Origin of the sequence: Methylobacterium longum (genome assembly GCF_022179385.1) — a bacterium.
GTDB lineage: Bacteria > Pseudomonadota > Alphaproteobacteria > Rhizobiales > Beijerinckiaceae > Methylobacterium > Methylobacterium longum.
Genome location: NZ_BPQS01000041.1, coordinates 1 through 45,684, shown reverse-complemented (window position 1 = coordinate 45,684; position 45,684 = coordinate 1). Strand labels below are relative to the sequence as shown.

The 45,684-nt window shown below is 67.8% G+C and carries 44 protein-coding genes and 2 pseudogenes; 18 read left to right on the top strand and 28 right to left on the bottom strand.

What is annotated here, in order from left to right; all coding sequences use genetic code 11:
* Together MFF58_RS24395 and MFF58_RS24390 are read right to left on the bottom strand one after the other, a co-directional pair.
* A pseudogene (locus MFF58_RS24395) lies at positions 1-190 on the bottom strand (sugar transferase); the annotation flags it as partial.
* 829 nt (positions 191-1,019) lie between these two features.
* Positions 1,020-1,280, bottom strand: a complete 261-nt coding sequence (locus MFF58_RS24390; protein ID WP_238291615.1) for a hypothetical protein — start codon at positions 1,278-1,280, stop codon at positions 1,020-1,022.
* Positions 1,281-2,156: 876 nt separating this feature from the next.
* On the opposite strand from MFF58_RS24390, the gene MFF58_RS24385 reads away from it, so the two are divergent.
* From MFF58_RS24385 to MFF58_RS24370, 4 genes are all read left to right on the top strand, one after another.
* Entirely contained in the window at positions 2,157-2,396 is a 240-nt protein-coding gene (locus MFF58_RS24385; RefSeq protein WP_238291613.1) for a 3',5'-cyclic-nucleotide phosphodiesterase, read from the top strand.
* A gap of 49 nt (positions 2,397-2,445) precedes the next feature.
* Positions 2,446-2,829 (top strand): VOC family protein, encoded by a 384-nt coding sequence (locus MFF58_RS24380; RefSeq protein ID WP_238291612.1) that lies wholly within the window; start codon positions 2,446-2,448, stop codon positions 2,827-2,829.
* A gap of 90 nt (positions 2,830-2,919) precedes the next feature.
* Positions 2,920-3,186 carry a hypothetical protein gene (locus MFF58_RS24375; protein ID WP_238291611.1) on the top strand — a complete coding sequence of 89 codons (267 nt, stop codon included), beginning with the start codon at positions 2,920-2,922 and terminating at the stop codon, positions 3,184-3,186.
* 29 nt (positions 3,187-3,215) lie between these two features.
* Positions 3,216-3,437 (top strand): transcriptional regulator, encoded by a 222-nt coding sequence (locus MFF58_RS24370; protein WP_238291610.1) that lies wholly within the window; start codon positions 3,216-3,218, stop codon positions 3,435-3,437.
* Positions 3,438-3,993: 556 nt separating this feature from the next.
* On the opposite strand, the gene MFF58_RS24365 is transcribed toward MFF58_RS24370, so the two are convergent.
* The 3 genes from MFF58_RS24365 to MFF58_RS24355 form a co-directional block, all read right to left on the bottom strand.
* Positions 3,994-4,407, bottom strand: a complete 414-nt coding sequence (locus MFF58_RS24365) for a helix-turn-helix domain-containing protein (protein ID WP_238291609.1) — start codon at positions 4,405-4,407, stop codon at positions 3,994-3,996.
* Positions 4,408-4,657: 250 nt separating this feature from the next.
* Positions 4,658-4,918: a hypothetical protein gene (locus tag MFF58_RS24360; protein ID WP_238291608.1), complete on the bottom strand. Its 261-nt coding sequence runs from the start codon at positions 4,916-4,918 to the stop codon at positions 4,658-4,660.
* Between the two features lie 75 nt (positions 4,919-4,993).
* On the bottom strand, positions 4,994-5,602 hold the full coding sequence (locus MFF58_RS24355; RefSeq protein ID WP_238291607.1) for a PAS domain-containing protein: 609 nt from the start codon (positions 5,600-5,602) through the stop codon (positions 4,994-4,996).
* Between the two features lie 173 nt (positions 5,603-5,775).
* Between MFF58_RS24355 and MFF58_RS24350 the strand changes: the two genes are divergently transcribed.
* Complete coding sequence (locus tag MFF58_RS24350) at positions 5,776-6,087, top strand: hypothetical protein (RefSeq protein ID WP_238291606.1); 312 nt, start codon at positions 5,776-5,778, stop codon at positions 6,085-6,087.
* Positions 6,088-6,436: 349 nt separating this feature from the next.
* On the opposite strand, the gene MFF58_RS24345 is transcribed toward MFF58_RS24350, so the two are convergent.
* Both MFF58_RS24345 and MFF58_RS24340 read right to left on the bottom strand, forming a co-directional pair.
* Entirely contained in the window at positions 6,437-6,868 is a 432-nt protein-coding gene (locus MFF58_RS24345) for a Ros/MucR family transcriptional regulator (protein ID WP_373323384.1), read from the bottom strand.
* A 255-nt stretch (positions 6,869-7,123) separates the two neighbouring features.
* Positions 7,124-8,167 (bottom strand): SDR family oxidoreductase, encoded by a 1,044-nt coding sequence (locus MFF58_RS24340; protein WP_238291605.1) that lies wholly within the window; start codon positions 8,165-8,167, stop codon positions 7,124-7,126.
* A gap of 329 nt (positions 8,168-8,496) precedes the next feature.
* Here MFF58_RS24340 and MFF58_RS24335 point away from each other — a divergent pair, with 329 nt between their 5' ends.
* Both MFF58_RS24335 and MFF58_RS24330 read left to right on the top strand, forming a co-directional pair.
* Positions 8,497-8,733: a hypothetical protein gene (locus MFF58_RS24335; protein WP_238291604.1), complete on the top strand. Its 237-nt coding sequence runs from the start codon at positions 8,497-8,499 to the stop codon at positions 8,731-8,733.
* A 5-nt stretch (positions 8,734-8,738) separates the two neighbouring features.
* Positions 8,739-9,065 (top strand): hypothetical protein, encoded by a 327-nt coding sequence (locus tag MFF58_RS24330; protein ID WP_238291602.1) that lies wholly within the window; start codon positions 8,739-8,741, stop codon positions 9,063-9,065.
* Between the two features lie 538 nt (positions 9,066-9,603).
* Here the strand turns inward: MFF58_RS24330 and MFF58_RS24325 are convergent.
* The 3 genes from MFF58_RS24325 to MFF58_RS24315 form a co-directional block, all read right to left on the bottom strand.
* Positions 9,604-9,804, bottom strand: a complete 201-nt coding sequence (locus MFF58_RS24325) for a hypothetical protein (RefSeq protein WP_238291601.1) — start codon at positions 9,802-9,804, stop codon at positions 9,604-9,606.
* Between the two features lie 40 nt (positions 9,805-9,844).
* Positions 9,845-10,213, bottom strand: a complete 369-nt coding sequence (locus MFF58_RS24320) for a DUF6481 family protein (RefSeq protein WP_238291600.1) — start codon at positions 10,211-10,213, stop codon at positions 9,845-9,847.
* Between the two features lie 98 nt (positions 10,214-10,311).
* Entirely contained in the window at positions 10,312-10,521 is a 210-nt protein-coding gene (locus MFF58_RS24315; RefSeq protein WP_238291599.1) for a cold-shock protein, read from the bottom strand.
* 691 nt (positions 10,522-11,212) lie between these two features.
* Between MFF58_RS24315 and MFF58_RS24310 the strand changes: the two genes are divergently transcribed.
* Together MFF58_RS24310 and MFF58_RS24305 are read left to right on the top strand one after the other, a co-directional pair.
* Positions 11,213-11,452 carry a helix-turn-helix domain-containing protein gene (locus tag MFF58_RS24310; RefSeq protein ID WP_238291598.1) on the top strand — a complete coding sequence of 80 codons (240 nt, stop codon included), beginning with the start codon at positions 11,213-11,215 and terminating at the stop codon, positions 11,450-11,452.
* A 670-nt stretch (positions 11,453-12,122) separates the two neighbouring features.
* Positions 12,123-12,692, top strand: coding sequence for a PAS domain-containing protein (locus tag MFF58_RS24305; protein WP_238291597.1), 570 nt, complete (start codon positions 12,123-12,125; stop codon positions 12,690-12,692).
* A gap of 871 nt (positions 12,693-13,563) precedes the next feature.
* Here the strand turns inward: MFF58_RS24305 and MFF58_RS24295 are convergent.
* From MFF58_RS24295 to MFF58_RS32650, 3 genes and pseudogenes are all read right to left on the bottom strand, one after another.
* Positions 13,564-13,968: an integron gene (locus tag MFF58_RS24295; RefSeq protein ID WP_238291596.1), complete on the bottom strand. Its 405-nt coding sequence runs from the start codon at positions 13,966-13,968 to the stop codon at positions 13,564-13,566.
* Between the two features lie 152 nt (positions 13,969-14,120).
* Positions 14,121-15,212, bottom strand: coding sequence for a helix-turn-helix transcriptional regulator (locus tag MFF58_RS24290; RefSeq protein WP_238291595.1), 1,092 nt, complete (start codon positions 15,210-15,212; stop codon positions 14,121-14,123).
* Between the two features lie 142 nt (positions 15,213-15,354).
* Positions 15,355-15,528: pseudogene (locus MFF58_RS32650) on the bottom strand (IS5/IS1182 family transposase); the annotation flags it as partial.
* A gap of 328 nt (positions 15,529-15,856) precedes the next feature.
* Here MFF58_RS32650 and MFF58_RS24280 point away from each other — a divergent pair.
* A complete protein-coding gene (locus MFF58_RS24280; RefSeq protein WP_238291594.1) occupies positions 15,857-16,117 on the top strand; it encodes a pentapeptide MXKDX repeat protein in 261 nt (86 codons plus the stop codon).
* 289 nt (positions 16,118-16,406) lie between these two features.
* On the top strand, positions 16,407-17,912 hold the full coding sequence (locus MFF58_RS24275; protein WP_238291592.1) for an aminotransferase-like domain-containing protein: 1,506 nt from the start codon (positions 16,407-16,409) through the stop codon (positions 17,910-17,912).
* Here the strand turns inward: MFF58_RS24275 and MFF58_RS24270 are convergent.
* Together MFF58_RS24270 and MFF58_RS24265 are read right to left on the bottom strand one after the other, a co-directional pair.
* The gene (locus tag MFF58_RS24270; RefSeq protein WP_238291591.1) at positions 17,886-18,641 is read right to left on the bottom strand and encodes a sulfite exporter TauE/SafE family protein; all 756 of its coding nucleotides are present in this window, start codon (positions 18,639-18,641) and stop codon (positions 17,886-17,888) included. The genes MFF58_RS24275 and MFF58_RS24270 overlap by 27 nt on opposite strands.
* 22 nt (positions 18,642-18,663) lie before the next feature.
* Positions 18,664-20,184: an aldehyde dehydrogenase family protein gene (locus MFF58_RS24265; protein ID WP_238291590.1), complete on the bottom strand. Its 1,521-nt coding sequence runs from the start codon at positions 20,182-20,184 to the stop codon at positions 18,664-18,666.
* 370 nt (positions 20,185-20,554) lie between these two features.
* Between MFF58_RS24265 and MFF58_RS24260 the strand changes: the two genes are divergently transcribed.
* Positions 20,555-20,953 (top strand): nuclear transport factor 2 family protein, encoded by a 399-nt coding sequence (locus MFF58_RS24260; RefSeq protein ID WP_238291589.1) that lies wholly within the window; start codon positions 20,555-20,557, stop codon positions 20,951-20,953.
* Between the two features lie 12 nt (positions 20,954-20,965).
* Positions 20,966-22,354 (top strand): NAD(P)/FAD-dependent oxidoreductase, encoded by a 1,389-nt coding sequence (locus tag MFF58_RS24255; RefSeq protein WP_238291588.1) that lies wholly within the window; start codon positions 20,966-20,968, stop codon positions 22,352-22,354.
* Positions 22,355-22,430: 76 nt separating this feature from the next.
* Here MFF58_RS24255 and MFF58_RS24250 read toward each other — a convergent pair whose 3' ends face one another.
* The 8 genes from MFF58_RS24250 to MFF58_RS24215 all read right to left on the bottom strand — a co-directional run bounded on the left by MFF58_RS24250 (position 22,431) and on the right by MFF58_RS24215 (position 32,963).
* Positions 22,431-23,453, bottom strand: a complete 1,023-nt coding sequence (locus MFF58_RS24250) for an ABC transporter ATP-binding protein (RefSeq protein ID WP_238291587.1) — start codon at positions 23,451-23,453, stop codon at positions 22,431-22,433.
* Positions 23,450-24,445 carry an ABC transporter ATP-binding protein gene (locus MFF58_RS24245; protein ID WP_238291586.1) on the bottom strand — a complete coding sequence of 332 codons (996 nt, stop codon included), beginning with the start codon at positions 24,443-24,445 and terminating at the stop codon, positions 23,450-23,452. Before MFF58_RS24245 ends, MFF58_RS24250 begins: the two co-directional genes overlap by 4 nt.
* 3 nt (positions 24,446-24,448) lie before the next feature.
* Positions 24,449-25,372, bottom strand: a complete 924-nt coding sequence (locus MFF58_RS24240; protein WP_238291585.1) for an ABC transporter permease — start codon at positions 25,370-25,372, stop codon at positions 24,449-24,451.
* On the bottom strand, positions 25,369-26,352 hold the full coding sequence (locus MFF58_RS24235; RefSeq protein ID WP_238291584.1) for an ABC transporter permease: 984 nt from the start codon (positions 26,350-26,352) through the stop codon (positions 25,369-25,371). The genes MFF58_RS24240 and MFF58_RS24235 overlap by 4 nt, the downstream gene beginning before the upstream one ends.
* Complete coding sequence (locus MFF58_RS24230) at positions 26,349-27,968, bottom strand: ABC transporter substrate-binding protein (RefSeq protein ID WP_238291583.1); 1,620 nt, start codon at positions 27,966-27,968, stop codon at positions 26,349-26,351. The genes MFF58_RS24235 and MFF58_RS24230 overlap by 4 nt, the downstream gene beginning before the upstream one ends.
* Complete coding sequence (locus tag MFF58_RS24225) at positions 27,959-28,951, bottom strand: CobW family GTP-binding protein (RefSeq protein WP_238291582.1); 993 nt, start codon at positions 28,949-28,951, stop codon at positions 27,959-27,961. The genes MFF58_RS24230 and MFF58_RS24225 overlap by 10 nt, the downstream gene beginning before the upstream one ends.
* A complete protein-coding gene (locus tag MFF58_RS24220) occupies positions 28,948-30,585 on the bottom strand; it encodes an amidohydrolase (protein WP_238291581.1) in 1,638 nt (545 codons plus the stop codon). The genes MFF58_RS24225 and MFF58_RS24220 overlap by 4 nt, the downstream gene beginning before the upstream one ends.
* A 524-nt stretch (positions 30,586-31,109) precedes the next feature.
* Complete coding sequence (locus MFF58_RS24215) at positions 31,110-32,963, bottom strand: HWE histidine kinase domain-containing protein (RefSeq protein WP_238291580.1); 1,854 nt, start codon at positions 32,961-32,963, stop codon at positions 31,110-31,112.
* Between the two features lie 1,089 nt (positions 32,964-34,052).
* Here MFF58_RS24215 and MFF58_RS24210 point away from each other — a divergent pair.
* Together MFF58_RS24210 and fghA are read left to right on the top strand one after the other, a co-directional pair.
* A complete protein-coding gene (locus tag MFF58_RS24210; protein WP_238291579.1) occupies positions 34,053-35,189 on the top strand; it encodes an S-(hydroxymethyl)glutathione dehydrogenase/class III alcohol dehydrogenase in 1,137 nt (378 codons plus the stop codon).
* A gap of 214 nt (positions 35,190-35,403) precedes the next feature.
* Positions 35,404-36,237 carry an S-formylglutathione hydrolase gene (gene fghA / locus MFF58_RS24205; protein WP_238291578.1) on the top strand — a complete coding sequence of 278 codons (834 nt, stop codon included), beginning with the start codon at positions 35,404-35,406 and terminating at the stop codon, positions 36,235-36,237.
* Positions 36,238-36,565: 328 nt separating this feature from the next.
* On the opposite strand, the gene MFF58_RS24200 is transcribed toward fghA, so the two are convergent.
* A complete protein-coding gene (locus MFF58_RS24200) occupies positions 36,566-37,141 on the bottom strand; it encodes a TetR/AcrR family transcriptional regulator (RefSeq protein WP_238291577.1) in 576 nt (191 codons plus the stop codon).
* 114 nt (positions 37,142-37,255) lie between these two features.
* Here MFF58_RS24200 and MFF58_RS24195 point away from each other — a divergent pair, with 114 nt between their 5' ends.
* Positions 37,256-37,954, top strand: a complete 699-nt coding sequence (locus MFF58_RS24195) for a glutathione S-transferase family protein (RefSeq protein WP_238291576.1) — start codon at positions 37,256-37,258, stop codon at positions 37,952-37,954.
* A 58-nt stretch (positions 37,955-38,012) separates the two neighbouring features.
* A complete protein-coding gene (locus MFF58_RS24190) occupies positions 38,013-38,387 on the top strand; it encodes a tautomerase family protein (protein WP_238291575.1) in 375 nt (124 codons plus the stop codon).
* A 306-nt stretch (positions 38,388-38,693) separates the two neighbouring features.
* On the opposite strand, the gene MFF58_RS24185 is transcribed toward MFF58_RS24190, so the two are convergent.
* A complete protein-coding gene (locus MFF58_RS24185; RefSeq protein ID WP_238291573.1) occupies positions 38,694-39,140 on the bottom strand; it encodes a cupin domain-containing protein in 447 nt (148 codons plus the stop codon).
* Between the two features lie 102 nt (positions 39,141-39,242).
* Between MFF58_RS24185 and MFF58_RS24180 the strand changes: the two genes are divergently transcribed.
* Complete coding sequence (locus MFF58_RS24180) at positions 39,243-40,163, top strand: LysR family transcriptional regulator (protein ID WP_238291571.1); 921 nt, start codon at positions 39,243-39,245, stop codon at positions 40,161-40,163.
* A 389-nt stretch (positions 40,164-40,552) separates the two neighbouring features.
* On the opposite strand, the gene MFF58_RS24175 is transcribed toward MFF58_RS24180, so the two are convergent.
* From MFF58_RS24175 to MFF58_RS24165, 3 genes are all read right to left on the bottom strand, one after another.
* Positions 40,553-40,912: a hypothetical protein gene (locus tag MFF58_RS24175; RefSeq protein ID WP_238291569.1), complete on the bottom strand. Its 360-nt coding sequence runs from the start codon at positions 40,910-40,912 to the stop codon at positions 40,553-40,555.
* Positions 40,913-40,995: 83 nt separating this feature from the next.
* Positions 40,996-42,351, bottom strand: coding sequence for an anaerobic sulfatase maturase (locus tag MFF58_RS24170; RefSeq protein ID WP_238291567.1), 1,356 nt, complete (start codon positions 42,349-42,351; stop codon positions 40,996-40,998).
* A gap of 37 nt (positions 42,352-42,388) precedes the next feature.
* Entirely contained in the window at positions 42,389-44,902 is a 2,514-nt protein-coding gene (locus MFF58_RS24165) for an arylsulfatase (protein WP_238291565.1), read from the bottom strand.
* Positions 44,903-45,684 lie beyond the last annotated feature (782 nt).

Here is a 45,684-nt window from a genome sequence, read left to right as displayed (position 1 = left end):
GCGCCTGCCGGTCGCCGGCCCAGACCAGAACCGCGATCAGCAGCAGCAGCGGCAGAAGCACGAACAGCGCCGTCACCGCCACGCCGACGTCCAGGCTCCGCTTGGCCGCCCAGTCCAGACGCAGGCCACGGGCGACGAAGGGCGCGGGGGGCAGAACCGCATCGGCGACGGTCTCTGCAGCCCCGCTCACCTGCTCAACCAGCTGGCCTGCTGCGTGCTCGGCCTCCTCCGACAATCCGATCCCGCGATGAGCTGTGAGAACACCGGCGGGTACAGAGGTTTCGGGTTCGAGCGGCACCGTCTCAGCTCCTGTGATGAGACCAATGGCGAAGGTTAATGAACCGTTATTGCGCCGCTTGTATTGGTTGAAAATTGCTTTGGCAAGTGAAACCTGCGCTCCCCCGCGCGCCTCAAGACAGTCTAACCGCTGCCAGTCAGGCCATATCAGCTGGGGTAGCGGCTCCCCGAAGCCAAAGGACGACGAGGGATTCAAGCAACAGCTACGTATTGGCTACGTAGTTCCAGAATCGAACCTGATTTCGCTTCTCATGCGGAGCCGCGCTCATTTTGGCCTGATCGCCGGCGAGGCAAGAGCCGACACGACGACCTCAGACCCGGCGCATTGTCTGCACCTGCAGTCACTCAGCCGCGCCCCGCCCCGCATCGCGCCCGGACGGAGATGCCCCCGGGGTTGCGGCAGGCTCCGATGGGAGCCGGCAGGCTGCCGGCGCGGGTGATGAGCGCGTCGGATCGAGGCGCGGTCTCCCCCGAGATCCAAGTGGTCGCATTGCGTCGCGTTCTCAGCGCCGGCGCGGCCCAGCGCCATGGCGAGGCGCGGGCCGGCGCTCTGTGCGGTACCCAGATCCCCGCCGCGCCGCCCCTCGTGCAAGCACGCGGCCATGACGGAACCAGCCGGCGGCGGGCAACGGGCTCGCGGTCACCGGCCGTCCGGTGCTGACCCGCCGCGTGCCGCAGCGGCGCGCGAAGCCCGCTTCAGCGGATGCCGCAATCGCCCTCGCTCACGTCGAGGCCTCACCGGTCGACGCGGGCGCGGCTTTGCCGCGGCCATAGAGACCGAGCAACATCTGCGCCCGCTCCGGTGTGATGTGATGCTCGGCGATGAGCCCGGAGACGATGGCAGCGAACTCCTCCTGACTCAGATTTTCGGTGTTAAACCGGAGTATAATGTCGTCAGCCTTTCCCATCATCGTCAAATCACGCTTGATCTCCATCTTGGAACGAAGGGATAATTTACGCCCGAAACGCTTCTGGCCGATCATGGCAGAGATCCTTTTTGCAAAAATATCGATCATCGATCCGGCAGAGCGCCGGCTACGACACCGCGGGCCTATTCACCGGCGTGATGATCTTACTCTGCGACGGGCGTCGCGGATGAGAAGCGGCGCCCTCGGAGGGTGATGCTCGATCGATCAGCCAGCAGCCTGATTGAAATGGCGATTGGGTCGTCCAATGGTCCGAATTGTCCCACCAGACGGCTCGTCGACCAGAGTTCGACCCGGTTCCGATCGGCCAGATCTGAGGCCTGTCGGGACGCATCGGCGTCGTTGCGGGCCGTGATGATCCGCGTCGTCAGCACGTCGCCGCCCCCGTCCAGCTTGCGGACCTGATAGGGTCGCCGGGCATGCCGGGAACGGGGCCTGACTGGAAGCTGGAGAAGGTCTGCCATGCGCCCGCCTATCCGTACACAGGCGGGGACACGGGGCCCTCAGCCACCGGAGCCTGGCTCAGCCGATCCGGTGATTCAGGTACCCTGCGCTTCTGAGAGCGACAAAGATAGTTTTTTTCAGCCTGAGCGGCGCTTGTGCGCCCCCTGGATATGACTAGCCGCGGTAGAAGCAGTTCTTCAAATCACGCTCCGCGGCGCGAGACCTCGGCGGCGCCGGAATGGCTCGGTGCCAATAGGCCTACGCCACCGCCGGGCCGACGGGATGGACGCGATCACGGGCCGGGTAAGAGCGATCGCTGCGGCCGTCACAGCAGCCGTGGTCCCAGCCGGGAGTGGACCGCTCACCGCGACACCCGGCCGGGCGTTCATCCTCGTGACCGGGGTCGGGATCCGGTTGCGGAGCGGAAGGGATAAAACCGTCGCTAGGTTCGTTAGGGTATCGACGAACCGTCTGGGTCAGGGACCAAGAATGCGCAGCCTCATCCTCGCCGTCAGCCTCGGCGCCATCGCCGTTCCCGCCGCGGCACAGACGCTTCAACGCGGCAACGCGGATCTGCAGACCTACTGCGCGGGCGACGCCATCACGTTTTGTGCCGGCATCGATCCGAACAGCCCGCAGATGGACGCCTGCTTCAAGAAGAACATGAGCCAGATGTCCCCGAACTGCCGGCGCGCCATCGATGCCTACAAGAGCGGTGGCGGCAAGTAGCGTTCCCGCCGCCACAGATGCGACGACTCACCAGCAGGGAGGTAGCCCGGTGTTCAGCCACGTGATGATCGGCAGCAACGATCTCGCCCGATCGAAGGCGTTCTACGATGCGCTCTTTGCCGCGACGGGAGGCAGCCCCGGTAAAGAGGACCCGCGAGGGCGGCTGATCTACGCCCATCGAGGCGGCCGCCTGATGATCAGCAAACCGATCGACGGGAACCCCGCAACTGGCGCAAACGGCGGCACCATCGGCTTCGCCGTGGAGAGCCCGGAAGAGGCCAAGGCTTGGCACGACGCCGGCGTCGCGAACGGCGGCACCGCCATCGAAGACCCGCCGGGCGAGCGCCAGGGCCCGTCGGGTCGCCTGTACCTCGCCTACCTTCGAGATCCGGACGGCAATAAGCTGTGCGCTCTCAACCGGTTGACGGATTGATCCAACGGGCTGGGCCGTCGAAGGCTTCCGCCACCCCGTGATCGGATCGGGCGGCGGAGCCGGGATCCGGTCTCGGAAACGAGCGCGCACATGAGCCTGCCGGATGAGAACGCGCGCCTCCTGGCGTTAGCCGCCGACAATGCGGTCATGGCGGCCGAGTCGGTCGCGCTCAAGCTTTTCGAAGGCCGGCTTCCCCGGCGGATCGCCAGGATATTGTTGGCAGCCGGCATCGGCGCGCCGGAGCATCTGCTATTCATGCCCATGGGCAGGATCGCGACGCTTCCCGGCATGAGCGCCGCGGCTCGGCGCGAAATCCAGGCCTACCGATCCCGGTTCATCCCGACGGCCAATGTTTGAACCGGGGCTCTCTCTGAGGGACTGGCGTGGTGATCACAGGCCCGCAGCTTCTCGCGGCGCGGATCTCGATCCGCTTGGCACCGGCGGATCTGGCCAAACGCGCCAAGGTGCCGGTGAGTGTCGTCGCGCGCGCTGAGGGCAGTCCCGGCGAACCGGCGATCACCATCGCGCAGCTGAACGCCCTGATGCAGGCCCTGCGGGCTGCCGGTGCCAGCTTCCCGCCCGCCGACCTGCCCGGAGGCGTGCTTTAGGAAGCGACCGGTTCTTTACTCGGCCACACGGGTGCCCCAGGCTGAGACGCCCAGGTCCACCGGCCCCACAAGGCCGCTTCTCCGAGGGGCGGCGATTCGCGCACCCGCGCCGCCGCGGAGATAGGTCTCCGCGAGATTGACCCGGCCATCGCGTTCATCCGCGCGAACCGCGAGCGGATCGACCCCATCCCGGTTCCGCTCGACATGGATCCGTCAGGCTGCGCGCGTTCGCACGGCTGCGCGAGTCGCCGCAGCCGAATGGCCGGGGCATCGTCGCGGGCCTCTCCGGTGCTGCAACCCGGATGCCCCCGTTCTTCGAGCAGACCGGACGATCGCCACGGACATCGCGGCTCAAACCACCGTACCCGGCATCGGTGTCCGCCCGGTCGGTTGTCCGTCCCGGTGGAGCGACGAGCGATAGGGGCAGACGTCGACGACGGATGGCCGGCGGCTGACGCGCTGTGTCGGGCCGAGCCGAGGGCCAGTCCCCGGGCCACGCATCATGCCGGCCGCCGCGTGATGAGTCGGCAGCAGGGCGATGATCAGCGTCCCGGCTTCAGGAGGCACGGTCCTTGATCGACTCCCGACGCAGGCTGGCGGCGGCCTTCACGATCGACAGAACGCTCGCGCGCGTCGTGGCGTCCGAGATGCTGTTGAAGGCCATGACGAGTTCCATCACCTTCGGATCGTTGAAGAACGTCGTGGCCACGGCCCCATCGTCCTCCGATCGCGGTTGACCGGCGAAGAAGGTTTCGACCGACACGTTCAGGACGTCGGCGATCGCCTGCAGCCGCCCGACGCCGATGCGATTGCGGCCCTTCTCGTACTTCTGGACCTGTTGGAAGGACACGCCCAAGGCCTGCCCCAGCACCGTCTGGCTCAGGCCTTGGGCTGCCCGGAGCGCTGCGATCCGGCCTCCGATCACGCGGTCGGCATCCGTGGTCACTTTGGGCTTGTTGATGGCGGTCATCGGTCGGCAGCTTCCCGGTATCGCGGCCATGGCTGGCCAGAGCTTCTGTCGCACACCAACCACGTAACGCCCAATTGAGTTGTGCCCAATCGCACAACCGGGGCGTGCACGGCAGACATAGCTTGACCATTCCCCCTACGACGCAGGTCGGCAGAACCGAAACACTCGGTATTGTGCCACCGCATCGTTGGGATCGGCCTTGCGCCGCTCCGAACTGCGATCCGATTGCATGGCGGAGCTGAACGAAGAGTTAGGTCAGTGCCTGTGGGTGCAGCGATGGCGTCCCGGTGTAGGTGTCGGGCTTGAGCGGGCAGCCGCTATGCGACTTCCGGTGTGACATGGTGCGACGAACGCTGGGCCAGTTGTAGGCGCCGAGGATCATCACGCGTCCGTGGCAGGCCGGGCAGCGCTTCACGGCCATGACGTGCTCGGTTGCTGCCTCGGTGAGGCTGACGGAGCGCCATTCACTTCCGAGCTTCACCTCGCAGATCTGAACCTTGGGCTTGGTCATCCTCACGAGGTGCCATGGCAGGAGGGGCGCCGCCAGCCCGTGCGCGATCTTGCTGGCGCGACAGAACGACAGGGCTCAGTTCATGTGCCTGCGCCGGTTCCGAACCTCCTGGCCGGCGAGCTTGCGCCCCAGCGCCATCAGCAGGGTGTCGGCGTGGACCTTCAGCTCCGGGTCCTGCAGCTCCACGATCGCCCGCTGGGCCGCGATGGCGTGCTCGGCCGCCCGATCCAGGGGCGCTTCTCCCGCGTGGGGCACGATCGCGCTGGATGTCGCCTCGGCCATCCGCAGGTGGGTGATGTCCACCAACATGCCGCTTCCACGCAGCGGCTGCCCGGCCTGATCACAGGAGAAGCGATCTCGCGCCAGCACCCAGCGTGTCTGCCCATCGAACGCGATCACGCGGTATTCGGTGACATACGCACGGCCCTCCTGAGCGCATTGACGGATCAGGCCGAGAATGCGTTCGCGATCCTCAGGATGGATGGCCGCCTGAAAAGCGGCCCGTGAAATGCCCGTCTCGGCTTTCGCTGGGTCGACGTTGAACAACAACGCCACGAAGGCATCGGAGCGCACAGAATCTGTGGCTGCCTCCCACTCCCAGCGACCGACCACGTCCAGAGCGTCGCGGGCGTGCCGAAACGCTTCGGGACAGGTCCGGTCGACGTTCAGCTTGGGTCTCGGCATAGGGCAGGCTTATCCGAACCAGGAACGGATTCTTGAGCGGGGCGGCCGGGCACAACTTCAAGAGGTAAGCTCCGAGATGGAGCAATTGTTGCGTGCCGTCGTTAATCCACCGACAGGCTATTGCATTTTGAATACCGGCTTGATGCGGCCTGTGGGCCGACGCGGGAACCGCCATGGGATCGAAGACGCCACCGAGCGACCGGGTGCCGATCGGGCAGACCCTGGAGGACGAGGGTGCCACTCCTCCCGCTCATGCTGACGGCCGGGCATCGAACCCGCTGCTGCAGCGTATCGCCGGAGCCCTCCAGGTCCCGCCGGCTGCGCTGTACGACCTGCCCAACGCGGTCGATTCGAAATCCGATGGCGGCGTCGAGGACGATTGCGCGCTGCTGCTGCAGGCCTACAGGCGCATCACCAATCCCGACGAACGCCGTCGCCTCCTGATGGTCGTGCAGGAGGCGGCCGAATGGTCGAGCTTACCCTGAACGGGTGATGCGGCGCCGCTTACAGCACCGCTACTGAGTTCTGCCTGAAACCCCGATCAGGGGAGCTTCGCTCATGTCTCCGGTCAAGCACGACGACGTCCGCCCCGCCCAGCGCTGGTCCAAGCCTGGGCGCGCACCAGCCTCACGTCGCGGACGTGAGAACTGGATCGTGCGCTGGATCGGCGCTGCCAAGTTCCGGGCCGCGCGAGCGGTCGCGAAGACCGCGATCGAGGCGCCGAGCGCTCGAATCATCGAGCTCGGGTGGACTGAGACGCTGGGTCGACCCGTGCGGACTGGGCCGGCCGGGATCCTGCGGCCGGCCGGGACGATCGCGCCGCTCCTGCCGCTCTTACGCTGATCGTCGCGCGCCCGGCACGCCGAGGCCGATGGCCCTGGCGAGGGCGGAGCGCCGCTCGGCGTAGCTCGCGGCGACCATCGGGTAGTCGGACGGCAGGCCGTAGCGGTCGCGGTAGCTCTTCGGGTCGAGGCCGTGGCTGGTGAGGTGGCGCTTGAGCGTCTTGTAGGTCTTGCCGTCGATGAAGCTGACGATGCCGTCGGGGCAGACCGACTTGCGGATCTGGGCCGCCGTCGGAGTCTCGACCGCGGCCGCCGAAGCGGACGCCGCGCTTGCACCCCCCGACGCCAACCCGGATAGGGCGCCATGCACGGTGTGGATCAGCTTCGGAAGCTCAGCGACCGGAACCGGGTTGTTGGAGACGTAAGCAGCGACGATCTCGCCGGTAAGCTCAGTAAAATTTGACGTATAATCTAAGGTTTTCACGGCTACTTCGCTTGATCCTGGATGCATGAGGGCCCACGAAATGTGGACCTCACGAGCCGAAGTCAACTCAAGACTCAGAAATTGACCATCCTGACGGCGCCGCCGATCGCACAGATCTATGGCCGCAGCAGCGGCAGCGTCCGCCACCTCGGCCCTGCGGCGCGGCTCGCCGACGCCGGGGATCGCTCGGGCCATGCCGGAGAGCGAGCGCGGCGCCCCGGCCCCTCTCTCCCGGCGCCGTCGGTTTGCGCTGGGCTACCGCTTCGCAACCCGGCGCCGGCCGTGAGCCCGACCCTGCGCCTCGACTGCCAACAGGGCGGTCGCTGCGACCACGCCCAACGCGCCAGCAAGGCCGAACTTGAGCCATTTGGGATCGGCCGCCGAGACCGTATCGACCGATCGATCGTCGAAGCGACCATGGGCGCCGGGATCGGTGTCGACGGGGTCGTAAAGGTTGTCCGGCCGCCCTTCAATCGCTGCCTGGTTCGTCATCTCTCCGCGGTAGCCGTGCCGCGCGAGGTAACCGTCGATCCAGCCGGGCACGAGCATATTGCCGATGATGGCCTTCCAGGTCGGGAAGCCGATCCACAGCTCGCGCGGTGCGGTGTGAGCCGCTTGATAGACGTGCCGTGCGATGGCCTCGGGCTGGTAAATCGGCGGTACCGGCTCCAGCCGGCGGGGCATGCGCGTACGGGCCCAGTCGAACTGAGGCGTGTTGACCGCCGGCAGCTGCACCATCGTCAATCGGACCTGACTGCCATCGTGCAGAAGCTCGCTGCGCAGGCTGTCGATGAAGCCGCGCACGGCGGCCTTGGCCGCGCAGTAGCTCGATTGCAGCGGGATCGAACGGTAGGCGAGGGCCGAGCCGATGCAGACGATGGCGCCCGCGTTGCGAGGCTGCATATGCTTGAGCGCGGCGAGCGTGCCATAGACCTGTCCGAGGTAGGTCACCTCGGTTGCCCGCCTGTACTCCTCCGGCGAGGTCTGCTGCACGGGGGCGTAGATCGTCACCATGGCAACGTTGATCCAGACGTCGATGCCGCCGAACTCTTTTGCGGTCTCGTCCGCCGCCCGCATGACGGCATCGGCGTCCGCGACGTCGACCTGATGGGCGAGTGCGCGGCCGCCGGCCCGTTCGATGTCCCGCACGGTCCCCTTCAGCCCGGCTTCGCCTCGGGCCAAGACCGCGACATTCCAGCGGTGACGGGCGAACTCATGGGCGATGGCGCGCCCGACCCCAGCGCTGGCCCCCGTCACGACGACGGTCCGCCGCCGGTCACTGTTTACTTCTGGTCTCATCGATCATCCGGCCTGCAATGGCTGACATGCGTCGCAGCACAGACGCGCGAACCCACCGCTTTGCTCCGAACGGGGTGCCCCTCTCGTGGTAGCTGGGCGGCCAGATCATCACGGCTCGCGCGGTCTCGTGCCCCCGCCGACGGCGACCGCGGCCGATAGCGGCGTGGATAGGCGGTGAGAGGCCCATGCAGCGGAGTGGCGCGCTGCGTCCGTGCGGCTACATTCTCGCAGCGTGCGAGTACCGTAGCGGCATCGCTCGCCGCGGTTCTGCCGGCGTACGATCAATCTGAACGCAAGAAAAAACCGTCATCTTGCATCGAGGGCTCGCCATGGATGTCGTCGTCACGCCGACCGGATCAGACGGGACGTCGTGGAGCCTCAAGGATCGGCTCGGCCGCCAGCTCGGGGCAATCGATCAGGATCAGGAGGAGCTCTTCCAGATCACGCCCTCTGCCGGCGGCCTGACGAGCGTCCCGCGAACGCACCCTACGCTCGATCAGGCGATGACGGCTATCGCCAAGCACATGCACGGCGAGTGCACGCTCGACAGCCAGGATTGGGATTGAGCGTCGTGAGCGCACGTCCCGCGATCATCGAGCCCGTTGTGCAGCAGGTGCCGATGCCGCCGCCCGCGCCGGCCGTCGACGCGCAGGCGATCCGGTTGTGGCTCGCCCGGTCCGGCAGCCCGCACAGGGCCCGAAGCTACGAGCGACGGGTCTGCCAAGTCAGGGCGCCTGTCGGCAAGCCGCTCGGCGCGGTCCGGCTGGACGACCTGCGGGACGACATCGCAGCCCGATCCGGAGCCTCGACGAAGGCGCTCGCCGCCGCCTCGCTCAACGCCTCTTCGCCGTCGCGTAGGAGATCGGGCTCCTGCGGTTCGACATCGGCGTGGCCGTGAAGGTGCCGCCGATCAACAACACCCTGGCCCAGCGCATCATGGCGGAGACCGACGCGCGGCCGATGATCCGGCGGGAGCCGGCTCCGTGGAAAGGGGACGGCTGTCAGCCTCCCCATGGACAGTGCTGGGGGCGCTGCGCGGGGATCAGGTCGCCAAGCTGGCGACAGGGGCGGCCGGTGAGCCCCCGTTCCTCTCGCGGAAGGGCGGAGCGCGCGATCCGAGTGCCGTCCAGCGAGCCGTGAAGGCCGCCGCGGCCCGGGCAAGGTCTCGGGCGGGGTTTCGGCGCACGGGCTCCGGCACGCACACGCCTCGATCGCGGCGCCCCGGCCCGCCGCGCGCAAGCCACGCTCGGACACGCCTGTGTGGCGGCGACCGGGCGCGATCTGCATGCGCGGCCGTCGGACGCCGCGGTGCTGGCCCTGCAGCCCCACGCGGATTTCGCACGGATTTCGCGCGGAGCTGGATCAGGCGGATTCTTGAGATCCGCAAACGCTGGCCGGCCGCATCCGGCGGGCCGGCGTTTGTCTGCCGAAGCCGGTCAGGAGGCGAGCACGAGTTCGCCCTCCCGGGCAGCTCGCTCGCAGCTCGTCGACTTGATCCGGTAGCAGGGCTCACCGGACCGGTCATCCGGCATCAGCCGGACCACCTCAAAGAGACCATCGACGACGCTGCTCTTGTTGCCGGCATAGGTGATCCCGAGCTGCCGGACGTTCTGACCGAGCTTGAACTTATGAGACATTCCCGTCCTCCAGGGTGCTAGCGCGTTGTAGGCCGACGACCTACCTGCGGGCCTTGGCTTTGCGGGCGGCAAAGCGTGCATCGCGCGCGGCCTTCTGCTCGGCCGCCAGTGCGACCTGCCGTTCAGCCTTCTCGGCCGCTTGGCGAACGAGTTCCGCAGCGGCGCGCTCCCGTGCTGCGAGAGCTTCCGCCTCGCGCTCAGCCTCGACGGCGAGACGAACCGCCTCGCGCTCGCTGGATCGTTGGTCCCGGGCCTCAACGAGGGCTTGCCGCTCGGCCTGCCGCGCGAGAACGGCCGGATCATCGGCGGCCGGGCGTGCCCGGAAGCGGGCGAGTGTGGCCTGCCGCGCTTTGGCCGTCGCCTCGAGGCGGTCGGCGAGCTGGTCTGCGTTAAATTGGCCCACGTACATTCCTTATGTGCACCGAGGCTCAGCCAAGGTGGCAAAAAATAAATGAAGCCGTTCCGAATGGAACGGCTTCGAAAGTCGTCACAGGCAGATGAGAAGGCTCAAGCAGCCTGAAGCTGGCCCGCGGACTGCTTACCGGAGCGGCGATCGGCCTCCATCTCGTAGGAGACCTTCTGGCCTTCGATCAAGTTGTTCATGCCTGCGCGCTCGACGGCGGAGATGTGCACGAACACGTCCTTACTGCCGTCATCCGGCTGAATGAAGCCGAAGCCCTTAGTGTCGTTAAACCATTTCACGGTGCCGATGCTCATAAGTATTCCATATCTACAGAGTCGAAAAAATGGGCCGGGCGCATGCTGGCACGCGCCCGGTCGCGGGTCGTCGAAAATGGGGAAGATGCAGAACGTTCGCCTTGTTGAGGCGATACGGCCGAATATCCGGCCAAAGATCGATCCGTGACTTGTACGCTAACTTCGGCTCCATCACAACTACAAATTTGAATTCAGGAAAATCTGGCTGACACGTTCGGCATTCTCCGACCACACGCTGCGCTGTTGCGGCCGGCATCTTCGAGAGGGTCTCCGACGCTCCATTCGGCGCGACCGGCACCTCCGGGGACGCGCCGGCTACACGCGAACGGGGAGGACACGGCAACCGGCGCGCTCGCGCCCGGGAGTGTGAGGGCACTCGACCGCCGCGATACAGGGTAAGGGGGATGGGCCGCGGAAAGATCCTTATCGCGTCTGCCAGGACGCCTCAGCGACACCTTCCGCGACCGACCGGCGCGCTTCGGTTTCCCGGCGATGGACCGAGCGGGTTCTGCGGCCTCCGGGGCCGTCGCCGTGCCGGCAGCTCCGCATTCCGAGGCAGCGGAACCCCCGATCGGTCCGGCGCTCAAGCACGCTGGTCCTGCGTCGCGCTCGGCGCGGAGATTTTGAGCTCGGGGCTGCAGAATCGAATTGGAGCGAAACTCCGAGCTCACTTGGTCCGTACCGCCCGCTCATGAGCGATCACCATGACGAGTCCACACCGCCCTCCCCCACACCGCCCGCCGCATCGTTGGCTGCACAGATCCGTGCGGCCCGCCTCCGCGGCGCCTTCTCGATCGAGACGTTGGCGGCGCTGGCGCAGGTCGATCCCGACGTGGTCAGAGGGTTGGAGAACGGCGCGGCGATCAGAGATGTGTCGGCTCAGGATCGGATCATGAATGTGCTCGGTCTGCGGCCCGGCAGCGACCGCTGACCCGCGGAGCGGCCCATCTCAATCCTGCAGGCCTGCGGCTGCCGAATTCGTCCGACGGCCCGCGGGCGGCACGAGCATCCTCCCGCCCCGCATCCCGCTCGCCCCGGTCCGCCTCGAGGCGGGCGTGCCGATGGCCGGCGTCGACAGCGGTCTCCATCGACAGGCCCTGGGCGGTCGCGCGAGGCCGGTCGCGAGAGCGAGGAGCGATCGCTTATCCAGGCCCGAACGCCGCCGCCACGCTTGCGCGTGCAGCGGTGCCGGTGCCGCGCCGCGACGGCGTTCCTCTCGGCAGCTATCGCGGCTCCATCTCTGCAATCACCCACAGCGCTTGCAGCGCCTGCCTCCGCCCCTCGTCCGTCGCGATATTCGACCACAAGCGCAGGCATTCGTCTGCGCTCGCGACTACGCCCGCGGGGGGTCTATCTGTGAGAAAACGTTCCAGGGGAACGCCGAGCGTGTCCGCGATCCGGCGCAGGACTACCAAGCGGGGGGCATCCGAGTCCGACATGATCACGTTCTGAGATCTTGGGTGTACAAACGCATTCCCCGCCACAAGATATTGTGTCCGATTTCAGGCGACGCCCGTCAATCACTATTCACGCCGTCATTTGAAAATAAGATGTTTTTGAGATGTGACTGAACTATCATATGTTCGTCGTGGATTTTGTTATTGGGGCTGCCCGGCATGATTTTCGTTGCGAAGGCGGACGGCGGCGTGAGTTACGTCAGCCCGGAATGGAGGGCCTTCACCGGGCAAGCCGTAGAAGAAGCCGTCGAGCACGGCTGGTTCGCCTGCGTGCACCCTGAGGATCGCGAAACGTCCTTCGCGTTCCTGACCAAAGCGCGTGATCAGCAGAGTGAGTACAGCCTCCGGCTCCGGCTTCGGCGGCCTGACGAGAGCTACTGCTGGGTCATAATCGGCGCCGTACCGTCCTACGGCCCACCCGATCGCAGCTTCCTCGGCTATCTCGGCTCAGTCACGGAGATCACCCCGAGCGGCTCCGAGCCGTTGACCGCCTACGGTACCCTCGCGCGCTTCGTTCCACCGCCCCTCCACCCGGCGACGATGCCGGGATCGGCGCTGGAACTGGTCGCCGATCACCTGCTGATCGCGCACGGGCTCATCGAGCAGGATGGCGCCAAGGAGATGCTGCCGGTGCTGCGGCAGGCCCTGATGACTGCGGGCAGGCTGCTGGCGCACAGCATGAACTCGGCGGATCCGAGCGACCGCTTCCATTAGGATGCCGTGCTGCGGGCGGCCGAGCCGGCCTGTGGCCCCCTCTCAGCGCCGCGCCGGATGATGCTTCGTCCAGGCATGACGGCACGGGGCGCCACCAGGCCGGTCCGGCCCGAGCACCGCGTCTTCCACCCCGTCGAAGGCGCGCAGCCCTCGGCCGCGCCCGCCGGACCCGCGTCGGTCTGGCCGCAGCCCTGCGGGACCACGACACCGCGAACGCGGCCGGTGCCAACCGCGCGGGCTTCCGCCGGCGGTGCCACAGAATCCACCATCGGCCGGAGCACCAGCGACGACGCGGGCACATGCCGGTCCGGCGCACGGTGTTCTGTTCGGCGGGTTCTACAGCCCAGGACAGGGACGCATGTCGCTGTTGATCGGCCGGCGCGACGGTCGCCAAGGCCGATGCTCCGGCGTATACGTAGATTGCATCGATCGTCGCATGTCGCCCCGATTTGAGGACGGTTAACGCGCCGTTAACCACCCAGGATGCTGGGTCTCTTCGTTCCTGGGAGCCTGATCCATGATCTCGACCGGCCTTTTGTTCGCGATCAGCGCGGCGCTGACCGCTGCCGCAGCGGGCGCCGTAAGCGCGCCGAACGCGCGCAGCAGGTAGCCTCAGGCTGCCCGCGCGCGAGCGTGAGACCCCTTCGCGACAGGTCCGGCTTCCTGCGCGCTGGGCGTGCGGAAGCCCGCGAACGGCCGAGGTTCGGCCGCCGGCCTGACCGGATCGATGGTCGTCTCCGGTCGTCGCGATATCCGCTGACGCCCGCCCCCTCCCCCTGCAGAACCGCGAGGGCGGTGCCGCGCTCACCTCGCCAGCCCCTGGTCATGATGGGGGCCACGACCCGGATCTGGCCGCTCGGCTGAGCCGCTATCACTTCGGGTCGAGACCCACGTTGCGGCTCATGACCCAGCCATGATCGCAAGGACCGGTATACGTCTGCTCGACAGGCACGAGGATCGTCGTCCGGCAGCCGGGCAGGGCTGCCCCGTAGACGACGCCCAGCCACGGCCCGAGCTTCTCACAGACCACAACCCTGTCGCCGTCGTTCAGGCGCCCGATCTCGCGGAAGGGCGCCTCCCCCGGCCCGCTCTGTACCGGCAGGAAGCTCTCGGGCTGCGATCCGACCTCGACGACGCGGCCCTTCTCAGGACAGGCATCGTCGCCGATCGCGCCGTGCATCAGGATCGGTACGTTCAGGGGCGCGGTCTCCGCGAGAGCCATGCCGGGCAGCACGAGTCCGACGAGCAGCCCGAGCCGCGATGCTGTCGAGTGCACGAGGGTTCCGTGCTGACGGGGATCGGAAGGCCGGTCATTCGATCGCCCTGTCCGGCGCGACGCCGAACAACGCGGCGGCTCGGGACCGGATCCGGCCCGTGGCCCCCGCCGTGCCGTGTCCCGATCCCAGCCGGGCCGCCCCTCAGGCTCGATCAGCCTGCTCCGGATAGCAGGACGATCCCATTGAGCAGCGCGGCCAGTTCCGACTGGCGCCCCGTCCCCGTCTTGGCGAAGACGGCCTTGAGCTGCGAGCGCACCGTGTGGATGGACAAGCCTGTCTGCTCGGCCAGGGTCGGGACGTTGAGGCCCCGGGCGACGTCGCGAGCGATGCGAGCTTCGGCCGGCGTCAGATCGAAGAGCCCTTGGACGAGCTGCGCATCCGGGACGCGATCCGCATCGAGGGACGTGACCACGGCCAGGCAGGCGGTCCGCGCGAAGACGTCGCGCGCGTTGCCGAGGACGGGAACGAGATGCAGGATCGCCGCTCGACCGTCGATCCCGGCTGGAAGCGGTATCGAGGCCCCCTGCATCGTGTTCGGCGCGGCGCGCCCACTCTCCAGAACGGTGCGCAGGCTGGCCTCGGCGGGCGGGTGCGTGATGGCCAACCCGGATGGCCCGTCCTGAAACAGCGCCGGCATATGGCTCACGAACCGGTCGTTGGCCGCGAGGACTCTGCCGCTGAACGACAGGGCCGCGGCCGCCAGCCCGAGCGCCTCCAGATCGCCGACCGTGGCCTCGAACCGAAGCTGGCTGTACCGGGCCGCCAGAAGCGCTGCGCGCGCGAGGTGCGGGCGATACTGGTCGAGATGCTCGGCTTGGGCTCGTGAGAATGGGCCTTGGCCGTGGCGGCGCTCGATGTTGACCACCAGCGTATCGCCGTTTGGAACCGCTATGGCGGTGCCGAGATGCCATCCGCCACCGAGGCGTCGCATGTCGGCGTACATCGGCTCTCGGTCGAGTTCCTCATCGGTGAAGAGATCGAGATCGGTCAGGAACCCGGCATGATCCCGCCGGACCCCCCGTTCGACCAGGGGGTTTTGGGCCATCCACCCCGCGGCCAGAAACGCATCGAAGAAGGGGGTCGTCGCCTCCGAGGCGGTCCAGCGCGTCGCTTCAGGGGTGGCCGTGAAGAGCATCCCCCCCCAGGCGCCCGTCATCCGCGACAGCCGATCGAGGAGCGCTGGCCAGGCCTCCGGGATGTGCGCGGCCTCGTAGATGTCGCCCAGAAGGGTCTCGTCGATCACGGTGGTAAACAGCCTGATGGCGCTGGAATCTTCAGCTGGATTGACGTGGGACCGGCTACCTCAGATTAGTTTCCGTTGCGTTCGTCAGGCCGTCCGCCCGCATGATGGCACGGCAGGATTCAGTCCGCGCGCCCCTTCGCGCGTCGCGCAAGCGCCGCCAGCGCGTCCTGCCCGAGCTGCAGCCGGTCCCGCGCGGAAGCAGCTGCCGGGGCGTGCCCGAGGGCGGCACGAACAGGATGCCCGCCAACGGCCGCGCGGCCGCTCGTCGGCTTGGCCGCCTCAGCAGCAGCGGTGCGATCTCAGCCCGCGGGTCTATCGGGACGTATCACGCAGCACCGGGCCCGCCGTCTCCTGTCAACGCGCCGCAACCGGTTTCGTGAGGGGTTCTACCTGCGGAAAGCGGACGCCGTCTCAGTGCCGACCGCACCCATATTCATGCTCATCGGCCGTTCCGCATGTCGTTTTACGGGAAACGGTTGCGCAGGCGGCGCGTCGCAACAGCCGCGGAGACAGCTGGAAGAAGTCGCTTCCAAGGTCAGGATCGAGAACCGAGAAAATCGTCGAGAAACTGATGTAACCCGTCGGAGGCGACGTCGAACTCAGCTCAGTGCCACGACTTGGCATCGCACTGCAGGAGCACCGACATGACCAATCTGTTCCGCCTCGCCTCCGCCGCTTTCCTTGCTGCCTCGGTTGCAGCGAGTCCAGTGATCGCCGCCGAAGCGATGGGCAAGGATACGATGGCCAAGGACTCCATGGCGAAGGACTCCATGGGCAAGACGGATGCGATGGCCAAGGATCACATGGGCAAGGACCCCATGGGCAAGGACCCCATGGGCAAGGATCATATGGCCAAGGATCATATGGCCAAGGACAGCATGGCCAAAGATCCGACGAGAAAGTAAGTCCAAAGCGGGCGTCGGGCAGCTGTATTCAGCAGCCCGACCTCCCCTCGGGTCACAGCATTCGACCCGATAGTGCTACCGGATTGCGAGGCCCTTCGCTCATGACAGCGCAAGCACTGGAGTCAAACGCGGCGCCGATGAGCGGACGTTCCGCAAAGCGCCCATATCGGAGGCTGAGAGCGCCGTAACGCCGTCTCCAGAGCGGACTCCGCGAGGTGAGGCGCCGATCCTGGACCGCTGGCGCCATCCTTGCCTCGGGTGACGTGTCGCTGAGCCGGAGCCGGATGCCATGGCTATCACAGATCATGCCCTCGCCTGGACGCAGCTGTTTGGCGAGCTTGACCGGAGTGGCTTGGCGCTACACCTGCAGATCCGTCGGGCGATCGTGACGGCCATCGAACGGGGGCTGTTCACCGCGGAGGCCCGGCTGCCTTCGACGCGCCAGTTGGCGGCCCTGCTCGGCGTCGCCCGCAACACCGTGGTGAACGCGTACCAGCAACTCATCGACGAGGGTTTCCTGGTCGCTCACGAGCGCAGCGGGATCTTTCTGGCGCCAGATCTGACCGTCTCCGAAACGCGCGGACCGTCCCACGAACGAACCATCGCGTGGTCGCGGCGCTTCGCGGTCCGGCCCGCGCAGTTGCGGCAGATCACCAAGCCCCGGGATTGGCTCGACTATCCCTATCCCTTCCTGTTCGGCCAGTTCGATCCGTCCCTGTTCCCGGCCAACGACTGGCGCGAGAGCGTGCGGGCCGCCTCCGGGGTATCCGAGATCAACGCCTGGGCGGGCGACCTGATCGACGAGGACGATGCCGATCTCGTGGAGCAGCTCCGCCTGCAGGTGCTGCCGCGGCGGGGCATCTTCGCGAGCGCCGACGAGGTGATGGTCACCATCGGCTCGCAGCAGGCCCTCTCGCTGCTGATCCAGCTTCTGGTCGACCGCGACACGCCGGCGGGCGTCGAGGATCCCAGCTATCCCGATACCCGCAACATGCTGACCCTCGCCACCGACGACCTCGCGACGCTCGCCATCGACCGGCACGGGGTCGTGCCCGATGCGGCCTTCGCGGGCCGGGACGTGGCGTTCGTCACCGTGGGGCATCAGTGCCCGACCACCGCGGTGATGCCGCTGGAGCGACGCCGCGCCCTCCTTGAGGCCGCGCGGCGCCACGACGTCGTCCTGGTCGAGGACGATTACGAGGCCGACCTCGCACTGGCGGACGAGATCCCGTCCCTCAAGAGCCTCGATGCGGACGGCCGCGTGATCTATGTCGGCAGCTTCTCGAAGGTGCTCGCCCCGGGCCTGCGGGTCGGCTACGTGGTGGCGCCCCGAGCCGTGATCGCGGAGCTGCGCGTGCTGCGGCGGCTGATGCTGCGCCACCCACCCTCGAACAATCAGCGCGCCACCGCGATGTTCGTGGCGCTCGGGCATTATCGCACGCATCTGCGCCGGACCGCCGGCGTTCTGGAGGAGCGCGCCGTCCGGATCGCCAGCCTGCTGCCCCGCCTCCTGCCCGCGTTCCGCTGGCGGCGCGACCCGGGGGCCACGAGCTTCTGGGTGGAGGGGCCTGTCGGCCTCGATGCCCGGGATCTCAGCGTGCGCGCCCGCGCCCGCGGCGTCCTGATCGAGCCGGGCGACATCTTCTACGCCGATCCGGAGGCCGGCCGCGCCTGCTTCCGCCTGGGCTTCGCCTCGATCCGCACCGACCGGATCGAGGCGGGCCTCACCCGGCTCGCGGGACTGGTCACGCCGGCCGGGATCCTCGCGTCACAGGGGATGCCCGAGCAGGTCTGAGACCGCCTGCACCACGCTCGTGACAGCGACGGTGCAGAGCAGCAGGATCGACAGGGCGCGATGACCCCGTCCGGCACCGAGCCTGAGAAGCGCTTCGCCGAGCCGGCTGCCGGCGACGATGAGCGGGATGCCGATCATCACCGGGATCGCCAGGGAGGCCCCGAAGAGCCCGGCGGTCGCGAGGCTGACGGCGCTGGCGATCGACGTCGCCAGGAAGAACATCAGCAGCGAGGCGCGCCCCTGCTGCGGCGAGAGCGGCGTCGCGAGGTAGTAGGCGACCACGGGCGGACCCGGCATCGCCGCGAGCCCGTTGCACAGGCCGGCGGCCAGTCCGACCGCCAGGGTCGCGCCGCCGCGCGGGAGCCCGGCGAAGCGAAAGCCGCGCAAGAGAGCGATGGTCCCGCAGCCGCAGACCAGCGCGATGCAGAGCCGGGCGACGTCCGGGCTCGCCGCAGCCAGCGCGGCTACGCCGAGGGGCGAGCCGACCACGGTGCCGGCGACGAGCCAGCCGAGCGAGGGCCAGTGGCAGGTCCGGCGCGCCCGCGGCAGGTCGGAGAGGCTCGCGCAGAACTGGAGGGCGACAGCGAGCGGGACGCATTGGCTCGGCGGGAGCGAGAAGCCGAGCAGCGGCACGGCAGCAAGGGCAAACCCGAAGCCCGTGAAGCCGCGGATGAGCGCCGCGGCGAAGATTGCGGCCGCGATCGCGATCAGGAATGCCGGTTCAGGCATCGGAAGAGCGGCCGCCATCCCCCTAACGCATGTCGACCACGATGGTCTTCTTGCGGGTGAAGTGCTCCAGCATCGACTCCAAGGAGGCCTCTTTACCGAGGCCGGACTTCTTAAAGCCGCCGTAGCTGAGGTTCGGCTGGATCGTCAGGTTCTGGTTGACTTGGACATAGCCGGCATCCAGCGCGTGCGACACCCGCAGCGCCCGGCGCAGGTCCCGGGTCCACACCGTCGCGGCGAGGCCGAATGCCCCCGCATTCGCGGCCGCCAGGACGGCCTCCTCGTCGGAGAACGGCACGATGCAGGCGACCGGACCGAAGATCTCGTCGCGCATGAGCGGGCTGTCCTCGCTCAGACCGGTGAACAGGACCGGCTCGACGAACAGGCCCCCGGCGAGATCCGGCGCGGCCGGCAGGCGCCCGCACCGCACGGCCCGCGCGCCCGGCGTTGCTTCGCCCTGAGCGATGTAGTCCATGATCTTGGCGCGCTGCCGGGCATTGATCACGGTGCCGATATCGGTGGCCTCGTCCAGGGGATCGCCCATCCTGAGGTTCGAGACGGCGGCGGCCAGCCGCTCCACGAACCGGTCGTGCAGCGCGGCGTCGACGTAGATCCGGCTTGAGGCGGTGCAGCTCTGGCCCTGCCGGGTGAAGCGCATCCCGGCCACCGCGCCCGCGACGGCCCGGTCGAGGTCCGCGTCCGTGAAGATCAGCATCGGGCTCTTGCCGCCGAGTTCCAGGCTCACCGGGATCAGCTTGTCGGCGGCCTCGCGGTAGATCGCCTCGCCTACCGCCTGCGAGCCCGTGAAGGTGATTTTGGCGACGTCAGGGTGCCGGACCAGCGGCGCCCCGCAGGCGGGACCGGTGCCGCAGATCACGTTGAGGACGCCGGGCGGCAGGAGATCGGCCAGGAGGCGCGCCGCCTCTATCGTCGCGAAGGGCGCCTCCTCGGAGGCCTTCACCACCACGGTGTTGCCGGCCACCAGGGCCGGTCCGATCTTGAGCGCCATCAGCACGAGGGGCACGTTCCAGGGCAGGATCGCCGCCACCACGCCCAGGGGCTCGCGCGTTGTCAGCGCGAGCATGTCCGGGCTGAACGGCAGCGTCTCCCCCTTCAGTTCGGTGGCGAGACCGCCGAACATCGCGAAGATATCCGCCGCGGTGGCGATCTCGGGGCGACACTCGGTGCGGATCGCCTTGCCGGTCTCGGCGGCGAGCAGCGGGGCGAGATCCGGGGACGCCGCCCCGATGCGGCGCCCGCCCTCGGCCACCAACCGCCCGCGCTCGCGGGCCGGAACCCGCGCCCAGGCCTGGCCGGCAGCACGGGCGGCCGCGACCGCCGCCTGGACGTCCGCCGGGCCGGCTGCGGGCGCCTGGGCCAGGGCGCGCCCGGTGGCCGGGTCGAGGACGGTGAGGCACGCTCCGTCCACCGGGCCGACCAGCGCATTCCCGATGAGGTGGCGCCCGGCGAGGGTGACCAGGAGGTCACGCACGCCCTGGGGGAGGCGCGCGCGGCCACCCGCTAGGCTCTCCGGTTCATTCGACATGGGCGGCTCACTCGCGGTCGGATTGGGGCATCCTGGCGTCGATACGAGCGCCCCGGGCGTCGCGACAGGTCCAGGCGGCGGCGAGTGAGCGGGCCAGGCGCAACCCGGTGTCCCCGGGCTTTGGCCGTCCGGACACCGGCGCGCGTCCGAGCCGGCGCACGCCGGCTTCCAGCGGACTCGCGGATAGGCCGACGCTCAGGGGATCCTGAAGCCGACCGGACCCGCTCCGCCGCTCCTGTCGGGTGCCTCGGCTGACCCGCCAACTGGATGCGTCGTTGGCATCCGCCTGGACCTCGTCGGGCGGACGGCGGCGGCGCTAGGTCGTGGCGGACGATGGCCGCCTGCGGGCGCGCAAGGGGAGCCCAGTGCGATGAATGAAGCGACGACCGAGGCGGAGCGCCACGCCCTATTGGAGCGCCTGTTCGCGGCCTTCAACCGCCACGACGCCGACGGCGTCATGGCCTGCTTCACGCCGGGGGTCGTGTTCGACACCGCAGCCGGACCGGAGGCACACGGCCGCCGGCTGACCGGCCGGGACGCGGTACGGGCGGCCTTCGTGGCGGTCTGGACCGACATGCCGGACGTGGCCTGGACGGTGTCGCGCCACATGCTGGCGGGGGAGCGGGCCACGTCGGAATGGCTCTTCACCGGCACCCGGGCCGATGGCAGCCGGATCGCCGCGGAGGGAGTCGACCTGTTCGTGTTCGAGGGCCGGCTGATCGCCCGCAAGAGCGCCTTCCGCAAGGACCGCCCGGTCCAGGCGGCCTGAGGGAGGCGGATCGTGAGCCTGACCCCCGATCCCGTCCCGCGCCCGACCGGTGCCCCCTACGATCCGACCTACGACCCGCTGACCAGCGCCACCCCGGGGACGGACCGCGCCTACGCGCCGACCTACTGGGTCGCCACCGCCGGCCCGCCGCCGGCGGATGACGGCCCGATCACGGGGGACACCGAGGCGGACGTGGTGATCGTCGGTTCGGGCTTCACCGGCCTGTCCTGCGCCCTCAGCCTCGCCCGGGACCACGGCATCAAGGCCACCGTGCTGGAGGCCAACCGGGTCGCCTGGGGCTGCAGCACCCGCAACGGCGGCCAGGGCCAGAACGCCTCGGGCCGGCTCAGCCGCTCGCAATGGATCGCCCGCTACGGCCGCGAGACCGCGCTCCGGCTTCACGCCGAGATCCTAGAGGGCTTCGATTATTTCACCGGCCTGGTGCGCGAGTTCAACCCCGATCCACAGCCCGGCGGCCACGTCTACGTCGCCCATCGGCCCCGCACCTTCGCCAAGCTCTCGGCCGAGTCCGAGGTCGCCAATACGGTCTTCGGCTACCGCACCCGGATGCTCGGCGCGGACGAGCTGCGGCGGGACTGGATGGACGAGGCCGGGGCGGTCGGCGCGCTCCACGAGCCGCTGGGGATCGGTATCCATCCGGCCAAGTTCGCCTTCGGCTATCTCCGCGCCGCGCGGGCGGCCGGGGCCAAGGTCCACCCCGGCAGTCCGGTGCTCGGGATCGACCGCGACGGCGGCGGTTTCCGGGTGCGGACGCCCCACGGGACCGTGCGGGCCCGCGCGGTGGCGATCGCCACCGGCGGCTATACCAGCCAAGGGCTGCACCCCCGCCTGCGCAGCCGGATCATGCCGATCCTGTCGAATTCCCTGGTCACGCGGCCCCTGACCGCCGACGAGATCGCCGCGACGCTGCGCAGCACCGCCTTCGTCACCGACACGCGCACCCTGCGGTTCTACTATCGCCGGCTCCCCGACGGCCGGGTGCAGATCGGCAGCCGCAGCGCGATCACGGGGGCGGACGCGACCCATCCGCGCCACCTCCGCCTGCTGGTCGAAGGCCTGCACCAGAAGTTCCCGGCTCTCGAAGGGATCGAGATCGACTATTCGTGGTGGGGCTGGGTCGATGTCAGCCACGACATGATGCCCCGCATCGTCCAGCCCGAACCGGGCGATCCCCTGTTCTATGCCCTGGGCTACGGCGGCAACGGCGTCTCGTTCTCGGCCCAGGCCGGCCGTCGGCTCGCCGGGCTGGTGGCCGGGCGCAAACCCGCCGGCCTGCCGATCTTCGAGGGAGCGCTTCCGGGCCACCCCTTCGCCCCGTTCCGGCGCCTCGGGCAGCGGATGCTGTATCGCTGGTACCACCATCGCGACGAAGCGGCCTGAGCGGGCCGCAGCCGACGGACCCGACGGGCCGCCCCGCGCGTTCGGGGCGGCCTTTCGTATCGGGAACCGTGTGACGTCAGGCCGCCTGCGCCCGGTCGAAATCCGGCGCCTCGATCTCGCCGACCCGGTGACAGGCGACGTAGTGGCCCGGGCCGGTCGCCAGCAGGGCGGGATCCTCGGCGCGGCAGCGCTCGACCGCGAAGGGGCAGCGCCCAGCGAACCGGCAGCCGGCGGGCGGATCGATCGGGCTCGGCGGCTCGCCGCGCACGAGGTAGCGCGCCTTGAAGGCGTCCCGCGCCGGACCGGCCGGCACCGCCGCCGAGATCAGCGACCAGCTGTAGGGATGGTGCGGGGCGGAGAAGAACGTCCGGGTCGGTGCCTGCTCGACGATGCGGCCGAGATACATCACCGCGACCTCGTCGCAGAGGTGCTGCACGACGCCGAGGTCGTGCGAGATGAAGATGTAGGCGAGGCCGCGCTCGGCCTGGAGCTTGGCCAGGAGGTTGAGGATCTGCGCCTGGATCGCGACGTCGAGGGCCGACACCGCCTCGTCGCAGACGATGATGTCGGGCCCGGTCGCTAGGGCCCGGGCGATGCACAGGCGCTGGCGCTGCCCGCCCGAGAACTGATGCGGGAACAGGCTCCGGGCATCGGCCGGCAGGCCCACCGCGGCGAACAGCGCGTCGAGCCGCGCCGCCGCCTGCCTGCGCGAAAGCCCCTCCAGCAGCCGCAGCGGCTCGGCCACGAGATCCCCGGCGCAGCGCCGGGGATCTAGGGAGGCGAACGGATCCTGGAACACCATCTGGATGTGTCGCCGGGCCTGCCGGAGCCGGGCGCCCCGGACGCCGAGGATGTCCTCGCCGCGCAGGACCACCTGACCTGCGGTCGCCGGGACGAGGCGCATGATCCCCTGCGCCGTAGTGGACTTGCCCGAACCGGATTCCCCCACGATGCCGAAGCTCGCGCCCCGGCGCACGACGAAGCTCACGCCGTCGACCGCGTGGACCCGCCCGCCGCCCGGGACCGGGAAGTGGACCTTCAGGTCGTTGACCTGCAGGAGGTCGGCTCCGATCGGGGCCGGTGCGGTGCTCGTCGTCATGCTGCGCGGGCCTCCGGGTGCCAGCAGGCCACCGCCCGGGCCGGGCCGGCCTCGGTCAGGGCCGGCTGGGGATTGTCCAGGCAGGTGGCGTCGGCCCGGCCGCAGCGATCCGCGAAGGCGCAGATCGCCGGCCGCCGGCCCAGCGGCGGGACGAGGCCCGGGATCTCGCGCAGCGTCCCCACCCCCGCATCGGCCGCCGCGCCGAGGCGCAGGTGCGGCGTGCAGCCCATCAGCCCCCGCGTATAGGGATGCTGCGGCGCGCGCATGACCGACCGGCTGTCGCCCTGCTCGATGCAGCGTCCGGCGTAGAGCACCGCCACGGTGTCGGCGATGTCGGCCACCGCCGCGAGGTCGTGGGTGATCAGCACGATGGCAGTGCCCATCTCGTCCTGCAGGGCCTTCAGCAGGTCGAAGACCTGCGCCTGGACGGTCACGTCGAGCGCCGTGGTGGGCTCGTCGGCGATGAGGAGCTTGGGCCGGCAGGCCAGCGCCATGGCGATCATCACCCGCTGGCGCATGCCGCCGGAGAGTTCGTGCGGGTAGGCGTGCAGGCGCCGCTCGGCCGCGGGGATCTGCACGGCCCTCAGCATCGCCAGCGCCCGCTCCAGGGCGGCGCGGCGCCCGAGCCGCTGGTGGAGGCGCAGCGCCTCCGCGATCTGGTCGCCGACCGTGTAGACTGGATTCAGGGCCGTCATCGGCTCCTGGAAGATCATCGACATCGCGCTGCCGCGCAGCGCCCGCAGCCGGGCCGGCTTTGCGGCCGCGATGTCCTCCCCGGCCAGCAGGACCCGGCCGCCGGCGCGGGCGAAGCCCTCCGGCAGCAGGTCCATGATCGCCAGCGCGGTCATGCTCTTGCCGCAGCCGGATTCGCCGACCAGCGCGACGGTGCGTCCGGCCTCGACGGAGAAGCTCAGGCGCTCCAGGACCGGCACGGGGCCGCCCGGCCGCGTCAGGGTCACGGTCAGGTCCTCGACGGCGAGAACGGGGGCCATCGCTCAGCTCCGCTTGCGCAGGCGCGGATTCACCGCGTCGTTGACCGCGTCACCCACGAGGCTGACGCCGAGGACCGCGAGGAAGATCGCCGCGCCGGGCAGCAGCACGGTCCACCACGCCTCCAGGGCGTAGGCGCGGTTCTGCCCGATCATCAGCCCCCAGCTCATCACGTTGGGGTCGCCCAGCCCGAGGAAGCTCAGGGCCCCCTCGAACAGCACCGCGGTGCCGATCGCCAGCGTCGCGGAGACCACGATCGGCGGCGCGGCGTTCGGCAGGATCACCCGGCCGATCAGGTAGAACGGGCCCGCGCCGGCCGCCCGGGCCGCCTTGACGAAGTCGAGGCCGCGCAAGCGCAGGAACTCGGCCCGGGTCAACCGGGCGGTGGGCGGCCAGGAGACGATCCCGATGGCGATCGTCGTGATCACGATCCTCTGGCCGAACAGGGTGACCAGGACCATCGCGAACAGCAGGGTCGGCAGCACCTGGAAGAACTCGGTGACCTTCATCAGTGCCGCGTCGACCCGGCCGCCGAAGAAGCCCGCCAACGCCCCGAAGGTCACGCCGATCACCACGGTGAGGAGTGCCGCCGAGAAGCCGACCAGCAGGGTCGCGCGGCCGCCCTGGAGCAGGGCCGCCAGGATATCCTGGCCGAGGTAATCGGTGCCGAGCACCGGGTCGCCCCCGGGGGGCTGGAACGGGGCGCCGACGATCTCGAACGGATCGACTCCGTAGAGGTGCGGGCCCGCCAGCGCGGCGAACAGCAGGCCAGTCAGGATGGCGAGGCCCAGGAGCCCGCTCGGGTTGCGCAGGAACAGGCCCAGCGCGGCGAGGCCGGGATTCGAGGCCGGGCGCGGCATCGGCGCTGCCGTCTCGGATCGCACCGGCTGGGGCCGCACCGCCGGTTCGGCCGCGACGAGGGCGCTCATGCCGGCCTCCCGGCGCGGATCCGCGGATCGATCAGGCGGTAGAGGAGGTCGGTGACGAGGTTCGCCGCGATGACCAGCAGCGCCGAGCAGAACAGGATGCCGAGCAGCGTCGGGTAGTCGCGCCGCAGAATCGAGTCGAAGGTCAGCCGGCCGAGCCCCGGCCACGCGAACACGGTCTCGACCAGGATCGCCCCCGCGAAGAGCTGCCCGAACTGGAGCCCGACCATGGTGACGAGGGGGATCAGCGCGTTGCGCAGCGCGTGCTTGCCGATCACGATCCGCTCCGGCAGGCCCTTGGCCCGGGCGGTCCGGACGTAGTCAGCGTTGAGCGCGTCGATCATGCTGGCGCGCATCAGGCGGCTGTACTGCGCGACGTAGACGATGCCGAGGGTCAGCCCCGGCAGGACCAGGTGCCGTGCGACGTCGAGGCCGTAGGCGAGGCCGTGGCGCGGGGTGGCCACATCCTCCATCCCGGCGACCGGGAGCACCGGCCACAGGGAGGCGAACACGACCAGCAGCATCAGGCCTGTCCAGAAGACTGGCGCGGCGTTGCCGGCGATCGCCACCAGGGAGACCGCGTGACTGACGAAGCCGTTCGGCCTGCGGGCGCCCAGGATTCCGAGGCCGGCCCCGGCCAGGACCGCGAGGGCGAGGGCCGACAGGACCAGCAGGGCGGTGGCTGGCAGCCGCCCGAGGATGAGGCGCGAGACCGGCTCGTTGAAGTAGAACGAGTAGCCGAGATCCCCCCGCGCGACCTTGCCGACATAGGTCGCGAGCTGCTCGGGGAGGCTGCGGTCGAGGCCGTAGCGGGTGCGGATCTCCGCCATGATCTCCGGCGAGGCGCCGCCCATCTCCCCGGCGATGACCTGCGCCGGATCACCCGGCGCGGCCTGGATCAGCAGGAAGTTCAGCACCACCACGGCGAGCAGCAGGCCGCCGGCGTTCGCCGCAGTCGCGCCGAGGCTGCGCAGGCCCGTCATCGCTCGGCCCCCGCGGCGCCCTGCGCCCAGGCAACCTCGTCGAGGGGCGAGAGCGGTCCCCAGATCGACAGGGGCAGGTTCGTCAGGCGCTTGTCGTAGACCGCCTTGTAGGGCGTGAGGTTGAGATAGGCGATCGGCGCCTCGGACACGACGATCGTCTGGAATGCGTCGTAGAGTGCCTTGCGCTTCTGCAGGTCGGTCTCGACCGCGGCGGCGTTCAGCAGTTCGTCGACCTTCGGGTTCTTGTACTGCTGAGTGTTCGACCAGATGACGCCCTTGCGGATGTTGGTCGACAGGTAGGTCCGCGCCACGCCGATCACCGGGTCGCCCCAGTTGAAGACGTTGTCCATGGTCAGGTCGAAGTCGAAGTTGGAGACGCGCTGCGCCCAGGTCGGAAAGTCCGGCGCGGCCCGGACCTGCAGCGCGATGCCGATCCGCTTGAGGCCGGCCCGCAGGTACTCGGCGACGTTGCGCTGCTGGTCGTTGTCGTTGGGGATGTAGTCGATGGTGAGCTGGAGCCGCGTGCCGTCCGGCCCCTTCTTCAGGCCGGCCTCGTCGAGCAGGGCGTCCGCCTTGGCGACGTCGAGCTTGTAGGGGTCGACGGCCGGCTCGTAGAACGGCGAGCCCGGCACGATCGGGCCGGTGGCCGCCTTCGCCACGCCGCCGAGCAGCTTGCCGGTGATGAAGTCGCGGTTGGCCGCCAGCGCGATGGCCCGACGGACGCGCACGTCGTCGAGCGGCTTCTTCCCGCAGTTGAAGGCCAGCCAGTTGATCGGGCCGATCCCCTCGAAGCCGCGATCCGTCACCGTGAGGGTCGGTGCCTTGGCGAGGCGCTCGATGTCCCGCACCGCGGAGAGGAACGGCAGCATGCCGATCTCGCGCCGCTCGGTGGCGATGACGAGGCTGTTCTGGTCCGGCAGGATCCGGTAGACGAGCCGCGCCAGTCTGGGCCGACCGGGGATGAAGAATCGGTCGAACCGCTCGAGCTGGATCGACTCGCCCTGCTTGTAGTCGACGAACTTGAACGGACCCGAGCCGACGGGCTTCAGGTTGGCCGGATGGGTCTTGATGTCGTGGCCGTCGCCGTAGACGTGCTTGGGCAGGATCGGCATCAGGCCGGGCGACATGGCCAGCAGCAGCGCCGGATGCGGGCGCGCGAGCCGGATGATGACCGTGTGGGCGTCGGGGGTCTCGACCGTGGAGACCGGCTCCAGCATGGTCTGGAACGGGTGGTTGGCCTTGATCACCCCGATCGAGAAGGCGACATCCTCCGCGGTCAGCGGGTGGCCGTCGTGGAACACGGCGTTGTCCACGAGGTGGAGCGTCACGCTGAGGTTGTCGGGGGCGATCGTCCAGGATTTGGCCAGATAGGGTTGCGGGTTCCACTGGTCGTCGTAGCGCAGCGGGCTCGCGAAGATCTGCGTCGAGACCATCCCGGTTGCGATGCCGGACTGCACGGCGCCGTTGAAGTGGCGCGGCACTTGGTTGGTGCCGATCACCAGCGGCGCGGCCGCGTCGTCGGCCAGCGCCTTCGGCAGGTCGAGGATCGGGGCCGTCAGGGGCGCGGCGAGGACCGAGAGGCCGGCGCCGAGGAGCGTGCGTTTGGTCAGGCGCATCGGTTTCGGTCTCCGTGTGGGGTTTGCGGGGGTCGCAACGCGGCGTCGAGGAGGCCGGCCAGCGCCGGGCCGGCTTCGGGATCGGTCGCCGCGATGCCGACGAGCTCGGCCGCGTCGGGTGCGGGCTCCGGCAGCGGCGACAGGCTCCAGCGGCGCCCGACCATCTGAAGCAGATGCATCTCGGACCTGTCGGCCAGACCGAGGCGCCCCTTCAGCCGCAGGAGCGAGGCCGGCATGCCGGTGAGCGCACGCTCGAGCCCGGCGCGATCGAACGCGCCGGCGCGCCTGTAGAGCAGGCGCTGGAAGGCCGCCTCGTGCGTCACCGCCTCGGCGCGCAGCCGGGTAGATCCCCGCCGGGCCCGTTCCGGACCCTCGCCGCCCAGATCGAAGACCGCCTCGGGCAGCGCGGCCGCCACGGTCTCCACCACCGGGATGCCGGGCGCGAGGGCGGCGAGCGTCGTCCGGGCGGCCGCGCGGCCGGACGCATCCACGAGGTCGCGCTTGTTCAGCACGAGGAGATCGGCGGCGCGGATCTGGCGGGCGAGCGTGTCGCCCAGGCGCGGGTCGGCGGCGAGGCCCGGCAGGCGCTCGGCATCCGCCAGCACGACGACGCCGCGCAGGACGAGGCCGGGCTCCACCAGGGCGATCTCCGCGATGGCGCCCGGATCGCCGACGCCGCTCGCCTCGATGACGATGTGATCGAAAGGTTCGGGCTCCGCGAGGACGCGCATCAGCGTGTCGAGGAAGCCGTCCGCGAGGCTGCAGCAGACGCAGCCATTGGTCAGCCGCAGGGTCTGCCCGTCATGGTCCTGGATCAGGCCGGCATCGACGTTGATCGCCCCGAAATCGTTGACCAGCACCGCGTAGCGGCCCTGGGAGCCGGCGAGCAGCCGGTTCAGAAGCGTCGTCTTCCCGGCTCCGAGGAAGCCGCCGACGACCGTGAGCGGGCAGCGCGTCGCGGGCGCGGGAAGTCCGCGCCTCATGCCGGCGGCACCGCGAAGACGCGGCCGCCGAGCACCGTGGTGTGGACCGGGATGTCCTTGAGCGCCTCCGGGGGCGTCTCGAACGGATCCGCGTCGAGGACGGCGAAGTCGGCGAACTTCCCGGCCTCGATGGAGCCGACGCAATGGTCCATCCGCAGGGTGTAGGCGGCCCCCAGCGTCACGGCGTGCAGGGCCTCGGCCACGCTCAGCCGTTCCGCGGGGCCGAGCAGGCGCCCCGACGACGTGGTCCGGTTGACGGCGCACCAGGCGGTGAACAGTGGCCCGAGCGGCGTCACCGGCGCGTCCGAGTGGATCGCGAGCGGGATGCCGAGCCGCGCCGCGCTCCCGGCAGCGTCGATCCGGGCCGCCCGTTCCGGCCCCATCGTCAGGTCGTGATGGGCGTCGCCCCAGTAATAGAGATGGTTCGAGAACAGGTTGAGGCAGAGGCCCAGAGCCTTGACCCGCCGCAGCTGCGCCTCGGTCGCCATCTGGCAATGCTGGAGGGTGTGCCGGTGGTCGGGACGGGGATGGGCGATCTGCGCCTTCTCGACCGCGTCGAGGGCCGCCTCGGTGGCCTCGTTGCCGTTGGTGTGGATGTGAAGCTGGATGCCGGCGGCGTGGTAGATCCCCACGATCCGGTCGAGATCCTCGGGGGCGACGTACCAGAGCCCGTTCGGCGCGCCGTTGTGATAGCCCGGCGGCAGGAGCCGGGCGGTGAAACCCTGGATCGAGCCGTCGACGACGATCTTCACGATGCCGAAGCGCAGGCGGTCGGTGTTGGCGGCGGCGAGGCGGCCGATCTTGGCGACGCCATCTTCCGGGGGACAGGAGACCGAGGCCAGCGCCGGCACGATCCGCACCGGCAACCCCTCGACGCAGGCAGCGCCGTAGACCGCCACGGTCGCGTCCGTGAGATCGTTGTGCAGGTCGGCGATGGTGGTGATGCCCTGGAGCTGCGCGGCCGCGCCGAACCGGCCCACGTCGGCGGCGTCGAGGGTCCCGCTCATGGGGTTGTAGCCGAGCCCCCGGAACAGGCGCAGCCGGGCGGCGATCCCCTGCAGCTCGCCGGACGGGGTGCCGTCCGGCAGCTTCGGCACGCCGTCGAGGGCGGTGGTTTCATCGAAGCCGGCCATCTCCAGGAGCAGGCTGTTGACGTTGGTGATGTGCAGGCTGGCGTGGTGGACCATCACCGGCCGGGTGGTCGAGACCCGGTCGAGGTCGTGACGGGTCAGGCGCGCGCCGCCGAGATGCAGCGGATCGAAGCCCCAGCCGTAGAGCAGCTGGTCCGGGTCGGCGATGGACCGGCCCGCCTCCGAGAGCCGGTCCACGACGGCGCCGATGTCGCGCAGGCCCGGCACGCGACGTCCGTCCGGGCTGCGGCGGTCGCCGGCGCCGACATAGGTCTGGCGCCAGAGGGTGCCCTCCATGACGTGGGCGTGCCCCTCGACGAAGCCGGGCAGGATGACCTTGTCGGCGAAGCACCGATCCGGAACCGCGTCGAGCCCGTCGAACTCGGCTCGCGTCCCGACCATCAGCACGCGCCCGTCGCGCACGGCGATATGCGTCGCGTCCGGCCGCGATGGATTCATCGTGATGACCCGCCGGGCCTCGAAGAGGGTGATCTCGCTCGGCATGGCTGTCCTCGGCACAGCCGCCAGGATGTCGGCCGTTCGCCCGGGCCGCTAGCGCCAGACGCCGGGGATGAAGGGAGCCAGGGCGCGGCGGCGCCGATCGGAACGCCGGCCCACGCGGCGATGCGGGTGCTGCCGGGGACGACCCGGCCGGTGCGGCGTCCCGCGCGGCCTGGTTGCCGTACCAGCGCATCGCGGGATCAACGCCGCGTTGCTTCCTTCAGCCCGGCCAGCGGAACCGCGGGCGGTGCCGGCGGCATCCCGCGGGGACGCACTCGGTTTCTCGGACGCACTGGGCTTCTCGGCCGCAGCCGCATGGCAGGCACCGTCCGCTTCCGCGGCCGGCCTGCTCCGCAGCGGATCTTCTGCCTTCGGCCCGTTCCAGTCACGTCGGCCGGCGCCTCTGAACGGTTAAGGTGGGTGAATTTGCAACATGCCCGCTCTCGGAAGAACGCATCATCGTGGCGGACATTGCCGACGCACCGGCCCACATTCGATCTCGCCTGTGGGAGCGGGCTCGCTCCAGATCAGGCAGCCCCACCGAGCTTCCTTGCGAGTGCGCCGACGATCTGCCGGATTTGCACCGGCTTCTGCAGCCGCGTGATCGTCTCGAACTCCGCCGGGATAACCGCGGCATCGTAACCGGTGACCATGATGAAGGGCACGCCACGGGTCTGAAGCTCGGCCGCCAGCACGAAGGATGGTCCCTGATCGCCGAGATTCAGATCGAGGATTGCGCCCGTTGGTGTTGCGTTCGTGATGGCGGTGCGCGCGCCTTCCTCGGTCGGATACGGGCCGATGACCTCCACGCCAACGCTTCTCAGCGCCCGCGCGGTATCGGTGGCAAGATAGTAGTCGTCCTCAACCACCAGAATGCGGTGGCCGCTCAGATCGGGTTCGCCGGCCATGTCGAGCAAACCTCCGTAGATCGCGGCCCGGCGCGGGGCATCTGTCTCCAGAATGCTCGACCGGTCCCGCAGGGGGAACTCCAAGCGGCACCGTGCTCCGCGCGGATGGATGGAGAGTTCGCCTCGACCCCCCAATTCGTAGGGAATACGTCCCTCGATCATCTCGCTGCCGAAGCCACGCCGCCTCGGCGCTGACAGGTCCGCGGGAGAACTCGTCGGCGCGCCCGACTCGATCCAGTCCAGGCCAAGCCAGGACGAGCCGCCCCGCTCGAAGGTCGTCCAACGCGCCGTAACGCGGCCGTCGGGCACAGACAGCCCCCCGTACTTGAGAGCATTGGTCGTGAGTTCGTGGACGGCGAGCGTCAGAACCTCGGCGGTCTTCGGGGCAAGCACGAGGTCAGGACCATGCAGTGTGTACTGCTCCGGGTGTCCGGCCTGCGCTGCCAATTCGTCGTTGATGATGTCGAGGATCCTGGCGCCGATGTTGGCGCTCCGGGTGAGGAGCGCCTGGACGCGGGCGAAGGTGAGCAGGCGTCCGGCCATGAGGTCGGCGTATTCACTCACGGTCTCGGCCCTCTCGCCCGTGCGGGCCGTTATGGAGCGAATCTGCGCCATGATATTGCGCACCCGATGCTGCAACTCGGCCAGCAGGACGCCCTGGTGCTCCGCGGCGAGCTTAGCCTCGGTCACATCCTCTGCGATGCCGCCGATGCGCTGCACCCGATCGTGCTCATCGAAGAGCGGGAAGTCCGTGCTCCTGATCCAGCGGAACGCACCGTCCGAGGCGCGGACGACGCGGAATTCGTGCACCACAGCCTTGCCGCTTTTCACTTCTTCGAGCCGCCCCAGAGCAGCCGCCCGGTCGTCAGGAACGATCAATGAGGCCCAGCACTGCGGGTTGGCGTCCAGGAGTTCCTCGCCCGGGAAGCCGTAGATGCGGTCAAAGGCCGGGCTCAGCCACTCCATGCGTAGCGTCTGGGCATCCCGGATCCAGAGCGCACCGGAGGCGGCCTCCGCGAACTGCCGGAATCGTGCCTCGCTCTGGTGCAGGCCGTGCAGAAGCACCTCCGTCCGTTCCTCGGCGACGCGCGCCTGCTTGAGGGCGTCGCGGGTTTGTCGGAGAAGTCGGTGCCGCAGTTCGAGCAAAGCACTTAACGCCAGCCCGGCCGGCAGGAATACTATGAGCGCCAACAGGTTGCGCGGCTCGACCGCCAGCGACGAATCCACTGGAGGAAAAATGAATGTAATTACCAGGACACTGAGTATCGTGGCGAGGTATCCGCTTCCGCGATCAAAAAATGCTGCCGCGACGATGATGATCGGAAAGAACAGAAAGAAAGGATAGATCTGAAGCGCCGGCCAGAGCCAGCGATATATCCCATAGACAGCCGCCACCAAGAGAATGGTTGCTGGATAGGAAACCCAGCGAGGCGGATCCCGGAACAATCGCTCGACTATGGAGGCGCGCTGCATATGGCCCGTTCCGCTATGCCGTGGCCGGCACCGATGGCTCGACACTTTGTCCGGCCCCGGCAGGCCAGCGGATCCATTCAACCGATCTATAGCTCAGGAGCGAGTCGGCCAAAGACCGGCGGCGCGCTTCGAGGTCTCCCGCGGGAGTTGTCCAGGGGGAGGCCGTATGACCTCGTCGTGACACGATCAAGCCTCGTGGCCGGAGCGTCCCTGAACGCCTGTTTTGGAGCCACCGTTCAAGCCCAAATGACGGCTCTTGCGGATCGGGATTTGGCCAGCCGCTTTTCCAGCAGCATCGCTCCGAAGCGGTTTTCCTGCGTTCGGCCCGACGCCGTCGCGCCGGATTGCGGCCGTGTGCAAGGTCGGACGTTCGGCGAGGATCGACCCGGGAGAGGTGGGGCGTCGGGCGCCCGGGCAGGCGGACGGATCTGCGGGCGGCGACACGGCGTGTAGACGCACCGACGCGCTCGGCTTCGATCTCCGCCCCGCGGGACGCCGGTCGCGCGGACCTGACGCTCGAAAGCCGCGACGACGAGGTCGGCTGGGCATCCGTGGCATCCGAGACCGAGACCGAGGCCGTGGACGGGTGATCGGGGGCGGCCCAATCGGCTTTCGATAACGCTGCGGACAGCGTCTCACGCGTGCAACCGGGCACGGACACCGTGGCGGGGCTCGCGACGAGCACCCCTGATGCACTGACGCGGACAGATGATTCACGCGGTGTGTGAAGCGTGGGGCTCTGGGCCCCAGGCCCGCGGTCGGTGTTGCGGGAACCGGCGCAATCAGCACCGGCTCTCCCCAGGACGGTGGAGAGAGGGGCGAGCCCCGTCGCCCGGGTCCTGGGTCGGGTGCGATCCACGGTCTGGCGTTCGCGCGCAACTCGGACGGCGCGGATGCACCCCATGCCCGGGACCGATCAGAATGGGGCGCCCTGACGGAAATGCGGACGCCGACGTTGCATCCGGGCGCAAGAAACATCACACACGCGGCAGATCCTCGGACCGTTCGGTGCGCAGCCCTTGAGCGACGCGCGCCGAAGAGTCGGCAGTTCGGCGCCGTCCGTGATCATCCAGACAATAGGAACACGTGATGAAGACGCGCGCCGCGGTCGCGTGGGAGGCGAAGAAGCCTCTTACGATCGAGACCATCGACATCGAGGGCCCCAAGGCCGGCGAGGTTCTCGTCGAGTTGATGGCCACCGGCATCTGCCACACCGACGCCTACACCCTCTCGGGCCTCGATTCCGAGGGCAAGTTCCCGGCGATCCTCGGCCATGAGGGCGCGGGCATCGTCCGCGAGGTCGGCGCCGGCGTCACCACGCTGAAGCCGGGCGACCACGTCATCCCGCTGTACACACCGGAATGCCGCAACTGTAAGTCCTGCCTGTCCCAGCGCACGAACCTGTGCACCGCGATCCGGGCGACCCAGGGCCAGGGCGTGATGCCGGACGGCACGAGCCGCTTCTCCTGCGTCTCCACCGGCGGCAGCCCCGCCGGATCGAGCACCGTGTTCCACTACATGGGCTGCTCGACCTTCTCGAACTTCACGGTCCTGCCCGCCATCGCGCTGGCCAAGATCCGCGAAGACGCCCCCTTCGACAAGATCTGCTACATCGGCTGCGGCGTGACCACCGGCATCGGCGCGGTGATCTACACCGCCAAGGTCTGGCCGGGCGCCAACGTGGTGGTCTTCGGTCTCGGCGGCATCGGCCTCAACGTCCTCCAGGCTGCCCGCATGGTCGGGGCCGACAAGATCATCGGCGTCGACATCAACCCGGAGAAGCAGGCCATGGCCCGCAAATTCGGCATGACCGACTTCATCAATCCGACCGAGGTTGGAACCGACAAGGTGGTTCAGGCCATCGTCGACCTCACCGGCGGGGGCGCCGACTTCTCCTTCGATTGTACCGGCAATGTCCACGTGATGCGCCAGGCCCTCGAGTGCTGCCATCGCGGCTGGGGCGAGTCGATCGTCATCGGCGTGGCCGAGGCCGGCCGCGAGATCTCGACCCGTCCGTTCCAGCTCGTCACCGGTCGCGTCTGGAAGGGCTCGGCCTTTGGCGGCGCGCGTGGTCGCACGGACGTGCCGAAGATCGTGGACTGGTACATGGAGGGCAAGATCAACATCGATGATCTGATCACCCACACCATGCCGCTCGAAGAGATCAATCACGGCTTCGACCTGATGCACGAGGGTAAGTCGATCCGGTCCGTCGTCGTCTACTGAGAAGGATGGACGCGGATCCCCTCCTCCGGGTCTGAGGATCCGTGTCCCATCCGGTTGTTCCCCGCGCGAGGGACGCCCGCGTCCTGCCCTTTGCCCATGCGGGGGACCGGCAGGACGCGAACGATTCAAACGGCGCCGGGCTCTGTCAAAACTGGTCACACACCATCCAGCCCCGGAGCGGGGCTTTCGGCTCCCGAGCAGGAGAACAAAGCTGATGGAAACCATCTCGAAGGCCCGCGCCCACGGCGGCACGCAGGGCGTCTACAAGCACGATGCGCAGACCACGGGATGCGCGATGACCTTCGCGGTCTTCGTGCCGCCCCAAGCCGAGAACGGCCCGGTCCCGGTGCTGTGGTACCTGTCGGGACTCACCTGCACGCACGCCAACGTCATGGACAAGGGCGAGTACCGGGCCGCAGCCGCCGAGCATGGCGTCATCATCGTGGCCCCCGATACCAGCCCGCGCGGCCCCGGCATCCCGGACGAGGACGGCAATTGGCAGTTCGGCTCCGGCGCCGGCTTCTACCTGGACGCCACGCAGGCGCCCTACGACACGCATTACCGGATGTGGAGCTACGTCACGGAAGAGCTGCCTGCGCTCATCGCGAAGGAATTCCCCGCCGACATGACCCGCCAGGGCATCTTCGGGCATTCCATGGGCGGCCACGGGGCGCTCACCATGGCGCTGACCTACCCGGAGCGCTTCAAGTCCTGCTCCGCCTTCGCGCCGATCGCCCAGCCCTCCACGGCCGGCTGGTCGAAGCCGGCCTTCGAGAAGTATCTCGGTTCCAACCCGGTTGCCTGGCGCGCCCATGACGCCACCGCGCTGATCGAAGACGGCAAGCGCTTCCCCGAGTTCCTGGTGGATCAGGGCACCGCCGACAGCTTCCTTCAGGACGGCCTTCGCCCCTGGCTGCTGGAAGAGGCCTGCAAGAAGGCCGGCATCGCCCTGACCCTCAACATGCGCGAGGGCTACGACCATTCCTACTTCTTCATCTCGACCTTCATGGCCGACCATATCGCCTGGGCTGCCGCGCGCCTGAAGTGATATCATCAGCACCCTCGGCTTAGTCGGCGAGCAAGGCCTCCCGACATCGGGTGCAAGATGCCGTCCAGGGCCTTTGCGGGTGGGGATCGATCCGACCGCTCTCGGGAAGCCCTGGCGCCTTCCAGTATGCCTTCCAGTATGCCCGCGATAGATTGGCGGGGGCTCGTCCGCTTTTCCGGCACGCTCCCTCCGACGCGGACACTCTACTTCTATCCAGCATCGGCCGCCGAAGACCGCCTGCGTGAGCGTCTCAGAGGGGTGGATTCCTGCCCAACCGCTTGCGGCCGGCGATGCACGGAAGCGAACCTTGTTTCGTGCGCGCTTTTGATCAGTTCGGCAGTAGTCCCGCCTCTTGGTAGCTCCTGATCAAGGAGTCGAACAGATTTGTGTCCGAGCGACTTCGAGCGATGATCTGAGCTCCGGCAACAGCAGCATAGATGGCGCGCGCTCTCATCTCGCCGTCCCTCGGCTCAACCAGCTTTGCAGCAACCAGCTGCTCGCGGATCCAGGCCGTATTGACGTCGGCAAAAGACTGGACCTCCTTCAAAACCTGCTCAGGCAACGCGTCATATTCTGTCGCCATGAAGCTGCTGAGGCACATGCGATTGTTGCGCTCCAGGGATAGGCGAAAGATGCCAGGGTACCGCCGTAGCGCTTCGATTGGGCTTTGCGCACGTGCCGAAATAGCTTCAAGATCGCGAACAATGTCTTCCCAATAACGGCGCGCAACCGCTTCGCCGAGGATGGCCTTGTTGGCGTAGTAGTAGTTGATGCTTGCGGCCTTGATACCGACGGTCTCCGCGAGATCACGGAAGTTGATGCCGGCGTAGCCATAGGCCATCGCTGCTTCCCTCGCAGCCACGAGGATCGCCTCGCGCACATCCCTCTTCAACGTCGCTGCCATTCCCAACCTCCATCTGTCATATGGCAGACAGGGGTTGACGACACAAGGCGCCCATCCTAGCTTGCTGTCTGTCATATGACAGACAGGCCCGGTTCTCAGGAAAGTGAGACGACGATGTCCGACAAGCTTAAGCTCTTCACCTCACCCTCGGCCTTCCCCAACCCGCAGCGCCTGCGGATCTTCATGCACGAGAAGGGCATCGCCGATCACTTCGACGAGACGATCTACGACATGTCACCGGTGGGCGAGCAGCGGGGTTGGAAACACCTGAAGATGAACGCCTGGGGCGAGACACCGACCCTTGCGCTCGCCGACGGCTCCTACCTCAGTGAGACCTCTGCCATCGCCCGCTACCTCGATGACGCGTTCGAAGGCCGCAAGATCATGGGGAAGACGGCGCATGAGCGTGGCCTCGATCAGATGTGGGACAACCGGGTGTGGGTCCACATCCTCTATCCCATCGTCACCGCATTCCATGTGCTGCATCAGGGTCTGGGCCCCAAGCTCGAACTGACCAGCAATCCGGCCTGGGGCGAGCACTCGCGCAAGGTGGCCCTGGCGCATGCCGGCCTCGTCGACCGGCATCTCTCCGACGGCCGCGCGTGGCTGCTGGGGGGCGATCAGCCGACGTTCTCAGACATCACGTTGGCGACAGCCATCGCGTTCTCCAAGTTCCCAGTGAACGCCACTCCGCTCGATGAGCGCTTCGAACATCTCGATGCCTTCTGGCAGCGCTGGCAGACCCGGCCGACCTTCATCGCTGCCTATGCCGACCGGAGCAGCGGTGTGCCGGAGATCGACACCCGGACGTGAGCGCCCAGCGGTCGGTCCCGGTCAGGGGCCGACCGCAAGTCTGCCCGCGGAGATCATCATGCCTTTTGCACGTATCGATCTGATCCAGGGGAAGCCCCCCGAGCACCGTGCTACCGTGGCGGACATCGTCTACCGGGGCATCGTCGACGTCCTCGAAGCACCCGAGGGCGACCGCTTTGTGGTGGTCGGCGAGCACTCGGCAGACAATCTTATGTACGATCCTCACTTCCTCGGCTTTAGCCGGTCGCCAGGCTTCATCTTAATCCAGGCAACCAGCACCGTCGGCAATAAGAAGGACACCAAGTTCGCTTTCTATCGTTCCGTCGCCGATGAGCTGAAATCGAAGCTGGGGATTCGAACTGACGACATCATGATCAATATGCTTTTTTTCGACAAGGAGGATTGGTCGTTCGGTGACGGTCAGCCGTGGTAACGACTTCCGATATCACATCGGCCCACAACCTCAGGACCGCCGACTGATGACCGCTTTGGGGAAGCGCCGTCGGCTGCCGTGATGACTGGCATGGGTCGGAAGCGGTGCGTTGGCCGTGGGGCGAAAGGTCAGCGCCACTCCCTACCCCGAACCCCGGTTGTCAGTCAGCCGACAAGTGACCGCTTCTGGGAAGCGTTTATGGCATCCAAGCTGATGGGTCGGTTCGGGAACCGAATGGCCGATTGGGGTCGCTTCCGGTTCGTTGAATATTGGAAGGGCAATGTGCGGAAGCTCCCACGCCGCGCCTCAAGCGACCGCAGGTCCCTGGAACTCGATGCCGTGCGTAGCGCAGGCTGAAACAAGCGCCGCGACCTCCTCGTCGGTCGGCTCGGCTTGAGGCGGTAAGCCTTCATTTTCTGCCGGTCGGGCTAGGCTGCGGATCATCTCTTCGAATTGACCCGTCGTCATCGAAAGGAACCTGGCCTCAGGCGAGACGACGCGGAACGCGTGCGGTGTCCCACCCGAGACCGTCAACGCGTCGCCCGCTTTCAGCCGGCGAACCTGATCGTCAATCTGCATGCGGACTTCACCCTGCAGGATGTAGAAGCTTTCATCCTCGTCGCGATGGACATGCAGCGGCACGGCAAAGCCTTCCACCATGTGGTGTTCGATCAGGGTGAGACCATCCGCATTGTCTTTCTGCGACAGATGAATGGTCAGGCGGGCGGTCGTGAACCAGAGGGCATCGGCCATGTGAACGTCCTGTCGGTATGGTTGTGGCTCCCAAAAGCTACCGATTGCGATCCGCCGCGATAAGATCGATGATCGTGCATCGCTTGGCGGATCAGCGGCCACATGAAGACGACCGATCCGCTGGCCGGCATCATGGCGTTCCTCGCCGTCGCCGACCGGGCAAGCTTCACGGCGGCAGCCGAAGACCTCGAAATGGGGCGTTCCGCCGTCGGTGCGCAGATCCGTGCCTTGGAGGCGCGGCTGGGCGTTCAACTGCTGCAGCGCTCCACGCGCGCCGTACGGCTGACCGAAGCCGGGGCGGCCTACAGAGCGGCTCTCGCCGACATCCAAGATCGTGTTCGGCATGCCGGGCAAGCCGCAACGGCCTTCCAGACAGAGGCGGTCGGCCGTCTGCGGATCGCAGCGCCTCCGGACCTGGGTCCTGATCACGTCGCGCCAGTGGTCGCGCGCTTCCTCGCCGAGAACTCGGCCGTTTCGATCGACCTTCAGCTGTCCACCGATGCGGTGGACCTGATCGGGGACAGCTTCGATCTGGCAATCCGCGGAGCGCTCGCTGTCGAGCCCAGGCTCGTCACCCGGCAGATCGGGGCGTCCCCGCTGTTCGCGTGTGCATCCCCGTCCTACCTTGCCCGCCGCGGTGCGCCGGCGACCCCGCAGGATCTGGCGACGCATGCCTGCCTTCACTTCTCCGAGCTGCGCTGGGGCTGCAAGTGGCGGTTCGAGCGGGATAATGAGGTTGCCGACGTTCCGATCCTGCCCCGGCTGGAATGCAACAACGGACCAACGCTGCTGGCCGCCGCCATCGCAGGGGCGGGCATAGCGCTGGAGCCCGCTTTCGTGGTCGGTCCAGCCATCCGCGCGGGCACGGTGGTGCCGATACTGGCAGACTGGCATCTGCCGGTGATACCGCTGCACGCCGTCTACCCAGCCAACCGTAACATCGCCAGCAAGGTGCGCAGCTTTGTGACCATGTTGGCGACCGCCTTCGCAGATCACCCCGACCTTGGCGCTGCACCGGGGTGAAGGCGCAGGCTCGTTCGTAGGGCGTCGGCTTTCAGCCGGTCCATCATTCCGCGGAAGACCATGTTGGGTCGGCGCCGGAATGTCCGCTCCTGGGCGTAGAGCCAACGTCAGGGACCGACCCTGAGCAGACCTTCGGATCGTCCGCTTCCGGGCAGTCCAATTCCGCTGCCGCGAATGACCGAATCTGGTCGTAAGCGGCCTGTCTGGTTTCGGCCGCATGCGGCAGAGAAGCGGACTGGTCCCCTGAGCCCGGTCAAGATCTGCTGCAGACTTCCGCGTTCTGCGCCCCCGATATTCGCTCTGAAAGTGAAGCGGACTAAGTACAGCCAGAGCTTGGCCCGCAGCGTCGCGTCCACCCTCGGTGCACCTTCAGTCCTTGATCGAAACTGCTAGTCGCAATCGCGGCAGATCCCACGCGACACCCGCTGGTCGATCTCGCGATCCTGGCGGTCCATGCCCTGGATCTGGGACTCGATGCTGCCGGTGGCGCCGGGATCGGCGAAAGACGGCGCGCCCTGTAGGTCCTGGCGATTGATGCGATCGAGATCGGTCTCGCTCGGGATCTGGATCTCGCTCTGCGCGAGGAACTGCTGCGCCGGACGCGCGTAGGAAGGGATTCCCCAGAGGGAAAGCATCAAACCGGATGCGAAAGCGAGGATCGCCGCGGGAAGGGACATGATCTGCCTTCGACAGAGCCTGTATTCCAGCACGATGCGCCTTGTGGAAGCCCGCAGCTTGATCTGGCGCAAGCCACCGACCTCCGTACGGAGCTGAACCTCGCAACCGGGCCGCGCACGCCAACCTCAGTGCGAGAACGGCTACTCGCGACTGGTCACGGCACGCCCGGTGCCCGGGCATCCGGACGAGCTCCGAGCTGCCGGCGGCGTACATCTACGGCGATCCGTTCGACGCGCGGGATCGCGTGCTTGAAGAACCGCTTCAGCCCCTGGCAGAGATAGTTCAGGCCCGGCTCGCCCTCCGGGGTCCGGATGAAGCGGTTCTTGGGGCACTCCCCCCAGCAATCGCCGATGAACGGGCACTCGCGACAGAAGCGGGGCAGCTTTTCCGACTTCGCGTAGCCGAACCTGATTTGCTGGTCGGAGTACACGGCCTCCGCGATCGGCCTATGGTAAAGGTTAGCGAGGCGGTACTCCGGATAGACGTAGTGGTCGCAGGAATAGATGCTGCCGTCATGCTCCACCACGACCGCCTTGCCGCAGAACTCCTGATAGATGCAGATCTGCGAGGGTAGCCCGAGATGCTGGCCGACCAGCGTCTCGAAGTGGTTGACGAGGACGCGGCCGAGGTCCTTTCGGTGCCACTCGTCGAAGACGCGCGACAGGAAATAGCCGTACTCGACCGGATCCACGGACCAATCCGTCACGACCGATCCCGGGTTGCCGGGGCGCGCCTCCGGCGCGCCAACGAGGGGCAACCGCTCAAGGTCCCTGGCCTGCGGCGCGGCACTCTCGAAGTCCCTGGTCTGGACGATGGGGATGAACTGAATGCGGGTCGAGTCGAGCTCGCCGCGCAGGAAACGGTAGACGTCCAGAGGGCGCGATGCGTTGTAGCGATGGACGCAGGTAAGCGTGTTGAAGCGAATGCCGAACCGGCGCAGCAGCCTTGCGGCCGCCATCACCTTGTCGAAGGTCGGCGCGCCGCCCTTGTTCTTGCGAAAGGCGTCGTGGACATCGCGAGGCCCGTCGATGCTCAGCCCGACCAGGAAGCGGTTCTCCTTCAGGAAGGCCGCCCAGTCCTCGTCGAGGAGCACGCCGTTCGTCTGCAGGTCGTTCTCGATGCGCTGGCCGGGCTTGGCGTAGCGCTTCTGCAGCGCGACCGCACGGCGATAGAATTCGATTCCGCGCAAGGTGGGCTCCCCGCCCTGCCAAGTGAACACCACCTCCAGCCCGGCGCTGCCCTCGATGTATTGGCGGACGAAGAGCTCAAGCGTCTCCTCGCTCATGTGCCCGGTTCCGGGTCCGCCGGGCAGCTTTTCCTTGCTGAGATAGAAGCAGTACTTGCAATCGAGGTTGCAGGTCGCGCCGGCGGGCTTGGCCATCGCGTGGAAGCGGCGGGTGGATGCCGTCGCCAGTCGCCGCACCGCGGCGTACTTGTCGATGCCGACGCGGTCCGGGCTCCCGGCGTCACCCGCCGGGCTTTGCTGGATTGGCAAGTCGGTCGCCTGCACGAGCCCTCTCCTGGTCTGCCCCCTGCCATCGAAGGTCTCAGTCAGCCCTTGCCTTGTCGGAGATGGCCGCTTGGAGCTTCTCGACTTCCTCAAGCGACAATTGCGGGCGATCAAGCTTAATGGTCAGCCGGTTGAGCTTCGCCGTGAGCGCGAAGGGCGGCTTGTAATCGGCATCGTTGACCCCCGTTAGGGTGTCCGAACCGATGTCGAAGCTCTCGTCCCATTGCAGCGTGATCGGCAGGGTTTTCGGCATCGTCCTGGTTGCCACCACGGTGCCGTCGACCTTCAGGGCTCCCGTGCCCGGGCGACCGATGCCGCTCATGTTGTTGAAGGCGAGCGTGCCGAAGCCCAGACCGTCGTACTTGAATTCGAACTCGACGACGTGCCGACCCGGCGTGAGCGCGTCGGGCGCCTCCCACTTGACCCGCTCCAGGTCGACGAGGTTCCACAGCCATACCGGCTTTCCCTTGAGCAGGTAGAAGCCGTAGCCACCGAACCGCCCGCCTGACGTGAAGATCATGCCCTCGGCGCCGCCTTGCGGAACCTCGATGTCTGCCGTGACCGCGTAGGAGGTATTGAGCAGCTGCGGCGAGTCGCCCTGGGGCAACCCGACCATCGGGCGCGTGTAGACGAACTCCGTCCGGCCGGCGGTGATATTCGGGCGCGGCGCTACCATGCGGGCCGCGACGGAAGCATCCATCGGGAAAACCTGGTACTTCTTCGCTTCCGCGACGAACATATCCCGCAGCTCGCGAACCTTCTCAGGATGCTCCGCCGCAATATTGGCGCTCTGGCTGAAGTCGCTGTCGAGGTTGTAGAGCTCCAACACTTGGTTGTTCAGTGGATCCGGGTTCGCCGGGCCGAAGGCCTCCCAGGGCGCACGGTTCACCTTGGTGCTGAGAAACCAGCCGTCGTGATAGAGCGCCCACTGCCCCATCATCTCGAAATATTGCGTGTCGTGGCGGGACGGCGCCTTCGCGTTCTCCGCATCGAAGGTATAGGCGAAGCTGGTGCCCTCGATCGGCTTTTGCTGGATGCCGTCCACCATGTCGGGCGCCCCGATGCCGGCGGCTTCAAGCACCGTCGGCAGGACGTCGATGACGTGCACGAATTGCTGGCGAAGTGCGCCCTTGTCCTTGATGCGCGCGGGCCAGGACACCACCATGTTCTGGTTCACGCCGCCGAGTTGCGACGCGTTCTGCTTGAACCATGAGAACGGCGTGTCGAAGGCCCAGGACCAGCCAGCCGACATATGGTTGTAGGTCTGGTCTGTGCCCCACGCGTCGTAGAACTTCATCTGCACGTCCACCGGCATGTCGCTGACGCCGTTGAACCACGCGACCTCGTTGGGCGTGCCCATCGGGCCGCCCTCGGCGCTCGTGCCGTTGTCGCCGTTTATGTAGATGATCAGCGTGTTGTCGAGCTTGCCCAAATCCTCGAAGGCCTGGACGACGCGTCCGATCTCGTGGTCGTTGTAGGCCGCGTAAGCGGCGAAGATGTCGACCTGGCGGATGAAGAGCTTCTTTTCCTCGGCCGTCAGCTGGTCCCATTCCTTCAGCTTGTCCGTCGGCCACGGTGTCATCTTGGCGGTCTGCGGGATGACGCCGAGCCGCTTCTGGTTCTCGAAGATGCGCTCGCGCACCTTGTTCCACCCGTCGTCGAACAGATGCATCGCGCTGATCTTGTCCACCCACTCCTTGGTCGGATGGTGGGGCGCATGCGTGGCGCCCGGCGCGTACTTGATGAAGATCGGCTTGTCCGGCTGGGTCTGGTGCAAGCGCGTCATGTAGTCGATGGCGTCGTCGGCCATCGCGGTCATCAGGTTCCAGGTCCCCGGCGGCTTCCCTTCGAATGGATAGATCTGCGTCGTGTTGCGGAACAAGTTCGGCTGCCACTGGTTCGCGTCGCCGCCGACGAAGCCGTAGAAATATTCGAACCCCATCCCGGTCGGCCACTGCTCGAACGGGCCGCTTTGGCTGGCCTGGAAGGCCGGCGTGTTGTGGTCCTTGCCAAACCATGCCGTCGCATAGCCGTTGTCGCGCATGATCCGCCCGATCGTCGCCTTATCCCTGGCGATGATGCTGCTGTAGCCCGGGTAGCCGGTGGACTGCTCCGACACCACGCCGAAGCCGGCCGAGTGGTGGTTTCGCCCCGTGATCAGTCCGGCGCGCGTCGGCGAGCACAGCGCGGTGGAGAACATCCGGTTGTAGCGAAGGCCTTCGCTGGCCAGCCGGTCCATCGTTGGCGTCGGGATGAAGCCCCCGAAGGTGCTGGGCACCCCGAACCCGGCGTCGTCTGTGATGATCAGGAGAACGTTAGGGGCGCCCTTCGGCGGCACGACGCGTGGGGCCCACCAGGGCTTCGACTGCAGCGCTCCCTGCTCGATCACGCCACCAAACGCCGGGTCGGGCGGCGGGAGCTGGCGACTATCGATTGTGCTGGTCGCGCTGGGCGATCCCGGCGCGTTCTGCGGTTGCTGCGCGGCAGCGCCGAAGGCGCCGAGACAGAGCGCGGAGACTGCAGAAACGAGCGCGATCCGGACGATGCTCATGGCGGTCTCCGTTGGATCCAAACAACCGGCGGGCACATGGCCCCGGCTCCAGGATGGCCTCCGGGGCGAGGAAGACATGCTCCGAAGGAATCGCGTTCGGAGTGAAGTATAGGATATCCTCACCGGGGCAGCCCGCAGAATATCTTCCTCTCTCGGTCCGGCGGTGATTTGATTTTGGTCAAGTCACGGGCAGAATTTCGGCCCTCGAGAGGACAACGCTAATTAGCCTCCCTCGCGCTGAGCGCGGCCTCGGTGCGCCGCCGGTCACAGATTGAGCCGGCGGTAGAGAAGATCGCAAGGGCCCACCGCGGAGTGCGGGCCAGTGAGCGAGCCGAACGCCTCACGGTCTGCACAAACATGCGTGATGGCATTTTCCACTCCTCTGAGCGGCGTGTATCAGACACCGCCTTGGGGCCGTCTGCTCTGAGGCAGATCAAATGCTCGGCATGGTTCAATCTGGGTTTGGACATTTCGAAGCCGTCGTGGCGGCGGTACCGAGAGCCTCATAAAAGGTCGTCGACCTCCAATGCCCGGTTCAGGGTTCGCAACCGACTTTGGCGTCCCACCCAACTCGGCCCTCCGTCTATCGCCGGGAACGTCCGCTTCGGAGCAAGACGCTCAACGGGTGCAACGGCCGAACGCTACGGCTGAGAGATAGTCCTCATTGGAGCTAGAGCCGTTCCCGGTCAGGTAGCGACGGCCAAGTCGTTTTCGTAGCCGGCTGCGGTGATGTAGTTGCGGCACTCCTGCGGAGTGAAGCACGTGAACGCCTGTTGGATCGC

Coding starts and splice junctions, on each gene's coding strand:
- MFF58_RS24355 (WP_238291607.1), bottom strand. CDS start 5,602: ATGCCGAGACCCAAGCTGAACGTCGACCGGACCTGTCCCGAAGCGTTT.
- MFF58_RS24270 (WP_238291591.1), bottom strand. CDS start 18,641: ATGCCTGAACCGGCATTCCTGATCGCGATCGCGGCCGCAATCTTCGCC.
- MFF58_RS24325 (WP_238291601.1), bottom strand. CDS start 9,804: ATGTCTCATAAGTTCAAGCTCGGTCAGAACGTCCGGCAGCTCGGGATC.
- MFF58_RS24250 (WP_238291587.1), bottom strand. CDS start 23,453: ATGACGACGAGCACCGCACCGGCCCCGATCGGAGCCGACCTCCTGCAG.
- MFF58_RS24365 (WP_238291609.1), bottom strand. CDS start 4,407: ATGACCGCCATCAACAAGCCCAAAGTGACCACGGATGCCGACCGCGTG.
- MFF58_RS24190 (WP_238291575.1), top strand. CDS start 38,013: ATGCCTTTTGCACGTATCGATCTGATCCAGGGGAAGCCCCCCGAGCAC.
- MFF58_RS24215 (WP_238291580.1), bottom strand. CDS start 32,963: ATGCAGCGCGCCTCCATAGTCGAGCGATTGTTCCGGGATCCGCCTCGC.
- MFF58_RS24165 (WP_238291565.1), bottom strand. CDS start 44,902: ATGAGCATCGTCCGGATCGCGCTCGTTTCTGCAGTCTCCGCGCTCTGT.
- MFF58_RS24350 (WP_238291606.1), top strand. CDS start 5,776: ATGGGATCGAAGACGCCACCGAGCGACCGGGTGCCGATCGGGCAGACC.
- MFF58_RS24210 (WP_238291579.1), top strand. CDS start 34,053: ATGAAGACGCGCGCCGCGGTCGCGTGGGAGGCGAAGAAGCCTCTTACG.
- MFF58_RS24280 (WP_238291594.1), top strand. CDS start 15,857: ATGACCAATCTGTTCCGCCTCGCCTCCGCCGCTTTCCTTGCTGCCTCG.
- MFF58_RS24310 (WP_238291598.1), top strand. CDS start 11,213: ATGAGCGATCACCATGACGAGTCCACACCGCCCTCCCCCACACCGCCC.
- MFF58_RS24230 (WP_238291583.1), bottom strand. CDS start 27,968: ATGCGCCTGACCAAACGCACGCTCCTCGGCGCCGGCCTCTCGGTCCTC.
- MFF58_RS24320 (WP_238291600.1), bottom strand. CDS start 10,213: ATGTACGTGGGCCAATTTAACGCAGACCAGCTCGCCGACCGCCTCGAG.
- MFF58_RS24390 (WP_238291615.1), bottom strand. CDS start 1,280: ATGATCGGCCAGAAGCGTTTCGGGCGTAAATTATCCCTTCGTTCCAAG.
- MFF58_RS24225 (WP_238291582.1), bottom strand. CDS start 28,951: ATGAGGCGCGGACTTCCCGCGCCCGCGACGCGCTGCCCGCTCACGGTC.
- MFF58_RS24385 (WP_238291613.1), top strand. CDS start 2,157: ATGCGCAGCCTCATCCTCGCCGTCAGCCTCGGCGCCATCGCCGTTCCC.
- MFF58_RS24185 (WP_238291573.1), bottom strand. CDS start 39,140: ATGGCCGATGCCCTCTGGTTCACGACCGCCCGCCTGACCATTCATCTG.
- MFF58_RS24335 (WP_238291604.1), top strand. CDS start 8,497: ATGGATGTCGTCGTCACGCCGACCGGATCAGACGGGACGTCGTGGAGC.
- MFF58_RS24195 (WP_238291576.1), top strand. CDS start 37,256: ATGTCCGACAAGCTTAAGCTCTTCACCTCACCCTCGGCCTTCCCCAAC.
- fghA (WP_238291578.1), top strand. CDS start 35,404: ATGGAAACCATCTCGAAGGCCCGCGCCCACGGCGGCACGCAGGGCGTC.
- MFF58_RS24240 (WP_238291585.1), bottom strand. CDS start 25,372: ATGAGCGCCCTCGTCGCGGCCGAACCGGCGGTGCGGCCCCAGCCGGTG.
- MFF58_RS24220 (WP_238291581.1), bottom strand. CDS start 30,585: ATGCCGAGCGAGATCACCCTCTTCGAGGCCCGGCGGGTCATCACGATG.
- MFF58_RS24235 (WP_238291584.1), bottom strand. CDS start 26,352: ATGACGGGCCTGCGCAGCCTCGGCGCGACTGCGGCGAACGCCGGCGGC.
- MFF58_RS24375 (WP_238291611.1), top strand. CDS start 2,920: ATGAGCCTGCCGGATGAGAACGCGCGCCTCCTGGCGTTAGCCGCCGAC.
- MFF58_RS24340 (WP_238291605.1), bottom strand. CDS start 8,167: ATGAGACCAGAAGTAAACAGTGACCGGCGGCGGACCGTCGTCGTGACG.
- MFF58_RS24260 (WP_238291589.1), top strand. CDS start 20,555: ATGAATGAAGCGACGACCGAGGCGGAGCGCCACGCCCTATTGGAGCGC.
- MFF58_RS24245 (WP_238291586.1), bottom strand. CDS start 24,445: ATGGCCCCCGTTCTCGCCGTCGAGGACCTGACCGTGACCCTGACGCGG.
- MFF58_RS24265 (WP_238291590.1), bottom strand. CDS start 20,184: ATGTCGAATGAACCGGAGAGCCTAGCGGGTGGCCGCGCGCGCCTCCCC.
- MFF58_RS24315 (WP_238291599.1), bottom strand. CDS start 10,521: ATGAGCATCGGCACCGTGAAATGGTTTAACGACACTAAGGGCTTCGGC.
- MFF58_RS24275 (WP_238291592.1), top strand. CDS start 16,407: ATGGCTATCACAGATCATGCCCTCGCCTGGACGCAGCTGTTTGGCGAG.
- MFF58_RS24180 (WP_238291571.1), top strand. CDS start 39,243: ATGAAGACGACCGATCCGCTGGCCGGCATCATGGCGTTCCTCGCCGTC.
- MFF58_RS24200 (WP_238291577.1), bottom strand. CDS start 37,141: ATGGCAGCGACGTTGAAGAGGGATGTGCGCGAGGCGATCCTCGTGGCT.
- MFF58_RS24360 (WP_238291608.1), bottom strand. CDS start 4,918: ATGACCAAGCCCAAGGTTCAGATCTGCGAGGTGAAGCTCGGAAGTGAA.